Below are 57,671 nucleotides of genomic sequence, written 5' to 3'. Positions count from 1 at the left end.
AGTGCCTTCCTCTGTTCGCGAGAAGTGGCTAAATATATGCGGGAGAATGAATCTGGAGGATCAATTGTCAATATTGCCTCAACACGGGCCATTATGTCAGAGCCTAACTCGGAAGCTTACGCTGCTTCAAAAGGAGGAATTGTTGCGATTACCCATGCTTTGGCTGCATCTTTAAGTGAATATCGAATTACCGTCAATGCTATATCGCCTGGGTGGATACATAATGGTGATAAATCACAATTAACAAAACTCGACCATGAACAGCATTTCTCAAAACGTGTTGGTGAACCAAGTGATATTGCTCGAGCATGTTTGTATCTAACCCATGGTGAAAATAATTTTGTCACAGGGATAAATTTAGTGGTGGATGGGGGAATGACGAAAAAAATGATTTACGAGGAATAGAACAAACAAACTGGGCTCCAGACCGAACAGTCTCAGCCCAGTTTGTGCAAATTGCCGTCGACTAAATGCACGGCACTATCAATAAATAATTTTGATAATAGGGATTGTGTTTTATTAATGTTATAGACTAAATAAAAGTATCTTTCTTCGTCAAATCCACTTATTGCATACATCTTTAGCATGTTGTTGGAAGAATATACTCTTGCCGCGATTTCGGAAATTATCGAAATACCAATGTCTTGGATGACAAACTGAATCAAGCTTTGTCCGCTTTCCGTATAGGCAATGATATTTAATTGCTCCTTATGAATGTTATTCTTTTTAAGAACCCGTTCCAAAAGGGCATTTGTTCCTGAGCTTGAATTACGCATCACAAACGGATAGTTTAAAATATCGCGAATATTTACTGGACCAACCATTTCGTTTTGGTTCGATGTAATTAGGACTAATCTTTCTTTTAAAAGTGGGATAAAGCGAAGTTTTTCATTATCATATTTTTCACCTAATATACCGATATCCACAGAGCCGTTTAACACTTTTTCAGCAACAATTTTTGATGAGGATTGGTTGATATGGAATATTACTTCAGGATATTGTTCCCTAAATTGTTTAACCATGCCTGGAATCATAAATTGCCCTGGGACAGAGCTGGCGGCAATCCGAATCTTCCCCTTCAGATCTGTCATTCCCTCTTTTAAATCGAGCAATGCTTGGTCTTTAATTAATAAGAGTTTAAGGGCCCATTGATACAAACGTTCCCCCTTCGGCGTAAGAATACTCTCTCTTCCCACTCGATCAAAAAGCTTTATATTAAGCATTTTCTCTAATGCCTGAATATGAGAACTAACCGTTGATTGGCTTAAAAATATTTCATCTGCTGCTTTAGAAAAGCTTTTGTGTTCGACCACCTTTGTAAAAACATACAACTGATGTAAATCTATCTTAATCATCCCCTAATATATAAATCGATAATTCACATTGGTAAAATAGATAAAATATTGAAATCATTATATCATCTCCTGTGCATGAAGTAATTTTAGCAATCAAATAAAAAGAAGGAGTGCAGATTTCATCACTCCTTCTTTTACCTTATACAATTAGAGAATGCTTTTCCTCCGCCAGGCATAAATCTAATATCCATGGCCATTTTCCGTGTCCTGACTGTGTATTTATGTGACCTGCATTAGGGATGGTGATGGAAGGAAAGCTAAGATTTGAATAGCTTTTTACATCTGCCCAGCTGCAATACGGATCATTAGTTGAATGGATAAATAATGTATTTTCAGCTGCTTTCTTTAGGTTGTTTCTATCCAAAGGGACAGGGTAGAATGATTTTGCTTCAGTGAGAATGTGATTTGGAGAAGGCGGTGCGACTAAAATCACCCGGTTGGCAATTGGTTTATTTTGAGTAGAAGCATAATGAAGCCATAATAAGCAGCCTAGACTGTGTGTAATGACTGTTAAATTATTTTCCTCTGGGACCATCCGCAGAGCAGTAGTCAATTCCTCCAGCCAAACGCTCTTATTAGGCGAGTCGAAGTTTGTAAAAGTTGGATATTGTACATGATAATTCTTTCTAGTTAATTCATTTGCCAGCCAAGTTTGCCAATGATCAGTTCCACTACCGCCTAATCCATGAATGATTACAAAACTTTGTTGGTTCATTTAATCCCCACCTAATTTTTAATTTTTACTATTCCGATGAAATAAGTTGGTTTTATTGAGATTATAGTTGTTTTAAACGAAAAAGGCAATCAATCTCTCATAATTTATTAATTTTTTGGATAAACAACTGAAAAGTATATTTGCAATTGTATTGATAAACAATCAAAATAAATTGATTGGATAAATAGAAAGTAGGGGTATTTTTGTCAGATTTTTTATCATTAGGTATTTCAGAACCACTCGTGGAAACATTACGTGGTCACGGTATTGCTAAACCAACACCGATTCAACAACAAGCCATTCCATTTGTGATCAATGGTATCGATATCATAGCACAGGCGCAAACAGGAACGGGAAAAACGTTTGCATTCATCCTGCCAATATTAGAAAAAATTAAACGTGAAGCGGAGCATGTCCAGGCATTGATCGTAACGCCAACGAGAGAATTAGCCCTGCAAATAACAGAGGAAATTGAAAAACTAATTTCCAATCTAACAGGTATCGATGTTCTAGCCGTATATGGAGGTCAGGATGTTGATAAACAATTAAAAAAGTTAAAGAGGGGAATGCAGATAGTCGTAGGAACACCCGGGCGACTCTTGGATCATATTAGAAGGGAAACCATTCGTTTATCAGAAATAGATTACCTTGTTTTAGATGAAGCAGACCAAATGCTCCATATTGGGTTTCTCAATGAAGTGGAAGATATTATAAGAGAAACACCAGTAAGCAGGCAAACCATGCTTTTTTCAGCAACCATGCCGGCTGAAATTCGTAAATTAGCAAAAAAGCATATGAGAGATCCAGAATACATTCAAATAGAAAAAACCCAAGGACCTGCTGAAACGGTGAAACAAATAGCGATTCATACGACTGATCGTGGGAAACAAGGCACGCTTATTCAACTAGTAGAAACGTATCGTCCGTTTTTAGCGGTTATTTTCTGCCGGACAAAACGCCGTGTAAGTAAACTGTTTGATGTCCTGAAGGCAAATGGATTTTCTTGCGATGAATTACATGGGGATTTGTCACAGGCGAAGAGAGAACGGGTAATGAAACGGTTTAGGGATGCAGAGGTACAATTGCTCGTTGCGACAGATGTGGCGGCAAGAGGACTTGATGTTGAGGGGGTCACCCATGTGTTTAATTATGATATCCCTCAAGATACGGAAAGCTATGTCCATCGCATTGGCAGAACAGGAAGAGCTGGGATGACTGGTCTGGCAATTACCTTTTATACTTCGATAGATCGACCTATGCTTGAAACAATTGAAGCTGAGCTAAATATCACGATTCCAAAACAAAATATGGGAAATAACAAAGAGGGCAATGAGAGCAAAATAAACGATAATAATGAGCACAGTACTCAAAAAGTGAAACATGGAATTAGAAAAGCAAAACCAAGTACACCACGAAATCGAAACGAATCAGGAAGAAGAGAGAATAGATCAGATCGAAGTGGGGGATTTGAAAGAAGGTCCCATACTAGTAAGCCTGGAAGTAACCGTTCAAAAAGTGGTGCTGGAAGAAAAGGACAAAAATAAATTTCTTAGGAAAAATTCATAAGGATAATGAAAATGGGACTGACGCAATTCAGTCCCATTCTTTTTATATATGATAGGTTTTTCAAATAAGATTACTGTCTAGCTCCAGCGCACTAGCGTTTTTGTAATTTAACCACCAATGTTAATGCCAGTATTAGACTTAACCAAAACTTCTTCATATCTTTTCACATCTGCTTTTTGACTGGAGAAGATCGTTCCAAGGTAACCTGCAATAAATCCTAGTGGAATCGAAACAATTCCAGGAGTTGTATATGGGAACCATGGTTCGCCAACAAAAATGGCTTTTCCAACTTCAGGGCTGAACACATTCGGGCTGACAATCACCAAACCGATGGCTGAAATAAGGCCAACTACCATCGCCCAAATGGCACCAATTGTATTGAAGCGTTTCCAGTAAATAGTATAGAGAATTACCGGAAGATTGGCGCTGGCTGCGACTGCGAACGCGAGTGAAACTAGGAAGGCAACATTTAGGGTTTGTGCCCCTAGAGCTAGAATAATAGAAATAACTGAAACGCCAACCGCTGCCCAGCGGGCCATACCAACTTGCTGCTTCTCTGTTGCTTTTCCTTTTTTCAGGATGACGTTATAGAAATCATGAGCAAATGCAGAGGCGGCTGTCAATACTAGGCCAGCCACAACAGCTAATATTGTCGCAAAAGCAACTGCTGAAATGAAAGCAAATAGCATATTCCCGCCAAGTGCTTGTGCTAAAAGTGGGGCTGCCATATTTCCTGCGGGATTGGCAGATACAATTGCACTGTTACCAACAAAGGCTGCGGCGCCGAAGCCAAGGAAAATGGTCATAACGTAAAAAATCCCAATGATCCATGTGGCATAAACTACCGAAGAACGAGCAGTTTTGGCATCCTTTACCGTAAAGAAACGAACAAGAATATGTGGAAGACCAGCTGTTCCAAGAACCAATCCCATATTTAACGATATAGTATCAAGGCCAATTTTGTATTTTACACCTGGATTTAAGAAGGTTTCCTTTAATGGCGTGGCAGTTTTCATTTGCGCAAACATATCGGTAATACTCCAGTTAAATTTGGCAAAAACAATAATTGAAATAACTAAGGTACCACCCATTAATAGAACAGCTTTTATAATTTGTACCCAACTTGTTGCATGCATACCTCCAAAAATAACGTATACGGTCATAAGGACTCCAACGATTAATACGGATGTGGTATATTCTAAGCCTAATAATAATTTAATAAGTGCACCTGCACCAACAAGCTGTGCAATCATATAAAAAATAGAAATCGTAACCGTGTTCATGGCAGCGAAGCCACGGACCTTTTTAGCATCAAAACGAGCAGCAATCATATCAGCAAATGTATATTTTCCTAGGTTTCTTAGTGGTTCAGCAACTAAATAAAGTACAACCAGATAGGCTACGAGAAAACCAATACTATAAAAGAAACCATCAAAGCCTGTTAAGGCAACTGCACCTGCAATTCCAAGGAACGAAGCAGCAGACATATAATCCCCAGCAATGGCAAGTCCATTTTGCCAGCCAGTTAAACCACCGCCAGCGGTATAGAACTCACTAGCATTCTTTGTTCGTTTTGAAGCGTAGTATGTAATTACTAATGTTACAAAAACGATACAAAGAAACATTGTAAAAGCAGCAGTATTCATTAGTTAGCCCCCTTTTCCTGAATGACTTCATTCGCCAATTCGTCGAATCTTGCTGCTTTTTTCGAATAAATCATACATAAAGCCCAAGTCATGACAAATTGTAAGAAAGCAAAAACCCATGCCCAAGTAATACTGCCGATAAACTTGTGATTTAACACAGTAGAATAAGAAGTTAGTACAGGTAAAGCAAAGTAAAAACAAAAAAAGAATATGGTGACAGGGATGATGAACTTTTTCTTTTCGGAGAGTAATGTTTGAAATGATGAAGACTGGACAATTGAGGTATAATCGCTTTCAGAAAAAGTCTTAGTTTTTTTGGCCTCCATGGAAGGTCCTCCTCTCAAATAAAACCTATTGTTCAAATTGAGGTAAATAAAGACAATGCTGATTGTCGGTGTCTGAGGAAACGATAGATTGAAGCATGTTGAATAACTTAATTAGAGAATTCTCCCTCCTTAAATACAGATTTTTCTAAATTTTTAAATTACATTTATGATTTTATTATAGTGATAAGGTAATATGCAATAGGAAATTAAAAAAAAGGTAAAAATACCCACTAGTGGGCATTTTTACTGTGGTGATGGGGTTATATTAGATGGACCGTTGAAAAAAAAGAAAACCTCTGCAGCGCAAAGGTTTTCGAATAATGGAGAATAGGGGGCTCGAACCCCTGACCTCTTGCATGCCATGCAAGCGCTCTCCCAGCTGAGCTAATCCCCCAGATATTTGGTACAAGAAAAATTATATCTGTATTATTATAATCTTGCAAGAGAAAATTTAAGTAAGGATATAAATTTTTTAACTTATACTTTCAATTTCTACTTTTTGAATACCTTCTAAATTAGAAACAGAGGCATACACATCAGTTGTTTTTTCACGATAGTCAACGGCAACTAATATTTGAACGAGATGGTCGCCATTATCTAAATCCTTAATCTTGAGCCTGCGAACGATATAATTTTTTTCGATTAGGAAGGAAATAGCTTTTTCAATTTGACCTTGATCCCTAATAAATAGTTGCAGCATAATTTCTTTTTCCCTTAATTGTTTCGGCCCAATGATTTTCATTAAAAATGGAACAAATTCAACACTAAGTATAAGTAATGCTACCCCAGCAAATGCTTCTATGAAAAAACCAGCTCCGACTGCAATTCCAATTCCTGCTGCACCCCAGATCATTGCTGCCGTTGTTAAACCAGATATACTATCATTTCCACGTCTTAAGATTACACCTGCACCTAAGAAACCGATCCCTGAAACTATTTGTGCTGCTAAGCGAAGCGGATCCATAGTTATTTTGACATCATCTGAATCAGGAAACATGTACGCTGATTCAATGGATACAATCGTTAACAGACAACTTACAACAGAAATAACTAGGCTTGTTTTGAGGCCTACCGGTTTCCTTTTTAATTCACGTTCAAGACCAATAATAAGACCAAACACTGCAGAAACACCAAGTTTAATTAAAATTTGCATATCGACACTACTCATTTTAAATCACGTCCATTTATACAGTCGTTGACTGAAATTTTGATTCTTGAAAAAATACTGATTACAAAATAAATATAGAATACCTTTCCTTAATTCTACACATAAACAGGTATCTAATGGAAGAAGCATATAAATGTTGTTTGCCTTACTTAGTTAGAAATCAGTTTCGAAAAAAAATCAAAAATTATATTGCAAACATTTATTTATCATGTTATATTAAATCTCGTCCTCATCGAGCGGGTCAACAAGTGAAAAAAGAAATAAAAAAGTTGTTGACACCACGATGTAAGATGTGATAAATTAGTGAAGTCGCTTTCGAGCGATCGATTGAAATTTAAGTGATTTGTTCGCTTATTAGAAATTGTTCTTTGAAAACTAAACAAACAAAATCGTGCAAACAAACAATAAATTTTAGTTTCAGCAATGAAACTAAGCCAACGTAACAAATGAGCTAATCAACTTTCTTGGAGAGTTTGATCCTGGCTCAGGACGAACGCTGGCGGCGTGCCTAATACATGCAAGTCGAGCGAGACTCTTCGGAGTCTAGCGGCGGACGGGTGAGTAACACGTGGGCAACCTGCCTGTATGACTGGGATAACACCGGGAAACCGGTGCTAATACCGGATAATCCTTTTCCTCTCATGAGGAAAAGCTGAAAGTCGGTTTCGGCTGACACTTACAGATGGGCCCGCGGCGCATTAGCTAGTTGGTGAGGTAACGGCTCACCAAGGCAACGATGCGTAGCCGACCTGAGAGGGTGATCGGCCACACTGGGACTGAGACACGGCCCAGACTCCTACGGGAGGCAGCAGTAGGGAATCTTCCACAATGGACGAAAGTCTGATGGAGCAACGCCGCGTGAGCGATGAAGGCCTTCGGGTCGTAAAGCTCTGTTGTTAGGGAAGAACAAGTACCGGAGTAACTGCCGGTACCTTGACGGTACCTAACCAGAAAGCCACGGCTAACTACGTGCCAGCAGCCGCGGTAATACGTAGGTGGCAAGCGTTGTCCGGAATTATTGGGCGTAAAGCGCGCGCAGGCGGTCCTTTAAGTCTGATGTGAAAGCCCACGGCTCAACCGTGGAGGGTCATTGGAAACTGGGGGACTTGAGTGCAGAAGAGGAAAGCGGAATTCCACGTGTAGCGGTGAAATGCGTAGAGATGTGGAGGAACACCAGTGGCGAAGGCGGCTTTCTGGTCTGTAACTGACGCTGAGGCGCGAAAGCGTGGGGAGCAAACAGGATTAGATACCCTGGTAGTCCACGCCGTAAACGATGAGTGCTAAGTGTTAGAGGGTTTCCGCCCTTTAGTGCTGCAGCTAACGCATTAAGCACTCCGCCTGGGGAGTACGGCCGCAAGGCTGAAACTCAAAGGAATTGACGGGGGCCCGCACAAGCGGTGGAGCATGTGGTTTAATTCGAAGCAACGCGAAGAACCTTACCAGGTCTTGACATCCTCTGACACTCCTAGAGATAGGATTTTCCCCTTCGGGGGACAGAGTGACAGGTGGTGCATGGTTGTCGTCAGCTCGTGTCGTGAGATGTTGGGTTAAGTCCCGCAACGAGCGCAACCCTTGATCTTAGTTGCCAGCATTCAGTTGGGCACTCTAAGGTGACTGCCGGTGACAAACCGGAGGAAGGTGGGGATGACGTCAAATCATCATGCCCCTTATGACCTGGGCTACACACGTGCTACAATGGATGGTACAAAGGGCTGCAAGACCGCGAGGTTTAGCCAATCCCATAAAACCATTCTCAGTTCGGATTGCAGGCTGCAACTCGCCTGCATGAAGCCGGAATCGCTAGTAATCGCGGATCAGCATGCCGCGGTGAATACGTTCCCGGGCCTTGTACACACCGCCCGTCACACCACGAGAGTTTGTAACACCCGAAGTCGGTGGGGTAACCGTAAGGAGCCAGCCGCCTAAGGTGGGACAGATGATTGGGGTGAAGTCGTAACAAGGTAGCCGTATCGGAAGGTGCGGCTGGATCACCTCCTTTCTAAGGATAATAGGAAAAGCGGAGGCGACTGTTCAACTTCGACAGACGTTGGAGAGCCGGCACTGCAAATCCCGGTTTTGGATTTGCGGGGACGGATCGAAACGGCCGAGAAGTTAGGAGCCGAAGCTAGACAAGCTGGACCTGTGAGCCAGACAAAACAGTTTGTTCGCGATCTTTGTTTGTTTAGTTTTGAGAGTGCAATTCTCTCAAATTATTCGTTCTTTGAAAACTAGATAATCGTAATGAAGAAGCAAAGTAAACATCGAGTCATCGCCATTTTAGTTTTCTCTCTTATGAATTTAAGAGAATAACCTTTTAGGTTAAGTTAGAAAGGGCGCACGGTGAATGCCTTGGCACTAGGAGCCGATGAAGGACGGGACTAACACCGATATGCTTCGGGGAGCTGTAAGTAAGCTTTGATCCGGAGATTTCCGAATGGGGGAACCCACTGTTCGTAATGGAACAGTATCTTTACCTGAATACATAGGGTATGGAAGGCATACCCGGGGAACTGAAACATCTAAGTACCCGGAGGAAGAGAAAGCAAACGCGATTCCCTGAGTAGCGGCGAGCGAAACGGGACATAGCCCAAACCAAGAGGCTGGCCTCTTGGGGTTGTAGGACACTCAACATGGAGTTACAAAGGAACGGGGTAGATGAAGCGGCCTGGAAAGGTCCGTCAAAGAAGGTAAAAACCCTGTAGTCGAAACTTCGTTCCCTCCTGAGTGGATCCTGAGTACGGCCGGACACGTGAAATCCGGTCGGAAGCAGGGAGGACCATCTCCCAAGGCTAAATACTCCCTAGTGACCGATAGTGAACCAGTACCGTGAGGGAAAGGTGAAAAGCACCCCGGAAGGGGAGTGAAATAGTTCCTGAAACCGTGTGCCTACAAGTAGTCAGAGCCCGTTCATGGGTGATGGCGTGCCTTTTGTAGAATGAACCGGCGAGTTACGATCCCATGCAAGGTTAAGTTGAAGAGACGGAGCCGCAGCGAAAGCGAGTCTGAATAGGGCGAATTGAGTATGTGGTCGTAGACCCGAAACCAGGTGATCTACCCATGTCCAGGGTGAAGTCCAGGTAACACTGGATGGAGGCCCGAACCCACGCACGTTGAAAAGTGCGGGGATGAGGTGTGGGTAGCGGAGAAATTCCAATCGAACTTGGAGATAGCTGGTTCTCTCCGAAATAGCTTTAGGGCTAGCCTCACGTAGTAAGAGTCTTGGAGGTAGAGCACTGTTTGGACTAGGGGCCCTCATCGGGTTACCGAATTCAGACAAACTCCGAATGCCAAAGACTTATCCGTGGGAGTCAGACTGCGAGTGATAAGATCCGTAGTCAAAAGGGAAACAGCCCAGACCACCAGCTAAGGTCCCAAAGTATACGTTAAGTGGAAAAGGATGTGGAGTTGCTTAGACAACCAGGATGTTGGCTTAGAAGCAGCCACCATTTAAAGAGTGCGTAATAGCTCACTGGTCGAGTGACTCTGCGCCGAAAATGTACCGGGGCTAAACGTATCACCGAAGCTGTGGATTGACATCTACGATGTCAGTGGTAGGAGAGCGTTCTAAGGGCGTTGAAGCTAGACTGTAAGGACTGGTGGAGCGCTTAGAAGTGAGAATGCCGGTATGAGTAGCGAAAGATGAGTGAGAATCTCATCCACCGAATGCCTAAGGTTTCCTGAGGAAGGCTCGTCCGCTCAGGGTTAGTCGGGACCTAAGCCGAGGCCGAAAGGCGTAGGCGATGGATAACAGGTTGATATTCCTGTACCACCTCTTTATCGTTTGAGCAATGGGGGGACGCAGGAGGATAGGGTAAGCGCGCTGTTGGATATGCGCGTCTAAGCAGTTAGGCTGAGAGGTAGGCAAATCCGCCTCTCGCAAAGGCTGAGCTGTGACAGCGAGGGAAATTTAGTACCGAAGTTCCTGATTCCACACTGCCAAGAAAAGCCTCTAGCGAGATAAAAGGTGCCCGTACCGCAAACCGACACAGGTAGGCGAGGAGAGAATCCTAAGGTGAGCGAGAGAACTCTCGTTAAGGAACTCGGCAAAATGACCCCGTAACTTCGGGAGAAGGGGTGCTTTTTGAGGTGAATAGCCTCGAAGAGCCGCAGTGAATAGGCCCAGGCGACTGTTTAGCAAAAACACAGGTCTCTGCGAAGCCGCAAGGCGAAGTATAGGGGCTGACGCCTGCCCGGTGCTGGAAGGTTAAGAGGAGGGGTTAGCTGCTAAGCGAAGCTCTGAATCGAAGCCCCAGTAAACGGCGGCCGTAACTATAACGGTCCTAAGGTAGCGAAATTCCTTGTCGGGTAAGTTCCGACCCGCACGAAAGGCGTAACGATCTGGGCACTGTCTCAACGAGAGACTCGGTGAAATTATAGTACCTGTGAAGATGCAGGTTACCCGCGACAGGACGGAAAGACCCCGTGGAGCTTTACTGTAGCCTGATATTGAATTTTGGTACAGCTTGTACAGGATAGGTAGGAGCCTGAGAAGCCGGAGCGCTAGCTTCGGTGGAGGCGTCGGTGGGATACTACCCTGGCTGTATTGAAATTCTAACCCGCACCCCTGATCGGGGTGGGAGACAGTGTCAGGTGGGCAGTTTGACTGGGGCGGTCGCCTCCTAAAAAGTAACGGAGGCGCCCAAAGGTTCCCTCAGAATGGTTGGAAATCATTCGCAGAGTGTAAAGGCACAAGGGAGCTTGACTGCGAGACCTACAAGTCGAGCAGGGACGAAAGTCGGGCTTAGTGATCCGGTGGTTCCGCATGGAAGGGCCATCGCTCAACGGATAAAAGCTACCCCGGGGATAACAGGCTTATCTCCCCCAAGAGTCCACATCGACGGGGAGGTTTGGCACCTCGATGTCGGCTCATCGCATCCTGGGGCTGTAGTCGGTCCCAAGGGTTGGGCTGTTCGCCCATTAAAGCGGTACGCGAGCTGGGTTCAGAACGTCGTGAGACAGTTCGGTCCCTATCCGTCGTGGGCGCAGGAAATTTGAGAGGAGCTGTCCTTAGTACGAGAGGACCGGGATGGACGCACCGCTGGTGTACCAGTTGTTCTGCCAAGAGCATCGCTGGGTAGCTATGTGCGGACGGGATAAGTGCTGAAAGCATCTAAGCATGAAGCCCCCCTCAAGATGAGATTTCCCATAGCGCAAGCTAGTAAGAACCCTGAAAGATGATCAGGTTGATAGGTCAGAGGTGGAAGCGTGGTAACATGTGGAGCTGACTGATACTAATCGTTCGAGGACTTAACCAATTTTAAGGTGATCTCTGAGTTTACAATCTTCTTCTGCATTATCTAGTTTTGAGGGAATGAAAAAAATTAATTTTCCTCTTGAAAAATATGAAAAAGACATTATAATAAAATAGTGTCGAATATATGGTCTGGCAATTATGGCGAGAAGGTCACACCCGTTCCCATACCGAACACGGAAGTTAAGCTTCTCAGCGCCGATGGTAGTTGGGACACGCGTCCCTGTGAGAGTAGGACGTTGCCAGGCTGTAAAAATGGAGGATTAGCTCAGCTGGGAGAGCATCTGCCTTACAAGCAGAGGGTCGGCGGTTCGATCCCGTCATCCTCCACCATATTTTCTTTAATACTTTTCCATACTATTTGCCGGGGTAGCTCAATTGGTAGAGCAACTGACTTGTAATCAGTAGGTTGGGGGTTCAAGTCCTCTCGCCGGCACCATTTGTATGAGCCATTAGCTCAGTTGGTAGAGCATCTGACTTTTAATCAGAGGGTCGAAGGTTCGAGTCCTTCATGGCTCACCATTTAAATGAATATGCGGGTGTGGCGGAATTGGCAGACGCACCAGACTTAGGATCTGGCGCCGCAAGGCGTGGGGGTTCGACTCCCTTCACCCGCACCAAGTTTTTTTACGAAGTAAAATAAACAAAGTTGTTTGCAATAGCAAAATAACTTCCCTTGATATGCGGAAGTAGTTCAGTGGTAGAACACCACCTTGCCAAGGTGGGGGTCGCGGGTTCGAATCCCGTCTTCCGCTCTCTACTAATGCCGGGGTGGCGGAACTGGCAGACGCACAGGACTTAAAATCCTGCGGTAGGTGACTACCGTACCGGTTCGATTCCGGTCCTCGGCACCATTTAAGTTAATTAAATTCATATGCGCCCTTAGCTCAGCTGGATAGAGTGTTTGACTACGAATCAAAAGGTCGGGAGTTCGAATCTCTCAGGGCGCACTTTTACGGGAAGTAGCTCAGCTTGGTAGAGCACTTGGTTTGGGACCAAGGGGTCGCAGGTTCGAATCCTGTCTTCCCGACCATGCTTCTTATAATCAATGGGGTCTTAGCTCAGCTGGGAGAGCGCCTGCTTTGCACGCAGGAGGTCAGGGGTTCGATCCCCCTAGACTCCACCAATAATTTTACATGATAGTATGGCGGTGTAGCTCAGCTGGCTAGAGCGTACGGTTCATACCCGTAAGGTCGGGGGTTCGATCCCCTCCGCCGCTACCAAATATTATCTAAACTTGGACCTTTAGCTCAGCTGGTTAGAGCAGACGGCTCATAACCGTCCGGTCGTAGGTTCGAGTCCTACAAGGTCCACCATTAGTTTTATATTTAATTTGGAGGAATACCCAAGTTTGGCTGAAGGGATCGGTCTTGAAAACCGACAGGCGGGTCATACCGCGCGGGGGTTCGAATCCCTCTTCCTCCTCCATAAATATTATAACTTATTTCTATTGTCGCGGGGTGGAGCACGTTCGAATATGCTTCTTCGAATCATCCTCAGCGCAACGATTGAGCTGCTTCTCGAATAAGCTTTCTGAAATCGAGGCGGTTAGAAACAAGATATGGAGCATGCTCCAAAATTAATAATTTCTATTGTCGCGGGGTGGAGCAGTCTGGTAGCTCGTCGGGCTCATAACCCGAAGGTCGCAGGTTCAAATCCTGTCCCCGCAATTGGTCTGGTAGTTCAGTTGGTTAGAATGCCTGCCTGTCACGCAGGAGGTCGCGGGTTCGAGTCCCGTCCAGACCGCCATATGTTGGCTCAGTAGCTCAGTCGGTAGAGCAAAGGACTGAAAATCCTTGTGTCGGCGGTTCGATTCCGTCCTGAGCCACCATTTTTGTTTTAAAACAATATTATTATGGCGATTGTGGCGAAGTGGTTAACGCATCGGATTGTGGTTCCGACATTCGTGGGTTCGATTCCCATCAGTCGCCCCATAATAAATTATTATATGCGGGTGTAGTTTAGTGGTAAAACCTCAGCCTTCCAAGCTGATGTTGTGAGTTCGATTCTCATCACCCGCTCCAATATGGGCCTATAGCTCAGCTGGTTAGAGCGCACGCCTGATAAGCGTGAGGTCGATGGTTCGAGTCCATTTAGGCCCACCATATATTGTTCCGCAGTAGCTCAGTGGTAGAGCTATCGGCTGTTAACCGATCGGTCGTAGGTTCGAGTCCTACCTGCGGAGCCAAACGGGGAAGTACTCAAGTGGCTGAAGAGGCGCCCCTGCTAAGGGTGTAGGTCGGGTAACCGGCGCGAGGGTTCAAATCCCTCCTTCTCCGCCATATCTTATGGCCCCTTGGTCAAGCGGTTAAGACACCTCCCTTTCACGGAGGTAACACGGGTTCGAGTCCCGTAGGGGTCATACGAAAAGACTGATAACAATTAAGTTATCAGTCTTTTTTTGTGTGTAAAATTCTTTTAAAAGATAGCTAAACTAATTTAATCTCTAGGCTGCAAGCTTAAAGTGATTGACGACTGTAAGGGTGGACCAAGGCCGCTTTAGGTAGCCAATCAAGTCGATTGACGCCCAAATGGAGAAAAGGCCATTTTATGCAGTCTATAATTGTTATTGTCAACTCTAATAGGAAAAAAGCAGTAAAATGTTTACCACAATTCAATCATCCTTAAAGAGAACCCGTGAAATAATCTCTCCATATTATATTTTCCCTTTTGAAAATTCTCATCTAATTCTTGTATCTTCTAACCAAATTTACCCAAATACGAGTCCCATATACTAACATATCTTACTACTCTAAAATTATATCAAAATAATAATTTCGATTCTAATTTCCAAAAAATACGTTGATAACGCTTACATCTATGCGATTTAGACATATTTTGAATTAAAATTAAAATAACTTTTTGTGAAAAAAATTAAAAAAATTTTTATAATATTTTGGCGATTAATGATAGATATATTGTGGAATGATGTCGAAATGTGAGGAATGTTGTGTTTTGATAGGAAAATATATCGATTATTGTCAGAAAAGATAAAAAAGTATTATGAGAAATATTGATTAAATACACTTATAATTGGACTTTGAAATACATATTTTCATTGAGGATGAGGAGAGCCATGACAGTGAATACGTTTTTTCCGACTGACTATCAGTTGCATTTATTTCATGAAGGAAATTATTTTCAAAGTCATCAGCTTTTTGGCGCTCATATCTTTAAGAATTCCGATAAAATTTATACACGATTTTGCGTATGGGCCCCTAATGCTTCTGCAGTTAGGCTAACGGGGGATTTTAATAACTGGAATGGTAAAGGGTATGAATTGCAAAGGGTTAACGATGAAGGAGTATGGATTCTAATTGTAAACAGGGATCTAACCGGAAAGATTTATAAGTATGAAATATTCTCACAAACAGGTGAGAAGTTGCTTAAATCAGATCCATTTGCTTTTTATTCTGAATTAAGACCCAATACAGCTTCGATTGTTTATTCATTAGAAAATTATAAATGGCATGACAATCAATGGATGACTCGAAGAGGAAAAAAGCCCCTTCTTTCAGAGCCGGCCGTGATTTATGAAGTGCATCTAGGGTCTTGGAAAAAGAAAGAAAATGGGGAGTATCTAACCTATTTAGAACTGGCAGCAGAACTAATTCCATATGTATTGGAACATGGTTTTACCCATATTGAGATATTACCGCTTGTTGAGCACCCGTTGGACGCCTCGTGGGGCTATCAAGGAATTGGTTATTTCTCGGTAACGTCCAGATATGGGACACCGGATGAATTTAGAGAATTTGTTGATCAAATGCATCAACATGGGATTGGAGTCATTCTTGATTGGGTTCCTGGTCATTATTGCAAGGATGCGCATGGACTTTACCGTTTTGATGGGAGGCACATTTATTCCTATTCAACCGAAAGTGATCGAGAAAATGCTGTATGGGGAACAGCAAACTTTGACCTTGGAAAAGGTGAGGTACAAAGTTTCCTGATCTCCAATGCACTATTTTGGATTGATTATTTCCATATTGATGGTTTTCGAATGGATGCAGTAGCAAATATCATATACTGGCCAAACGCCGCGAATGAAAGACGAGAGAATCCATTTGGCATTAACTTTTTGAAAAAATTAAATACTCAAGTCCATGAACATGATCCCAATTTTGTAATGATAGGGGAGGACTCAACCGAATATCCAAATGTGACAGCCCCAGTTAGTTACGGTGGACTTGGCTTTGATTATAAATGGAATATGGGCTGGATGAATGACATGTTGGAGTACATGGAAACACCACCGTTTCTTCGGTCACATGTTCACTCTAAGGTAACGTTTTCATTTTTATATGCCTTTTTAGAAAACTTTATGCTTCCGTTTTCACACGATGAAGTGGTTCATGGAAAAAAGTCATTATTAGATAAGATGCCAGGAGATTATTGGGAAAAATTTGCACAGTTAAGGCTTTTGTTAGGTTACATGTTTGCTCATCCAGGAAAAAAACTTCTGTTTATGGGCTTTGAATTAGGACAGTTTGCTGAATGGAAAGATAAAGAGCAGCTTGATTGGAACTTATTGGACTATGAAATGCATCAAAAATTAAATGCCTATGTTAAGTTCCTAACAAAAGTTTATAAACGATCTAAGGCCCTCTATGAACTTGATTGTTTGCAAGAAGGATTCCAATGGATCGATGCAAATAACAATGAACAATCTATCTTTTCATTTATAAGAAAAGGGAAAAAGGAAGATGAAACTTTAGTTGTTATTTGTAATTTCACAGGCGTTAGTTATCCTGTCTATACAATCGGTGTTCCTAAAAGTGGTGAATACCGCGAAATTTTCAATAGTAATCATGAAGAATACGGCGGGGCTGGATTAGTTAATAAAAAGACAATCATAGCTGCAGATGAGCCATACCATGGCCAGCCGCATTCAATTAATATAGCAATTCCTGCGTTTGGATTTCAAATCATCAGACCGGTTAAAAAGCGAAAGGAGAGAAAAGGTAATGGCAAAGAAAAAGTGCGTAGCCATGTTATTAGCAGGAGGAAAAGGGAGCAGACTTAACTCATTAACAAAGGATCTCGCAAAACCTGCAGTTCCGTTTGGAGGAAAGTATCGGATTATTGATTTTCCATTAAGTAATTGTGCCAATTCTAATATTGATACAGTTGGGGTGTTAACACAATATCAACCATTATTATTAAATTCCTATATTGGAATTGGAAGTGCTTGGGATCTTGATCGAAAGGATGGCGGGGTAACTGTTTTACCACCATATGCTGAATCATCAGAAGTAAAATGGTATACGGGTACGGCCAGTGCCATTTATCAAAACCTTAATTACCTCAAACAATACCAGCCTGAATATGTTCTCATTCTATCAGGTGACCATATTTACAAAATGAACTATGAGAGTATGCTGGAGTACCATATTGAAAAAAGAGCAGATGTAACAATTTCCTTAATAGAAGTTCCATGGAACGAAGCCAGCCGTTTTGGGATCATGGATACGGATGAGGATTTAAGAATTGTCGATTTTGAAGAAAAGCCGGACAATCCGAAGAATAATCTTGCTTCAATGGGCATTTATATTTTTAGCTGGAATATACTTAAAGAATATTTAGAAATGGACGAACGAAATCCTGATTCCAGTCATGATTTTGGTAAAGATGTAATCCCGATGCTTTTAGAGGAAAATAAGAAATTATTTGCTTATCCGTTTAAAGGATATTGGAAAGATGTCGGTACAGTTAAAAGCCTTTGGGAAGCTAACATGGACTTGCTAAGTGAAGATTGTGATTTAGATTTATTTGATCACGATTGGAGAATTTATTCAGTCAATCCAAACCAGCCGCCGCAATATATTTCTTCCGATGCAATTGTAAAAGAATCACTTATTAATGAAGGGTGTACGATTGAGGGGGAAGTTGATAACTCTGTTCTCTTTCAGGGGGTGACGGTCGGAAAAGGAACGATTATTAAAGAGTCTGTTATCATGCCTGATGCAATCATTGGCAGTAATTGTTTGATTGAGAAAGCGATTGTTCAAGAAGATGTAAAGGTTCCAGATGGAACCGTTATTCGCTCTTTTGATGATGAGATTATTTTGGTTACTAATGAAATGTTAAGCGGGCTATACCCTGCTTTTTAATAAAATTCAGGAGGGACTTTGATTGAAAAGAAAGCTTTTAGGTGTAATTGACGCCACAACATATCATGACGATTTAGAGGATTTATTAACGCATCGCTCACTCGCTGCCCTGCCATTTGCGGGACGTTACCGGATTATTGATTTTGTACTGTCGAATATGGTGAATTCAGGTATTCGTAGTGTAGCTATATTTCCAAAAATGCAGTACCGTTCGCTAATGGATCATTTGGGCTCAGGTAAGAACTGGGATTTAAACAGAAAACGGGATGGTCTTTTCTTTTTCCCTTCACCAATTGTTGATTTTGACGGAAACAAAATCGGCTCGTTTGAAAATTTTGCAGCGAATTTAGACTATTTTTATCGCAGTACACAAGAGTACGCCATCATTTCTAATTGTTATACCGTGTTCAACATGAACTTTAGACCAATTCTAGATTGGCATAGTCGTTCTGGCTGTGACATCACGGAAATCCATCATAAAGATGGAGGTTCAATGGAAATGTACTTAATTAAAACATCCCTGCTAATTAAGTTAATTGAAACACGAAATGAAACAGGGTATACATGTATGAAGGACGTGGTTAATGACCTTCAGAATCTTTACTCTGTTTGTCACTATGAATATGACGGTTATGCCGTGATGATAGATTCAATTGAAAACTATTTTTCTACTAGTATGAATTTATTGCAGTCTGAGGTATGGCAACAGTTATTTCCAAAAGATCAGCCAATCTTTACTAAAGTTAAGGATGAACCACCAACGAAGCATGTTAAGGGGTCTGAAGTAAAAAATTCAATGATTGCCAATGGCTGTGTAATCAATGGTTTGGTAGAAAATAGTATTATTTCTCGAGGAGTAAAGATTGGCAAAGGTGCAGTTATTAAGAACTGCATCATCATGCAGAAGTGCCAAATTGAAGAGAACTGTTATCTTGATTCCGTAATTTTAGACAAAGACGTTAAAGTAGAGGCCGGAACTCATTTGTCCGGCACAATGCAATCACCATTTGTAATTCGTAAAGGGACCAAACAAGGAGCGTTGATGAACTCGTGAAAGTATTATTTGCAGTTTCGGAATGTGGACCATTTGCAAAATCGGGAGGATTGGCCGATGTTGCAGGTTCCCTTCCAAAAGAATTAAAGAGCTTGGGAACTGATGTTAGAGTCATTCTGCCAAAGTATGGAACCATTGCAGATGAATTTAAGAGTGAAATGAAACAGGTGAAAGAGTTCACCGTTTCTGTAGGTTGGAGAAATCAATATTGTGGTATAGAGGAGCTTACCTATCAAGGAGTTACCTTCTATTTCGTTGATAATGAGTATTATTTCAAACGGGAAGGTTTATATGGATATTTCGATGATGGGGAAAGATTTGCTTATTTTAATCGAGCAATTTTAGAAGCAATAGAGGAACTTAATTTTTATCCCGATGTTCTGCATTGCCATGATTGGCATACTGCAATGATTCCATACCTTTTACGGACAGAATATAATAAACGAAAAGGATACGGTCACATTCGAACGGTGTTTACCATTCATAACCTGCAATTCCAAGGGATATTTCCGAGGGAGGTATTAGGAGATTTGTTAGGAATGGATTATAATTCCTTCCATTCCGGTCACTTAGAGTTTTTCGGAAATATTAATTATATGAAGGGTGCACTTGTTGCAGCGGACAAAATTACGACCGTTAGCCCAACCTATAAAGAGGAAATTCAAACTCCCGCCTATGGTGAAAAATTAGATGGATTATTAAGAGCAAGAAAAGAGGACTTGATCGGGATTCTAAACGGAATTGATGAAGATTTTTATAATCCTGCAAACGATCCATTAATTTATCAAACCTATACGGTTAATCTTCATCAGAAAAAGGCAGTAAATAAAAGTGAGATTCAAAATCACTTTGGTTTGCCACAGTCGTCACGTACACCTTTGTTAGTGATGATTACAAGACTCACAAAGCAAAAAGGCCTTGATTTAGTTAAGTGTGTTCTTCGTGAAATTTTGCAGGAGGACCTTCAGGTAATTGTATTGGGTACAGGGGATTATGAATATGAAGAACATCTAAGACAAGCGGCTCGGATTTATCCCGAAAAGTTAAGAGTTCATACTGGATTTAATGAAGGGCTGGCCCATAAACTTTATGCAGCAGCGGATTTGTTTTTAATGCCGTCGCAATTCGAACCTTGCGGGCTTGGACAATTGATTGCAATGAAATATGGTGCTATCCCGATTGTTAGGGAAACAGGCGGTTTAAATGATACAATAAACTCTTGGAACGAATTTACAGGAAAAGGAAACGGATTTTCCTTCTCGAATTTTAATGCCCACGATATGCTCTATACGATTAAACGCGCTCTAAATGTTTACCATGATTCAAAATCGTGGAGCTCCATTGTAAAACAAGCAATGGAAATGGATTATAGCTGGGCACAGTCAGCATATAGCTATAATCAATTATATTCTGAGATCGTTGCAAGGAGTGAAACACATGTTTTCTAGTACGGTCGAATTTAAAGAAACCTTTCTAAAAAGGATTGAGATGGTATGTGGAAAGAGTTTCTCAGATAGCTCAGCCAGAGACCATTATCAAACCCTTGGGACCATGATAAGTGAATTTGTTAGTGGTGATTGGATAACTACAAACGAAAAACATCTGGCTTCCAAGGGAAAGCAGGTTTATTATCTCTCCATTGAATATTTATTGGGGAAATTACTTAGACAAAATCTGATCAATCTCGGTGTGGAAGAAACCGTGCAGGTTGGATTGAAGGAATTAGGTATAGATTTAGGTGAGTTAGAGGAATTTGAGGCAGATGCAGGCTTAGGAAATGGCGGCTTAGGAAGATTAGCCGCCTGTTTTCTAGACTCATTAGCTTCACTAAGTCTACCTGGCCATGGTCATGGAATTCGTTATAAACATGGTTTATTTGAACAAAAGATTGTTGATGGGTATCAAGTTGAATTACCGGAACAATGGCTAAAGAATGGGAATGTATGGGAAATACGCAAAACCGATAGTTCTATTAAAATTCCCTTTTGGGGGAAGGTAGAGGCGAAGATGGAAAACGGCCGGCTTGTTTTTCATCATCTAAATGCAGAAACGGTTACGGCCGTGCCTCACGATATGCCTGTTATTGGGTATCAGTCAAAAACAATTAATACATTAAGACTCTGGAATGCCGAACCATCCCAATTTTCCTTACATAAGGATATCTTAAAATATAAGCGGGAAACGGAAATGATCTCTGAGTTCCTATATCCTGATGATACCCATGATGAAGGAAAGATTTTACGTTTGAAACAACAATACTTTTTAGTATCCGCCAGTATCCAATCTATTTTAAAGAGTTATCGGAAGCAACACAGCAGTTTGAACCTACTTCATGAACACATCTGTATTCATATCAACGATACCCACCCTGTTTTAGCTATTCCAGAACTAATGAGAATTCTGCTTGATGAAGAAGGATATGATTGGGAACAGGCATGGGATATTACCAAACAAACAATTTCCTACACGAATCATACGACATTGTCTGAGGCTTTAGAGAAGTGGCCGATACATATTTTCCAACCGCTGCTGCCAAGGATTTATATGATTGTAGAAGAAATCAATGAAAGGTTTTGCCATGAGTTATGGGAACAATCTCCAGGGGACTGGGACCGGATTAAGGGACTCGCCATTATTGCAGACAATTATGTGAAAATGGCTCATTTAGCCATTGTCGGAAGTTTTAGTGTTAATGGTGTGGCACAGCTGCATACCGAAATTTTAAAGAAACGTGAGATGAATCAATTTTATCAATTGTTTCCTGAGAAATTTAACAATAAAACAAATGGAATTGCTTATCGGCGCTGGCTGTTAAAAGCAAATCCAAAATTATCTTCATTCATTACAGAATCCATCGGTTCCGACTGGACCTATCAAGCAACAGAACTTTCCCAACTGCTTAAATATGAAAATGATTCCTCGTTCTTGGATCAACTCTTAAAAATAAAAAATGAAAACAAACAAACACTTGCGAAAGTTATTCTTGAAAAGACGGGAACTACGGTGGATACTGGTGCTATTTTTGATGTACAAGTAAAGCGTCTGCATGCTTATAAACGGCAGCTTTTAAATGTTTTACATATCATGCATCTGTATAACCGACTCAAGGAAGATTCAAGCTACCCTGTTGTCCCTAGAGTATTTATTTTTGGTGCCAAAGCATCGCCAGGCTATTATTATGCCAAGAAGATCATCAAATTAATAAATTCTGTAGCGGAAAAGGTAAACAATGACCCTGTAATTGGCGATAAAATGAAAGTGATCTTTTTGGAAAACTATCGAGTGTCACTTGCGGAAAAAATCTTTCCTGCAGCAGATGTCAGTGAACAAATCTCTACGGCTAGTAAAGAAGCTTCTGGAACAGGAAATATGAAATTTATGATTAATGGTGCATTAACGGTAGGTACTTTAGATGGTGCCAATATCGAAATTCGTGAATTGGTGGGTAATGACAATATCTTCACGTTTGGATTAACGGCTGATGAGGTTCTACACTACTACCAGTTCGGCGGTTATCAATCCGATGAATATTACCACCATGATAGTCGGATTCGCCAAGCAGTAGATCAACTAGTTAATGGATTTTTCCCTGGGGCCTATAATGAATTTGAACCGATATTTGATTCGCTCCTTCAGGAAAATGATCAATATTTTGTCTTAAAGGATTTTGCATCCTATGCGGACATACAACGTTCAATTGGTGAAACATTTACTAATCGATTACGTTGGCAGCAAATGAGCTTAAGAAATATCGCCCAAGCTGGTTACTTCTCAAGCGATCGTACCATTAAGGAATACGCAGATGATATATGGGGGATTAAGCCTCTGCATTAAAAAAAGCTTCTGCCATCGCAGAAGCTTTTTTCTTATAGATAGTGTCCAATGAATATTCCAATCGCTAATAAAAACCCAAATATGGTATTTGTTTGTGCGGTTGCTTTCATGGCTGGTGCCATTTTAATTGGAATCGTGTTTTCAATAAAGCCTTTAGTTGCTTTAATTGCCTTTGGAGCGCTAAGGATCACAAGTGCTGTCCAAACTGGCAAAACACCGAAAATAATCAGACCTAAGACCCAAAGAAAGGAAAAAGTGAACATCCCTGTTAATAAGTAAATGGCACGTTTCTTTCCTAATAGAATGGCCACTGTTTTACGTCCGTTTTCTTTGTCTCCATCCAGGTCACGAATGTTATTTGATAACATAATCATCCCAACTAATATCATACTTGGAACTGAGACGAGAATGCTCGTGGTGCTGACTGTTCCCGTTTGAATAAAGAAGGAGATTAAAATAATTAACATCCCCATAAAGAAACCTGAAAGAATTTCACCAAATGGTGTATAAGCAATTGGGAACGGACCTCCAGTATAAAAATACCCCACAGCCATACAAATCAGCCCCACAGCCGCTAACCACCAGCTGCTGTTGGCGCAAATATAGATCCCTAATAATAGGGCAATTCCATAAAAGACAAAAGCAAGGTTTAGGACTGTTCTTGGCTTGATTCCATCACGAACAATTGTCCCGCCAATCCCTACGGATTGAGCTGTATCCAGCCCGCGTTTGAAATCGAAATATTCATTAAACATATTGGTTGCAGCTTGAATCAATAAACTCGCAATAAGCATGGCAAAAAATAGCCCAAAATGAATGTTCCCATGTTTAAGGGATAGGGCTGTACCAAGCAGAACTGGTACAAATGCAGCAGTTAATGTATGGGGACGGGTCATTTGCCACCATACTTGAAAGCCGCGGTTTGATTCAACTGCAGGTTCAGAACTCTTGTGTATTGTTGGTTGCATATTCTTCTCTCCCTTTTTAAGTTTCTTTCTCTATATAAAAGGTTAGGTTCAATGTTAAATGGGCCATGCCCAAAACTAAGTGTATGTAATTCAAGGATTAGTGTCAATTAATTTTTCCTATCAAATTTAGAAGATTATACCTGTTTGATTATTATTGAATGGTTGGTGGGAAAATGATAAAAATGAAAAATTCAATGAGAGAGCGGATTTTATCAATAAGGTGAAATCTTAAGATATAATAGGGAATGAAGCAGGATTGTTAGTGACAAGTAATACTGACTTCTTTACAATGTAGGTAGTATGCTAAAAATTGCATTAATATGAATGGATAACAGTCATTTCGGCTGTTTTGGAGGGATTTGTTTGATTACCATTCAAGAGTTGGAAATAATGGAACGAGGTCTTTTGGCTGTCAAACGCGCAAAAGAACTAGGCCGGCCCATTTTAATTAGTGAAGTTCATAAAATGGACACGATAAACCCACTATCATTTTTTGATATAGGAAAAGAACAATTTCGCGGTGAACGCTTCTTTTGGAAGGACCCAGAAGATGAAACCGTACTTATTGGACTCGGGATTTCTAAACAGATTCAGTCGGATCAGGATTCTGACCGCTTTTTTCATGTTGAAGAGGAATGGGAGAAATTTTTAAGGGACTGCCTTATTTTCAATCCATATACTGAAATGGGGATAGGTCCAGTCATGTTCGGCGGCTTTTCGTTTGACCCCTGCAAAGAAAAAACCGTCCTTTGGTCGAAGTACGCCAATTCTTTGTTCCATCTGCCGAAATATTTATTGAGTATCATTGATGGTCAAACGTTCTTAACAACTAATACGGTTTGTACTCCTCATGAGGATCCTTACTTATTTAAAAAAGTAAGCGAAGAGAGAAATGAAATTTTAAATGCTCTCCATCAAAGTGAACCCAAAAAGTCGGTTGCTGCACTTCTTGAAATGAAAGAGATTGGACCTGAAAGGTGGAAGAAAACTGTTGATGGAGTTGTGAAGGAATTAACAGATGGTCCCCTAAAAAAGGTTGTGCTTGCTCGCGAATTGAGGCTTGTGTTTGACGATCAAGTTATGGCAGAGAATGTCCTAAATAATTTGTATATGCAGCAGCATAAAAGCTTTTTATTTGCGTTTGAATCAAATGGAGATTGTTTTATTGGTGCATCGCCAGAAAGACTCGTGAAAAAGCAAGGAAATGAAGTGTATTCCACCTGTCTTGCTGGCTCCATCTCACGTGGCAAAACAGAAGAGGAAGACCTAAAATTGGGTCAGATGTTATTAAATGACCAAAAAAACCTAAAAGAGCATGGTTTTGTTGTGGAAATGATAAAAGAGGCTCTGGAGGAATCATGCGAAGAAATTATTCTGCCTGAAAAACCACAGTTAATGAAGATAAGAGATATTCAGCACCTCTATACCCCAGTGGTCGGAAAATGTCATAAGGATGCTTCATTAATGTTATTGGTGGAAAGACTGCATCCCACACCTGCGCTGGGCGGACTTCCGAAGGAGGAAGCAGTTGTTAAGATAAGAGAAGTAGAAGAGCTGGATCGTGGCTTCTACGCCGCTCCATTAGGCTGGATGGATTACAGGAAAAATGGTGAATTTGCTGTTTCCATTCGCTCTGGACTTATTCAGGGGGAAGAAGTTTCGTTATTCGCAGGATGCGGAGTAGTAGCAGATTCTGAATCAGAAAGTGAATATTTGGAGACGAGTTTGAAATTTAAACCTATGCTCCGAGCCCTTGGAGGAAATTGATATGCAGCATCAAGAATCATTAACAGCCTATATAGCAGCTATTGTTTCAGAACTTATTTTCACGGGAGTAACTGATGTGGTTGTCAGCCCAGGTTCACGGTCTACTCCAATGGCGATGATTATGGCAGAGCATCCAGAACTTAATGTTCATATACATGTAGATGAACGCTCAGCTGCTTTTTTTGCCTTAGGAATAGCCAAGTCTTTAAATAAGCCAGTTGCAATTCTCTGTACGTCAGGTACGGCTGCCGCGAATTATTTCCCTGCGATTGTGGAAGCGCGTTATGCACGAGTGCCTTTGATTGTGTTAACGGCAGATCGGCCGCATGAACTCAGAGAAGTAGGTGCTCCACAAGCAATCGATCAAATCCATTTATATGGGAAACATGTAAAATGGTTCTCCGAAATGGCTTTACCTGAAAAAAGTGATGAAATCATTCGTTATGCGCGTACGATTTGTGCGCGAGCGGTAGCGATTGCGAAAAGTGCGCCTTCTGGTCCTGTTCATTTGAATTTTCCTTTTAGGGAGCCATTAGTACCCAAGCTGGATGATGCCCTCTTCCAGCTTCGTGAACGTCCAAACGGTTATGTGAAAGTTCATACAGGTGATTTGACAATCGCGGAGGAACAATTTAAAGAAATTGCCGAAAAACTGTCAAAAACAACAAGAGGAATTATTGTTTGTGGAAATATTGTCGATGATATTTTTCCTGAGGCTGTAACACGGCTAGCTGAAAAACTAAACTTCCCAATAATTGCTGACCCCTTGTCACAGTTAAGAAGCGGGAAACATAGCTTTGAAAATATCATTGAAGCCTATGATACCTTTTTAAGAAACGATGATGCTAAAGTCTACTTAAAGCCGGATGTTATTCTTAGATTTGGAGCAATGCCCATTTCAAAAGCATTAACAATTTTTATAAAAGAAAATGGAAACACAGAACAATATGTGATTGATGGCGGCAGTGGCTGGCGTGATCCAGCATCGTTATCAACAAATATGATTTTCTGTAATGAATCGTTATTCTGCGAGAAAATAGAAAAATATACAGTAGAGAAATCCTCTTCCGATTTTCTAACAGCTTGGAAAAGGGTTAACCAACTATCAAAAGATACGATGATATCGCTTAGCGATATAACGGATTTAAGTGAAGGCAGGCTGTTCTATCAATTAGCTGAAATGCTTCCTGAAGGAGCTGCACTATTTGTAGGTAATAGTATGCCAATCCGCGACTTAGATAGCTTTTTTCTTAACAATCATAAACAAATTAAAGTAATGGCAAATAGGGGGGCGAATGGAATTGACGGTACCGTTTCTACTGCCTTGGGTGCCGCATTAAACTCCTCATCCTTGTACCTTGTCCTAGGTGATTTAACCTTTTTCCATGACTTAAATGGGCTGATTGCAGCAAAACTTTACAATATAAATATTAATATTATTCTTATCAACAATAATGGCGGAGGAATCTTCTCCTTTCTCCCGCAATCAGAGCATCCGAAAAACTTCGAACTGTTGTTTGGTACTCCGCTCGGAATTAATTTTGAGCATGCTGTTAAAATGTTTAATGGTAATTACATAAAGATTGAGGATTGGGACCATTTTGGAGTAGAAATAAGGAAATCCATCCATTCGACAGGGATAAATGTATATGAAATAGTTACCAACAGAGAGAGGAATCGTGACGAACACCGCGAATTTTGGGGCAATGTTTCCCAGGAAATATCAAACTTTGTCAAAGGTGAACAATAAATGTTTATCGTTATCGATGGGAATCGTCACTATGTCGAAGTTTGCGGTAACGGCGGCCTTGGCCAGGTTCCACTTGTTTTGCTGCACGGCTTTACGGGAGACTCTACCACATGGGCTCCATTTCATGAATGCTGGGGAAAGTCGACAATGCTCATTATCCCTGATATTATTGGGCACGGAAAAACAGAGTCTCCCCAGGAGCTTAGCCGATATCAAATGGATGCCGCTGCTTCTGATTTAAACACGATCCTTGATCATATGGGGATTGAGCAAGTAGATCTACTTGGTTATTCCATGGGTGGAAGACTTGCATTAACATTCGCCCTTTTGTACCCAGGGCGTGTTCGAAAATTAATACTTGAGAGTGCATCACCGGGCTTAGCGACGGAGGACGAAAAACAACATCGCCGTATGAAAGATGCCGAACTTGCTAACTTTATTAAGGAACAGGGAATCATTGCATTTGTGGATTATTGGGAAGAGATTCCCCTTTTTGTCACCATGAAGGGCCTCCCGCGGGAAACTCAAGAAAAGATTAGGAAACAGCGTTTGAAAAATTCGCCCAATGGCCTAGCCAACAGTTTAGTTGGGATGGGAACAGGGTCCCAATCATCCTGGTGGGGCAAGTTAAATGAACTTACTTGTGAAGTGTTGCTTTTAACAGGTGCGGAGGATCATAAGTTCTGTTCAATTGCCAGTCATATGATGGAGGAGCTAAAAAATAGTTCTTGGGTAGTGATTGAAGATAGCGGGCATGCAATTCATGTGGAAGAACCTGAAAAGTTTGGTACAATAGTAAGTGACTTTTTGTCGAATGAAAATAAATAAAGGAGGAGATTATTTTGACAGTAGAATGGATTGCAGGACGCAAATATGAAGAAATTTTATATGAAACATTCAATGGCATTGCCAAAATTACCATTAACCGTCCACATGTACATAATGCATTTACACCGAGAACAGTTTCTGAATTAATTGACGCATTTGCCTATGCGCGTGATGATGCAAGTATTGGGGTTATTGTCTTAACAGGTGCTGGAGATAAAGCATTTTGTTCAGGTGGAGACCAAAGTGTACGCGGCCATGGAGGATATGTGGGGGAAGATCAGATTCCTCGTCTAAATGTTCTTGACCTTCAGCGTCTAATCCGTGTGATTCCAAAACCTGTAATCGCAATGGTAAAAGGATATGCGATTGGCGGAGGACATGTTCTTCACGTTGTTTGTGACCTAACGATTGCTGCTGATAATGCTGTGTTTGGACAAACTGGACCAAAGGTTGGAAGTTTTGATGCTGGCTATGGCTCTGGTTACCTTGCTAGAATCATTGGTCATAAAAAAGCACGCGAAATTTGGTATTTATGCCGTCAATATAATGCCCAAGAAGCACTTGATATGGGCTTAGTTAATACCGTTGTCCCACTTGAGAAAGTAGAAGAGGAAACAATTCAATGGTGTAATGAAATTCTTGAGAAAAGTCCAACAGCCCTGCGCTTCTTAAAAGCAGCTATGAATGCAGATACAGACGGCTTGGCTGGTCTACAACAATTTGCTGGGGATGCAACCTTGCTTTACTACACAACTGATGAAGCAAAAGAAGGGCGCGATTCCTTTAAAGAAAAACGTAAGCCTGACTTTGGGAAATTCCCGCGTTTCCCTTGATCGTTAGTTTACAACAGCTTGATGGATGATTTCCATCAGGCTGTTTTTCGTAGGAAAGTAAGTAATGAACTAGTTAGTCAGATGAAGAAAGGTGAACCGTTATGCAGAACGAAATGATGCCTAATTTTTTGAAGAAAAGAGCGTTTCTAACCCCTGCACGAACTGCTATCTATTTCCAGGAAGAAGTGGTAACTTTTAAAGAACTTTATCAACGTTCTTATCAGGCCGCTGGGAAACTACAAGGATTAGGTGTTCAAAAAGACCACTATGTTGGTCTATTATTAAAAAACAATATTGATACAGTTGTCATATTATTTGCCCTTCAGTTATTAGGAGTTAGATCCGTGATACTGAATAACCGCCTCTCTCCATCGGAACTTTCCTGGCAGCTTAACGATTCAAAGGCGGTATCATTAATCCTTGATAATTCTTTTTTTGAAACAAAAACTTTCATAAATAACCAAATCCCTGCGCTGAAAACCATAACAATAGACGAGATATTTTCAAGCGCCACACACGAGCCGACTATTCTTGAAGAGATATCGCTTGCCGATATATGTACCATTATGTATACATCAGGGACCACAGGTAATCCCAAAGGGGTCATCCAAACCTATGGTAATCACTGGTGGAGTTCGGTGGGTTCAGCCTTAAATTTAGGCTTTATCGATGGCGATTGCTGGCTCTGTAATGTTCCACTATTTCATATTAGCGGATTTTCCATTTTAATGCGCAGTGTCATTTATGGCATGCCAATAGTTCTTCATGACCATTTTGATGTGGAAAGGACAATTGCTGATATCAATGACAAGAGTGTGACGATTATGTCTGTTGTTGGAACCACGTTGACAAGAATCGTTGAAGCTCTTCAAGAACGCCGCCTCCCAAAACAATTCCGCTGTATGCTTCTTGGAGGGGGACCCGCACCATTCCCATTACTTCAAGCATGTGTTGAAAAAGAGATCCCTGTATTCCAAACTTATGGCATGACTGAATCTTCTTCACAAATTGTTACCCTTGCACCAGAATACAGTTTGACTAGGTTGGGTTCGGCGGGGAAGCCATTGTTTCCATCACAAATTCAAATTATAACTGAGGATGGAAATGCGGCTCTACCGGGTATTCCTGGTGAAATTGTCATTAAAGGTCCCAATGTTACTCCAGGCTATTTATTTCGTCCGGATGTTACAAAAGAGAAGCTTAGGAATGGTTGGTTTCATTCCGGTGATATTGGTTACCTAGACGATGAGGGATTCCTATTTGTTCTCGACCGGCGTTCAGACTTAATCATTTCAGGGGGAGAAAATATTTATCCCGCAGAAATAGAAGCTGCATTACTGTCACACCCTAATGTGAGCGAGGCAGGTGTGACACATACAGAGGATGCGAAGTGGGGACAGATACCGGTAGCATTTATTGTGACAAGAAGTGGAGCAAACCTTTCAGGTGAAGAACTTAAGCAATTTTGCCAACAGAAATTGGCCAAATATAAAGTGCCAAAAGCATTTTATTTTACGAAGGAACTGCCGAGAAATGCCTCCAAGAAACTACTTCGCAGGGAGCTCCGTGAATGGGTGAAGGAGGGCTTACCCGTTGATTAAGATAACCTCCATCGAAATAAATGTCATTGAAATGCCGTTAAAAGATCCGTTTCTGACCCATTTAGGCGCAGTAAAGGTTCGTGAAGGGATAATTATTAAAATAACCAATTCAGATGGTGTTTCAGGCTTTGGTGAAGGTGTTGCTTTTTCGACTCCTTGGTATACGGAAGAAACAGTTAAAACAACTTTACATATGTTAACTGATTTTCTAGTTCCACTTCTTCAAAAGAATCCAATCGACCATCCTGCACAATCATCTCAGCTTTTTAGTTCATTACGAAGGAACAATATGGCAAAAGCTGCGTTAGAAACGGCTTTATGGGATTTATATGCTAAGAGTACTTCGCAGCCATTGTCAAAAACCCTTGGAGGTACCCGTTCGGTTGTGGCTTCAGGTGTCGTGGTGGCGACAGATTCTACTACAATGGCGCTCCGACAGATTGAGAAATATCTTCAGGAAGGGTATCAGCGCATTAAAGTAAAAATTAATCCAAAACAAGACTATTCTTTCCTATCTGACATTCGACGTGAGTATCCTGACTTGGCAATCATGGCTGATGCGAATTCTGCCTACACATTAGCTGATATGGATCGAATTAAAGCTCTCGATGACTTCAATTTAATGATGATTGAGCAGCCCCTAAGCAATGATGATATCTTGGAACACGCGTTGCTTCAAAAGGAAATCAAAACACCGATTTGCTTAGATGAAAGTATTTGCAGTTTTGATGATGCCCGAAAAGCAATTGAGTTCGGAAGTTGCAAAGTGATAAATATTAAAGTGGGCAGGGTGGGTGGTTTGAATGAAGCGAAACGTATTCATGACTATTGTTTTGAAAAGGGGATACCCGTCTGGTGCGGGGGAATGATTGAATTCGGTATATCACGGGCCCATAATATTTCACTTGCCTCCTTGCCAGGCTTTTCAATCCCAGGGGATATTTCTGCATCTAATCGCTTTTGGGAAGAGGACATCATAACTCCTGAAGTTAACGTTCAAAACGGTTCTGTAGCCGTACCATCGAGTCCTGGGATCGGTTTTGAGATTAACGAGAAACGACTTCAGCAAGTCTTGCAATGGAAGGATATCATTACTTTTTAGTGATGAAGGATGTTAATAAAAAATGAACCAGTTAAAGACCTGGTTCATTTTCTTATCGATTTAATTGTTTAAAGCTGTTTTTAATGATTCAAGATTTTGATTCATTAACGAAAAATAGGTTTCTTTGTTTTTAATATTGTCTTTTGATAAAATAGCAAGGTTATGAATAGGTAATGCTTTGGCACCAATTTCTTTTTGAACGATGTTTCCAAGTTTCGATTGGACATTTTGTTCAAATAGCATATAGTGTAATCCTTCGCCCTCCGCAAGGGTAATGATTTTTTCTAACTCCTTTTGCGTTGGTTCATTGGCAGTCGAAAGTCCTGATATACTAATTTGTTCAATTCCATATCGTTTTTCCCAATATCCAAACGCTGCATGTGTAACGATGATCTTTTTATGCTTTGCCTTTGTAATTGTCTGTTCAAAATTCGTATTAAGTTCATCTAACTTGAGGGAAAGTTGTTGGAAATTTTTATTAAATAGATCTTTGTGCTCCGGCATCTGTTTAATTAATGCATCCCGGATGACAGCAGCCATATCCTTAGAGTAAATGGGGTCAAGCCATACATGTGGATTGACATCTGCATCATGATGCTCTTCCCCCTCATCATGTGTATCGGTTGATTTTGGGAGATTAATGCCCTCTGCAGTAGGTACTAGTTTAACATGCTCATTTTTCAATGTTTCTTTTGAATTTTCTACAAACCCTTCAAGCCCCAGCCCGATGTAGAAAAATAAGTCTGAATCAGCTAACCTCATCATATCCTTTTGGGAAGGTTCGAATGTATGTTCATCGGCCCCAGGTGGATAGATCGTGTTAACATTTACATATTTTCCACCTATTTGCGAAGTAAAGTATTGAAGTGGAAATACAGTGGTATAAATGGTTAACTGGTCCTTATTTTTTTGTACTTGTTCTTTACCATTTGAACACGCAGACATCAGTAGGCTTAATGGTAATAGAATAGATAGGAAAAGGATGATTTTTTTCATAGGAACTCCTTCATATGTTTATAAATCGGATTTATTACGATTTATTATCGAAAATTTTTTGAATTCTGAAAAATAATAACTACATAATACGGAACGATTCCGATTTCCATAAGTATCTTACAAAATATTTTCCTTAAAAGCAAGTATAAAATTTTGTCTAACTATCAAAAATTAGGTATGCTTAGAAAGAAACAAAGGAAGGGTGGTTATCTTGAATAACTCAAAATTGCTGAGTGAGATTCTAGACTATAATGAAAAATTTGTGGAAAACCATGAGTATGAAAGGTATGAAACAACCAAATATCCGAATAAAAAAATGGTCATCCTAACATGTATGGATACTAGGCTGCTTGAACTATTACCCAAAGCATTAAACTTGGGAAATGGTGATGCGAAATTAATTAAAGACGCTGGGGGACTGCTCTCACACCCATTTGGCAGTGTAATGAGAAGTATATTAATTGCCCTGTATCAATTAAAGGCTCAAGAGGTTTTGGTGATTGCTCATTATGATTGCGGGATGAGCGGGTTAAAGGCAGAACCAGTGCTTGAAAGTATGAAAGCACGTGGAATATCCCAAGAAACAATTGATACGCTTACGTACTCCGGAATTGATATAAAAAATTGGCTGCATGGGTTTGATAGTGTAACCGAAAGTGTAGAACACAGCGTAGAAATTATTAAAAATCATCCGTTAATGCCGAAGGATGTTCCTGTGCATGGTTTAGTTATTGACCCTAAAACAGGAAAACTGGATCTTATTGTGGATGGTTATCAAAATTAATGTGAATCCTTTTCGGGAACTGGATCCAACCCTCCCGGATGAAACGGATGACATTTCGATATCCTTTTGAGCGTAAGCCAGCCGCCTTTTAAGGCACCAAACCGTTGAATGGCTTCTACCCCATAATGAGAGCATGTCGGATAAAAGCGGCAGGTGGGTGGTTTTAACGGTGAGATAGCAACTTGATAAAAACGAATAATCGCAAGGAAAAATTTTTTTACCATTTGGAACACTCCTTTATTACAATTATCTACAACATACCATAATTTAATAGGAACGTCTAAATTGTTAAATAAATGTAAGTAGATGAAAAAACTCGGAATTTATTGTATGATACTAGTAGATAAAAAAAGGAGTGATATCGATGCCTTCAGTTGAAAGCTTTGATTTAGACCATAACGCGGTTAAAGCCCCTTATGTGAGACATTGTGGTGTTCACAAAGTTGGTAGTGACGGTGTTGTTAATAAATATGATATTCGTTTTTGCCAGCCCAATAAACAGGCGATGAAACCAGATGTGATTCATACATTAGAGCACTTGCTTGCTTTTAATCTTCGTAAGCATTCTGAGAAGTATGACCACTTTGATATTATTGATATTTCACCAATGGGCTGCCAAACAGGTTACTACCTGGTCGTTAGCGGTGAACCTACTGTGGAGGAAATCATTGATCTTATGGAAGATACAATGAAAGATGCCCTTGAAATTATTGAAATTCCAGCTGCGAATGAAAGACAATGTGGTCAAGCAAAACTCCATGACCTAGAAGGTGCCAAGCGTTTAATGCGTTTCTGGCTCGAGCAAAGCAAAGAAGACCTCAAGCAAGTTTTTGCATGATGATTTAAAAAAATTCCTATTCGATGTGAATAGGAATTTTTTTAAGCTTTGTTTTCATCCTGATTTTTTTCCTGTTCAAGATGCGGGTTATTTTCTAATGGATCGACCGTATGTTTATAAGTATAGGCTTTAGAAGTGGTGCCCACCGCTAGAAATAGAACTACGAACACAATAATAATACAAATTACGGCTACTACATACATGTGTATAGACTGCCTCCTTTTTTCCTCTATTGTATCATGATTTGATGTTTTATTGAGAAAAGAAAAAGGGAAGCCCTCTGTTTTGGCTTCCGTTTCTACACTATTATGTATAATCAATGAATATTTCGAGGATGATAAGTATTCGTGCGATGCTGGCCGTACTCTTCTTGGGCAAATTTACCTTTTAAACTTTCAATTAAATAAATGCCCATTAAATTATATAATTCCTGTTTATCCATGTCTTGGATTAACGCTAGTAAATCCTCATGTGACATTTCTTCTAAAAAGGCAAATGCCAGCATATCGATATCCTCTTCGTCACCGGTTAACTTATTACGGTACATTTCATACAATTCATCGACTAATTTCATTCAGTACACCTCCTTGTTATATTCTTTTCCCTTTTAAGTATAAAATAATTCTAACTTCCGTTTTTGTAAATTGACAGAAAAATCTGTTTCTTCTGTTGTATGTTTATTATATCGTATTCATTTCTAAAAAATGAATCGAAATTTGGCAGAGAATAAATTTTTTCTATTTGCAAATTACTAAAGAGTAAAAGGGGATGACATAATGGATGAGCAAAAGAAAACCTATTATATTGATGTAGGGAGCGGTGAAATTTCGCAAAGTGCTACAAGTTCAACATGGAGTTATAAAATTCAGGCAAGTGATGAAGAAATTACGCAACTCCGTGAATTATTTAATCAAAATTATTCGACCGAATGGAAGAACTTCTTTCGAGCCCACGTACCATATGTCGAGTATCATTACGATCGTGAAAACGATGCTTACGATAGTACACTCCAACAAGTGTATGGAATGCTGCATAAGCTGGGTGATGAAGAAGCAAAAAGCCACATTGAAAGCATGAATATTTTACCAAAGTAAAATAAATATTTTACCAAGGTAAAAAAATTTATTTTTAAAAAGTATTTTATAAGAAAAATCCTTCCTTTAGGATTTTTCTTTTTTTGATTATAATAAGAGCAACAAATATTGAGGCGGAATTTAGAATGATACATTTTTTAGATGCAAATGGGAATAAAGTTGAACTGTCTTTTAGTCCAAATTCATTTCAAGAGAAGGCCAAACATGTGTTGGTTATCTGCCAACATGGAGATGAATGGTTGTTGACGAACCATAAACAAAGAGGCCTTGAATTTCCAGGAGGTAAGATGGAATCAGGTGAAACCCTTGAAGAGGCAGCGCAACGAGAAGTTTTTGAGGAGACTGGCGCAATATTAACTGAGCTTATATTTTTGGCTGAGTATAAAATTTTCGATCCAGAGAAGTCCTTTGTGAAAACGGTCTTTTGGGGGAACGTAAAAAGGATAGAAAAAACGTCTGGTTATTACGAAACCGATGGTCCAGTACTTGTTCAAGGGGATATATTAACTCAACGATTTGGGGATACATACAGTTTTATTATGAAAGACCAGGTTATTGAGCAATGTGTGAAACACATCCAAAGGATAAAAGAACAAAAAGAATAGCAGAAAGTACTTATAACCAATCCGCTATTCCTTGATAAGTTTTCTCTCTAATAATTCAACGAGCTGATACATAATAGTGGCAAATACGGCAATAATCATGAGTGATAAGAAAACGAGGGTAAAATTAAAAACTTGGAAGCCATAGATAATCATGTAGCCAAGCCCTCTCGAGGATACAAGGAATTCCCCAACAATAACACCGACCCATGATAAGCCGACATTGACCTTTAAGGTAGATATTATCGTCGGAAAACTAGCAGGGAGGATTGCTTCCTTGAAGCATTGTAAACGGTTGGCTCCGAAAGTTTGAAGCACTTTTAGATAATTTGGATCTACCTCTTTGAATGAGGTATAAACAACGATCGTGGTAATGATGATGGAGATAATCGCACCCATGGCAATAATCGATGGATATCCTGGACCAAGCGCCACAATCAATATCGGCCCTAAAGCTACTTTGGGCATAGCATTTAATATGACAAGATATGGATCAAGCACTTTTGAAATCATTGGTGACCACCAAAGGATTGCCGCTAAAATGGTACCAAGCAGTGTGCCCAGAATAAATCCTAGTACAGTTTCGGTGAGGGTGACCCCAATATGGCTAACTAAAGTTCCATCGTTAATCTTTTCCAAAAATAAGTTCCAAATTTTTGATGGAGAACTGAAAAGAAGCGGGTCAATCCACTGTTTTTGACTAGAAAATTCCCAGCTTGCGAAAAAGATGATAAAAATAATCGCTTGATAAAATCTAACCCAACGTTTTTCCACTATCAACGATTGAATATAGTTTCTATGGAGGAGTTCCAGCTTATTCTTTTTCTCGCTCAAGTGACTCCAACTCCTTCCATATGGTTTGAAAGATGCTTGAAAATGCTTCATGATTCCTGGCTTCAAACGGGGAGATCTTTCTTAGTTCATCGGGCATCGTAAATGTTTTATAAATCCTGCCTGGACTTGGAGAAAGTAAATAGACCCGATCACTCATGGCAATCGCTTCACCAATATCATGTGTCACAAGAATGGCGGTTTTGCCAAATTCATCTAATGTGCGCGAGACTAGGTCCTCCAGTTTCAATTTAGTTTGATAATCGAGAGCAGAAAAGGGCTCATCAAGCATAAGCAGCTTTGGTTCTGTGGCAAGGGTACGGACGAGCGCTACCCGCTGCCTCATCCCCCCTGATAACTGCCTAGGCATTTGTTTTTCCACACCGGTTAATCCGATTTGCTCTAACAGGCTCATGGCCTTCGCTCTTGTTTGGTCATTCAACTGCTTCGATAATTTCAATCCTAACAGAATATTCTCTTCAATCGTTTTCCATGGAAACAAATAATCCTGCTGGAGCATGTAACCGATTTGGTTTTTGGTGGTTGTTACAGGCTTATTCTCTAATAAGACCGTACCTTGTGTAGGTTTAAGCAAACTAGAGATAATGGAGAGCAGAGTCGTCTTACCACAGCCGCTAGGGCCGAGAAGGGAGACAAACTCCCCCTCCTCAACGGTTAATGAAATATCGGAGAGGGCCGTGGCAGCCGAGGCTTTGGTAAAATAGGTATGATGAATATTTTGGACGGACAAAAAATTCATGGAGACGGCCTCCCTTTCCTTTATTCGTTAATAATTTTTTCTGCTATCTTTGTGTTTACAAGTGTTTGGTGATCTACTTCTTTTGGAAGTTCTCCCGCTTCATTCATGATGTTTTGAAGATTATCCCATTCGGCTTGGTCGAGAACTGGATCTGTGGCAAAGGAACCTTGACTTTTATAGCGATCCACAACGGTGGTCATAATAGCTAAGTCTGTGTCCGGGAAAAATGATTCGACTGCTTTGGCAATTTCTTCGGCACTGTGGGATGCTACCCACTGTTGTGCTTTGTAAATTGCCCTAGTAAACTTTTCAATTGTTTCTTTATTTTTGTTCATATAGCTCTCCTTGGACATAAACGTGGTATAGGGAACATGGCCTGATTCTTTCCCAAAGGAAGCGACTATATGACCTTTGCCTTCTTTTTCAAAAATACTTGCTGTTGGTTCAAATAATTGCACAAATTCGCCCGTTCCTGAGGCAAAAGCATTGGCAATATTAGCAAAATCAATGTTTTGGATTAAGTTCAAATCTTTATGTGGATCAATGCCATGCTTCTTTAAAACAAACTCGCCAACCATTTGCGGCATGCCGCCTTTACGTTGACCTAAGAAGGTTTTTCCTTTTAAGAGATCCCATGAGAAATTATCTATTTTTTCTCTAGAAACGAGGAATGTACCATCTGTCTGTGTTAATTGGGCAAAATTAATGACCGGGTCATTTGCGCCTTGCGCGTATACATAAATCGAGGTTTCCGATCCAACCAGAGCAACGTCAGCTCCTCCGGAAATTAATGTAGTCATGGTTTTGTCGCCGCCTGGCGTTGTTGTTAGCGTCACATCTAAACCTTCAGCCTTAAAAAATCCCTTTGCTATGGCAACATACTGCGGGGCATAGAAGATGGACCTAGTAACTTCAGCGATTCGAACCTTTTCAAGTTTCTTGGTTTCATTTTTTGTGGTGCTATTACAAGCCACTAGTGAGAACATAAGTATAGTGATGAGCAGAAAGGAGAAACTGAATTTTAATGATTTTTTCATGAAGCAAGCCTCCTTATATTTCATAAAAAATCTGGGCTAATTGCCTAAGATATCGTATGAACGGGAGAAAAATGTGTGAATGCCAAAGTGTTATAATTTGATAAAAAGAGGGAAGTTGTGAGATGAACCAAAGCATTGAAGGGAAAATCGTTGAGGTCATGCGGTTTCCTTCTCCAAATCCATCTGTTGAATTAAAGGTCATCACCTACCTTTCCAATGGATTAAGAGTCAAAGGAATGTTGGCGGAACCAATAGGGGAAGGTGAGTATGATGGATTCCTTTATTTACGGGGAGGCATCAAAAATGTGGGCAAAGTTCGACCCGCAAGGATTGCCCAATTTGCTGCTGAAGGTTTCATTGTTTTTGCGCCTTATTATCGTGGCAATCAGGGCGGTGAGGGCAATGAGGATTTCGCCGGAAACGATCGGGAAGATGCATTTGCGGCCTTTTGGCTGTTAAAATCTTTGCCGAGGGTTCTTAATGTACATATTTTTGGGTTCTCGCGTGGTGGAGTGATGGCACTCTTGACTGGGATCGAATTCCCTGAAACCGCGTCTGTAGTTACATGGGGAGGTGTCAGTGATATGTCCCTTACCTATATGGAACGGAAGGATTTAAGAAGAATGATGAAACGTGTGATTGGAGGGACCCCACAGAAATATCCGGAACGTTATCAAGACAGAACCCCAATCTATTCCTTAGAAAAACTGACTGCTCCAGTCCTAATTATCCATGGTGTAAATGACGGTAATGTCTCTGTGGAGCATGCCTATCGCCTGGAAAGAAGGTTGAGAGAATTAGAAAAGCCAGTCGATTGCTGGTATTTTGATGAGTTTACACATTACTTCCCTCCTGAAGTAAATAGAAAAGTCGTCTCAGATCTATCAAAGTGGATGAAAAGTCAACGTAAAAGATGTTAATATAAAGGTAAAACAAGCAGAGGAGCGGATCAAAGATATGGGTATGCCTCTTGAGTTAAATACGATGATTGTGACAAAAGGAAGAGAGATACGAGTAGAGGAAAATGTCTTCACATTAGAAAAAGAAGGGTATAGACTTTATCCCATTGAGATTCCGATTGATGTAAGAAAAACAATGGATAGTGATTTAAGTGGTACAGCAATCATTAAAAAAGTTGAGCTGCAGAATAACAGCACGACCATCACCTACCAATTAATCTCATTAAATTCAACGAACTAAGCAGGGTTTTGCCACCTGCTTTTTCTTTTTGAAAAAAATATTATTAATGTGTAATAAACTTTCGATACATTCGTCTTATTAATAGATTTATTAGGATTAAGGTTTTTGGGAAGGGGGATTGGATTGGAGCGCGGCCATCAAATAGAGAAATGGTTTATTCAATATGAGCAGGATGTTACCAATTATCTAGTTTATTATACAGGCTCGGTGGATGTTGAGGATTTGGTTCAAGAAACCTTTTTACGGGCATTACGAGCTTTAAGTCACTTTAAAAATGATTCAAGCCCGAAAACATGGCTGATATCAATTGCAAGAAATACAGCAATAGACTTTTACCGGAAGAAATCTGTTTGGAACAGACTTAAACAGATTTTAGATTATGAATCCCCTAAGCTTCATGAACAAGATACAGGGGAAAAAATTGTTAGGAAAATGGAATATGCCTATTTGTATGAAGCAATTAATGGGCTAAAGCCAAATTATCGTGATGTGGTTTTATTAAGAGGTATTGCAGAACTTTCATCCCAAGAAGCAGGTCAAGTCCTTGGCTGGACCGAGAATAAAGTGAATGTTACTTTTTTTCGGGCAGTGAGAAAGCTAAATGAACGCTTAAAGGAGGGGGAGTATTTTGAGTCAATTGAAGGATAAAGAATTACTGGAAATGATGGCTGATTTTCCAAAGCATGAGTTAACTGCAAAGCAGAGAAACGCTTTTCTTAAAACAATTCGTGAGGAAAGCACTCGGAAACAAAGCAGGCGATTTAATTTTCAAAGACTAGCGGCATTAGCAGCTCTATTTATGTTGGCGATAATTGCTCCAATCCTTTATTTTACAAGCCATGGTGAAGGTTTAAGCAATTCGGGATCTGTAAAGACAGAAGTTGTAAAAAAGGGCGAGTTTTTTGCTTTAATGGATAAGAGTGGCACACCATATTATCCTGATAGCAATTTTGGAATACCAAACAAGGTTAGCCTGCTTGCTCCACTGGAGTGGATAGCGAAGGATCAAAGGAGTGTTTCAAAAATATCAGTCTATTTATGGGGTGACTATGGAAAGGATTTTGCCAATAAACCCTTAAACGTAACGGCAACCCATGTAAAAACAGGAGTCAAAGAACATCTTGCAACAGCCGTAATATCAGGGGGGATGTATGGGGCAGATGGTCATGCAATGACAAGTTTTAAACCATTTACTTTTTCTGGAAAATATAATCTTGAATTTATGGCCGGCAATAAAAAGGTCGGTGAATTTTCAATTTATGTTATGGAGCCTTATATCAAGATAGGTGATTCCACTCTAATGATTTCCCAAGAGGTTTTATATGCAGGTTTCTATGAAGATGCTGCAATTGAGGTAGAGGGAGAAAACCTTCCACCTGAAATTGAATTAGAAATATTTGACCTTGAAAATGCAGAAGTATCTACTTTTACCTTTAAAGATAAGACCGATTACACGACCACTGATGGAAAAGACATATCCATGTATATAGGAGATTTCCAACTGAAAAAAAGCGGCAAATATCGGTTTACTTTATTAAATAAATCAGAAACGGTAGAAGTAAGAAAGCCCATATCGAATTGATATGGGCTTTTAGAATAGATAGGTCACTTTTCACTTACGCGATAGGTCCGCCTTTTTGTTCAATTTCCGCTGAGACATTTGTGAATTTCTTGAAGTTTTCCCGGAATTGTGCTGCTAATTCTTCTGCCTTCTTCTCATAAGCAAACGGATCAGACCATGTTTTACTAGGTTGAAGGACTTCATCTGGTACTCCAGCAATATGAAGAGGGATATTCAAACCGAAAATTTTATCTTTGGTTGTTTCTACATGATTTAGTTCCCCTTCAAGTGCCGCTTGGATCATAGCACGGGTGTAGGAAAGCTTCATCCGGTTACCGACCCCATATTCACCGCCGGTCCAGCCTGTATTCACAAGGAATACATTGGCATTGTGCTCAAGAATCTTCTCACCTAACATTTCGGCATATCGAGTTGCTGGCAGTGGCAAGAATGGTGCACCAAAGCAGGTAGAGAAGGTTGCTTGTGGAGACGTTATTCCACGCTCTGTTCCGGCTAATTTTGAAGTATAACCACTTAAAAAATGATACATCGCTTGTTCCTTAGTAAGTTTCGAAATAGGAGGCAAAACACCAAAAGCGTCAGCCGTCAAGAAGATGATGGTGTTTGGATGTCCAGCAATACTTGGTTGAACAATATTATCAATCGCATGAATTGGATAAGCGGCACGTGTATTTTCTGTTAATGTGCCATCATCATAATCAGGGATTCTGGATTCTTGATTCAAGGTAACATTTTCTAATACCGTTCCAAAGCGAATCGCATCAAAAATTTGCGGCTCTTTTTCACGAGAAAGATTAATACATTTGGCATAGCAGCCTCCCTCGATATTAAAGACACCGTTGGATGACCAGCCGTGCTCATCATCACCAATTAATCGACGATTTGGATCCGCGGATAAAGTGGTTTTTCCAGTACCAGATAAGCCGAAAAATAATGCAACATCGCCTTCAAGGCCAACATTGGCAGAACAATGCATGGAAAAAATATTATTTTCAGGTAGTAGATAGTTCATGACTGAGAAAATAGACTTCTTCATTTCGCCTGCATATTCTGTTCCACCGATTAGAACAACTCTTTTCTCAAATGATACAATAATAAAGGCCTCAGAATTAGTGCCATCAATTGCCGGATCAGCCTTGAAATTAGGGACAGAAATAACGGTGAAACCAGTATTATGATCAAGCAGTTCTTCTTCTGTTGGTCGAATAAATAGCTGGTGTACAAATAAATTTTGCCATGCTAATTCATTTACAACTTGGATAGGTAAACGTGATTTTGTATCGGCACCAGCAAAACCTTTAAAAACAAAGATTTCTTCTTTCTGTTGTAAATAATTAATGACTTTTTGATAAAGCTTTGTGAAAACCTGCTCAGAAATTGGTTGATTGGTCGTGCCCCATTCAATTTTATTTTTCGTTGAATCTTCTACAACAATGAATTTATCTTGTGGAGATCGGCCAGTATATTTACCAGTAGCGACACTAATTGCTCCCGTTGAAGTTAGTGCCCCTTCATGACGGGTTAAGACTTTTTCAACTAACTGTGGAACAGATAATTGTACATGAACATGACTTTCATTCAACAATTGATTTAATTCATTAGGAGTATCAACAGAATTCATTTAATGAGACCTTCCTTTGTCTAAGTTTTATGTGGTTAATAATACAAAAAGTATAACACATTAGTCGAATTAATGTATCCTATTTATCTGGATTTATATATTTTAAAACTTTAAATGAAGATATAAATAAATTTTATAAAAGACTAATGACTTACACCGTATTTTTCCCATTTTATGAGGAAGATATTTCTAAAAAATACATTGACATTGTTACCCAGTATGATATTATTCTAAGATGAACGGATACTCTCTTATCCTGAGCTGGTGGAGGGACAGGCCCAATGAAACCCAGCAACCTGCAGTATGAAAAGATGAACCACTTTAAAAGGTCCTTTTCAAATGCGAAGGTGCTAATCTGACGCAAGGCTAATGCCTTGAACGATAAGAGCGAAAGGCCCGAAAACAACCTTTCCTCTATGGTAAGGTTTTTTGTTTTGTATAAGTCCTTTTATGAAATGAGTCTCTAATAAAAATCCTTTGTTTATTACATACTAAGGGAATGAGTACCGTATCAAATTCTCGAGGTTTAAGAAGTATACCTGTAACCTTCGAAAAAAATCCTCGTGATCTCATAATAAAGGAGGAATTCAGATGTCAAGAAACGCGCGTTTGTTCACTTCTGAATCAGTTACTGAGGGTCATCCAGATAAAATCTGTGACCAGATTTCTGATTCCATTTTAGATGCTATTTTAGCAAAAGATGCTAATGCTCGTGTTGCGGCTGAGACTTCAGTAACAACTGGATTAGTGTTAGTTGCAGGGGAAATCACAACATCTACATATGTGGATATTCCAAAAATCGTTCGTGAAACGATTAAAGGGATAGGATATGATCGTGCGAAATATGGATTTGACTCCGAGACATGTGCAGTTTTAACATCTATTGATGAACAGTCTCCAGACATTGCAATGGGTGTTGACCAAGCTTTGGAGGCTCGTGAAGGTCAAATGTCTGATGAGCAAATTGAAGCAATTGGAGCAGGGGATCAAGGGCTAATGTTTGGTTTTGCATGTAATGAAACGAAAGAGCTAATGCCGCTTCCCATCTCACTTGCACATAAGCTTGCTCGTAAATTAACAGAAGTGCGAAAAGACAATGTTCTTGAATACCTTCGACCAGACGGAAAAACCCAGGTAACGGTGGAATATGATGAGAATGATAAACCGGTACGGATTGATACCATTGTTATTTCTACTCAACATAACCCAGAAGTAACGTTAGAGCAGATACAACGTAACTTAAAAGAATATGTCATCAACCCTGTTGTACCGAAGGAACTTATCGATGAGAAGACAAAGTATTTTATTAATCCAACCGGACGTTTCGTTATTGGCGGCCCTCAAGGGGATGCAGGCTTAACCGGCCGTAAAATTATTGTTGATACGTATGGTGGATATGCTCGTCATGGCGGCGGTGCTTTCTCTGGTAAGGATCCAACGAAAGTAGACCGTTCTGCAGCTTACGCAGCTCGTTATGTAGCTAAAAATATCGTGGCTGCTGGTCTTGCTGAAAAATGTGAAGTTCAACTGGCCTATGCGATTGGTGTAGCACGACCAGTTTCCATCGCTGTGGATACTTTTGGTACTGGTAAAGTAAACGAAGATATTCTAGTGAACCTGGTGAGTGAAAACTTTGACCTACGTCCTGCTGGAATCATCAACATGCTGGACCTTCGTCGTCCAATCTACAAACAAACAGCAGCCTACGGCCACTTTGGCCGTACAGATATTGACCTGCCTTGGGAGCGTACGGATAAAGTAGAGGCATTACGAGCGCAAGCAAATATATAAATAGAAAAGAGGGGGTTACATATGACATGTAACTCCCGTTTTTATTTGTACGTCTAATTACCTGCACATTTAATCGGTATTTGACTAAAATGAAATGTTTATACAGGTCAAAAGAAGTAAAAAATGGGGATAGTAAATTTACCTATTGTTCACAGTGCATTTTTTCAAAAAAAAGTGGTAGTATTAGAGAGTATGTTTTTTGGATTAAATCCTTTATTTAGGGATATTTAGAAGAGGTGAGGTACATAATGTGTGGCTTTATAGGTTGTGTACACGATACAACACAAAACTATAGTGAAGTACAAAAACAACAATTTAAAAATATGAACGATATTATCACTCATCGTGGTCCAGATGATGATGGTTTTTATTATGATGATCATATTCAATTTGGATTCCGACGTTTAAGTATCATTGATATTGAGAGCGGTCATCAACCGTTAACCTATGAAAATGAACGCTATTGGATTATCTTTAACGGTGAAGTTTATAACTATGTTGAGCTGCGTGAAGAACTATTAGCTGAGGGTTTAACGTTTGCAACAAGTTCTGATACGGAGGTTATTATTGCTCTTTACAGCCATTTAAAGGAAAAGGCCGTTGAAAAACTGCGTGGAATGTTCTCTTTCGTTATCTGGGATAAACAAGAGCAAAGTCTTTATGGGGCACGCGATCCTTTTGGAATTAAACCATTCTTTTATTTTGAAGATGGTGACAGAACGTTTTTTGCGTCTGAGAAAAAGAGTATTTTGTTGGGTCTTGAAAATGATGTGCTCAATTATGATTCTTTGCAGCATTATTTAACCTATCAATTTGTTCCTGAACCAAACACTTTATCTGATGGAATTAAGAAATTAGAACCAGGTCATTATTTTTCAAAAAAAATTGGCTCACCAATGGAAATTAAAAGATATTGGAAGGCACATTTTAAACCGGTTCAAAAAGCGGAGTCTGATTTTATAAAAGAAATTAAAGATGTCCTCTTTGATTCAGTCAAAATGCATATGCGCAGTGATGTTCCAGTAGGTTCATTCTTATCAGGCGGGATTGATTCTTCCATCATTGCGTCAATTGCTAAAGAATTTCACCCTGCCATTAAAACCTTCTCTGTTGGCTTTGAGCATAATGGTTTCAGTGAAATTGATGTCGCGAAAGAGACAGCTGAGAAACTTGGTGTTGAAAATATCAGTTATGTGATCTCCCCTCAGGAATACATGAATGAAATTCCAAAAATCATGTGGCATATGGATGACCCGCTTGCCGACCCTGCTTGCGTTCCGTTATATTTTGTTGCTCGTGAGGCAAGAAAGCACGTAACCGTTGTTCTGTCTGGTGAAGGGGCGGATGAATTATTTGGCGGCTACAATATTTATCGTGAACCGCAATCATTAGAGGTATTTAATAAAATCCCAAGAGCAGGAAAAGTGCTTTTAAAAGGGATTGCAGGCATGATGCCTGAAGGAATGAGAGGAAAAAGCTTTATTGAACGTGGTGTAACGCCGATGGAGGATCGTTATATCGGTAATGCAAAAATGTTTTTAGAAGAAGAGAAACGAGAACTATTAAATGTCTACCGTGAAGGATTAGATTATAAGGATATTACGAAGCCTCTTTACTCCGAATCGCGGGGCTACGATCCGGTTGATCGGATGCAGTATATTGATATTCATACTTGGATGCGCGGTGATATTTTATTGAAGGCAGATAGAGTAACCATGGCTCATTCTTTAGAATTACGTGTGCCATTCCTCGATAAAGCGGTCTTCGAAGTCGCGTCAAAAATCCCAACTAGCCTGAAAACAGCTCATGGAACGACTAAATATATCTTGCGTAAAGCCGCTGAAGGCATCGTGCCTGCCCATGTGCTAGACCGTAAGAAACTAGGTTTCCCTGTTCCAATCCGTCACTGGTTGAAGGATGAAATGAACGAATGGGCCAAAAAAATCATCCGTGAAAGCAACACCGATCATTTGATCAATAAAACCTATGTGCTTCAATTGCTTGAAGATCATAGCCAAGGCAAAGCAGATAACAGCAGGAAAATCTGGACTGTGCTGATGTTTATGGTTTGGCATCAAGTGTATGTGGAGGATGTCTATTCATTTCAACGGGATTATTCTTTAGAAAAAGCATTGCAATCATCGAAAAATTAATAAATAAAAGCACCCAAGTTTTCTTGGGTGCTTTATTTAGTATAAGATAGTATAAGTTTTTGAACTTAGATTACTGTCTAGCTCCAGCGCCCTAGCGGCTACTGTCCTTCGCTCTCCTCCCTACGATAAGTCAACATCGAATCGCTATCGCTCTTCGTGTTTCCTTTATCTCAGTTGGAGCGCTCCAGGCCATACGCCGCTGACCAGGGCGCTTGCGCTTTATTATTAAGGTTGAATGGACTTATAATATTGTCCCTTTTCTGCATATTCTCTAGAGATTCTTACCATATCTTTAATGTCTTCAGGTGTTAATTCTCTAATAACTTTTGCGGGTCTGCCAAATGCTAAGGTATTAGGCGGGATCTTTTTCCCTTGGGGAACCAGACTGCCGGCACCAATAAATGCACCTTCACCAATTTCAGCATTATCAAGGATAATCGATCCCATTCCGATGAGTGCTTTTTTTCTAATGATACAACTGTGTAAAATTACCTGGTGTCCAATAGTCACTTCATCCTCTAAAATTAGCGGGTTATTGGGACTTTGGTGTAAGATAGAATTATCTTGGATATTTACTTTCTTACCGATGATGGTTGGGGCGACGTCCCCTCTAATGACAGTATTAAACCAGACACTTGATTCATCGCCAATTACAACATCACCAGTAATTGTCACATAGTCGGCAATAAAAGCAGTATCCGCTATGTGAGGATACTTATCTTTATAAGGATAGATCATTCTTCTCGCTCCTTTTCCATGATTATATTATTTTAGCGGAAGTAGGAAGCAATTAAAAATAATTCGTCTTTTTTGAATTAGTGAAGTTTCGTGCATTGGAATTCATTCACTAATTGGTTATAACTACTCTAGGGGGGAACTTTATGTGGAAGTGGGAAGCAGAAGGGGAAGCGAAGGCAGTAATTGTGATGGTCCATGGTGCGATGGAACATCATCGCCGTTATGGCTGGCTAATCGAAATGTGGCGTTCTGCAGGATTCCATGTGATTATGGCAGACCTTCCGGGCCAGGGGATGACAACAAGAGCAAACCGCGGTCATATTCATTCCTTCGATGATTATATCTTTGAAGTAAAGGATTGGATTCAGGCAGCCTACCGCTATAATTTACCAGTATTCTTACTTGGTCACAGTATGGGGGGATTAATTTCAATCCGGCTCTTACAGGAAGAGAAGCTGAATGTCGCTGGAGTGATTCTTTCATCGCCGTGTTTAGGGTTAGTTCATACCCCATCTAAAATTCTAGATATTCTATCGCATGGTCTGAATGTGGTTTTTCCTTCACTTCGGATCAATTCTGGATTATCGGTCCAAATGGCAACAAGAAACGAAGAGGTCCGTGAAGCGGATTCGAATGATACCCTTTATGTAACCAAGGTATCGGTTCGATGGTATCGGGAATTAGTGAGTGCCATGAAAGAGGCCTTTCAGGCGCTTGAAAAAACACAAGATATCCCCATGCTAGTCATGCAAGCTGGCGATGATAAAATAGTCAATAAAAGTACCGTAAAAGAGTGGTTCAATCACGTACCACTTTCGGAAAAAAGATTTAAGGAATGGCCGAAATGCTACCATGAGATTTTTAATGAACCGGAGCGCGAAGTGGTATTTGAATATGCAAAGGATTTTGTTTATAGTCAATTAAAAGCAATCGGTTATATTGTTTAGAAAGGTTGTCGGTTTTAATGATGCCAATCACCCTTATGTCGAGGGTATACAGCAAAATACTTCCAGCAGTACACAAAGAATTGGCTTATTGGAAAAGCCGTGCAGAAAAAATCCCGAACGAGGAACTGAGGACTCAGGCCCTTGCAAGTATCAATCATAAAACGTTCCATTGCGAGGGTGGTGCTATCCTTGCACTAACCGCAAAAGGGGATTATCAAAAAGCGATAAAATTTATCGTTGCTTATCAAACGATTAGTGATTATTTGGATAATCTTTGTGACCGTTCCACCTCACTAGACCCTGAGGATTTTGCAGCGCTCCATGAATCCATGGCAGATGCGCTCGTCCTTAAGGCAGAGAAGAAAAATTATTACCGGCTCCGTGAAGACCAGGACGATGATAATTATTTAAATGATTTATCGGAAACCTGCCGCTCTGTCCTGAGAGAAATTAAGAATTATGAAGGAATTAAAGACTATTTGCTTGAGCTATGCCAATACTATTGTGAACTGCAAATTCATAAACATGTCATCCATGAGGAGCGGGTCCCACGTCTTGAAAAATGGTTTCAAAAGAACCAACCTCACTTACCTGATATGGAATGGTATGAATTTTCAGCTTGTTCGGGTTCTACCTTAGGGATTTTTTGCCTTGTGTCCTATGCACATCGTAATGATTTTCAGTTGAGTGATGCGGATAATATTCGAAATGGATACTTTCCATATATTCAGGGCTTACATATTCTTTTAGATTATTTTATTGATCAAGAAGAAGACCTTATTGGGGGAGATTTAAACTTTTGTACTTATTATCGTAATGAGGAAATGCTTTTTCAACGCTTGAATCATTTTATGATTGAAGCAGACCGGCACACGGAATTTCTCCCTCACAAAAATTTTCATCGCTTGATTAATCGTGGTCTGCTGGGTATTTATTTATCCGATGCCAAGGTTCGCAAACAGAAAAACGTGCGAAAATTAGCCAAAGGTATGATTAAAACGGGCGGTTGGATTAGCTATTTCTTCTATTTCAATGGTCTTGCCTACCGTTCAGTGCAAAAATCAGTCCCAGCTTTTGTTACAAGGTTAATTTCAAAATAAAACCAGGCGCTTAGGCCTGGTTTTTATATTTTCTCGATTGCAATGATAAAAGCTGGACTATTTTGTTGATTGATAAATTGGTATTGGAGCACATGGGCTGTTTTTTGGTCAATTTTTTGGCAATAATCAAGCAGGGAATCACGTTCTTCAGCCCCTCCTTTGTGGCCATGATAAATAACGAGAACGATGATTCCTTCAGGAGCAATCATTTCCATTAGTTGTTGCAGAGCATCAATCGTTGTTTCAGGTTGAGTAACTATCGTTTTATCACTGCCAGGCAAATATCCTAAGTTGAAAATTGCACCAGTTACTTTACCTTGATAGTTGTTAGGAATCAATTGGGATAGCTGTTCGTGCCCCGATTGAAACAGTGTAACTCGCTCAGACAGGCTTTGATTAATTAAACGTTCCTTGCTTGCGGCAATCGCTTTCTCTTGAATATCAAACCCAAATACGTGACCGGAGGCACCAACAAGTTCTGCTAAGAAAACTGTATCATAGCCATTTCCAACTGTCGCATCAATCACAACATCGCCAGGTTGAACCGCTTTTTTAAGTAGATTTTTCGCAAACGGAAGAACCTTGTCTATTTTCATAAATACTTCACCAATTGACCTTGATAAAATTTCCCCTGCCAGCTGTCTCGTTTTTTCAGTTCCGCATCAATGGCATTTAAGACTTCCCACTTGTTCACACTCCACATCGGCCCAACCATTAAATCAATGGGACCATCTCCTGTTATCCGATGAACAATCATCTCGGGTGGTAAAATCTCTAATTGGTCACATACTAACTTTACATAGTCATCTTGGGACATAAACTCGAGCATTCCTTTTTCATATTGCTTGACCATCGGCGTTCCTTTTAACAAATGGAGCAAATGGATTTTTATTCCTTGAACATCTAATTTGGCTACTTCATGAGCAGTTTCCATCATCATGTCGTAGTTCTCAAGCGGTAATCCATTAATTATATGGGAGCAGATGCGAATCCCATGCTTTCTTAGCTTGTTTACCCCATCTTTATAACATTGATAATCATGGGCACGATTGATGAGTGAGGCTGTCCGTTCGTGGACTGTCTGAAGACCAAGTTCAACCCATAAATAGGTTCGTTCATTCAGTTCCGCTAAATACTCGACCACATCATCTGGCAGACAATCAGGACGCGTGGCAATCGATAAACCCACGACGCCTTCCTGATCCAGAACGGATTCATATTTTTCACGAAGTACATTTACTGGTGCATGGGTATTTGTAAATGCCTGAAAATAGGCCATGTATTTGCCATCTTTCCATTTTGTGTGCATTTTTTCTTTAATGTTATTGAATTGAGTTTCTAGGGATTCTACTCGATTACCGGCGAAATCTCCAGAACCTGACGCACTACAAAACGTACAGCCTCCGTGTGCGACAGTGCCATCCCGGTTCGGACAATCAAAGCCTCCATCAAGCGCGACTTTAAACACCTTATGACCAAATTCTTGGCGCAAGTGGTAATTCCAAGTATGGTATCGTTTATCATCAGAAGCATATATAAAAGGTCTCATCTGAACCAATCAGAAAACCTCCTTTAAGAAAATAGGCTGTGTTAAAACTTATTGTTAATTTTTGCACCCTGTTGATTGGAGCGGAAGTCACGAAGACTCCTGCGGGAGGACGGGGCAGGGGAGACCCCGCAGGAGCGCAGCGACGAGGAGGCTCCCCGGACCGCCCGCGGAAAGCGAAGTGACTGAAGCGGAATTCAACAGGCCGCTTTAACAGAGAAAAAAATTAAAAAGCGCATAACATCAATTTTATCATGTTGTGGCTAGCTTATCCAAATGTAATTATTTACGGAACTGGCTGGTAATAATTATTCAACTGTTTATGTTATAGGAAAGAAAATGGAGAACAAAATAAGAAATGAAGCATTATGCTTCTCACACGGGGCTTCCAGTTATTATAGAAAGGGGTTCTTAAATGGCTACTCGCGACTCTATGGACGAATTAATGCAACAGGTTGAGGACACAGTTCGCTTTGCCCAAGAACAATACAAACAAAGTAGTCTCCAAGAGCATTATAATGACGATGATTACACAAAGGCGCTGCAGCAGCTTGAAGATACTTATCAAGACATTGCTAAAATGGCACATAGTGCAAACTCGCAGCAACGGGAACAGCTCCATAGAATGAGACTCCAGCTGCAGCAGCTTCAGAATACCATGGTTCTAGAGGGGGAAAACCTTTGAAAAAGCGTTCTAAGCAACAAAATCCTGAACAGAAAACCCGGAATGGAATTAATAATCAAGATTTAGAGCTGGGGCAAGATTTCGATCTTGTTAAGCAAGCCAAGAAGAATTATGAAAAATCCGGTGGGCAGCCTGTAAAATCCAAATTCCACCAAGAAAAAGACCAATCTTCATAAAACAAGGAAGAATCCCTCAATTTTTTTCATTGAGGGGTTCTTTTTTTATAAATAATTTTTCCGAAAATTATAGAAAAAAGTGTAAAAAATCACTTGGAATAACAATATTACATTAAAAACACCTTGAAAATAGAAGGAAACGCTCGTTCACAGGTCGGTAACAAGTAGTGATATATATGTGATGTACGTCACAGTTTTGCCCTTTTATATCATGGTTTAAATAAGGTTGTAGACCACTCAGGATTACGATGCAGAAAAACTAAAAGAGAAAAGAATGGGAGGTGAGGAAATGTTAAAAAAATTCCTTAAAATGGACAAAAAGTTTTTAATTGTGCTGGCGCTACTGATTGGTGTGTTTTTATCTTTTTCCACTGTAAAAACAATGGCCTACTTGGATTCTCCTGGTTTTTGTCAAAACTGTCATACGATGAAATCCGTACATAAGTCTTTTATGGATTCAACTCACTCGGATTTACAGTGTAATGACTGCCATCTGCCTCATAAAAGTGAAGTGGGGAAATTATTTTTTAAAGGCCGCGCAGGGATGACACATATTTTTTTCAATACACTCGGAACAAAGAAGATTCCGGATGTGATTGAGGCGACCGAACGAACTGAAAAAATTATGAATGACAACTGTATTTCTTGTCATAAAAGTACACTTAGCAATGTATCGCATGATGCAAAGGAAAAGTGTATTTCCTGTCACAAAACAGTACCACACGGGAAAGGCTTTAAAGATGATCGTTATAATAAGCCGCCTGTTTCAGGAGAGTTATTAGAAAATAAGGGAGGATTTTAGAAATGGGAAGCTTTCGATATGGGGCATATCTTCTCCTGCTAGCGATGGTTTTGATCATTACTGGGTGCAGCGATGGATCTACTGAGAAAACGGCGTCTGCCGCAGGAAAGAAGACTACAGGACTCGCAGCCGATGAAATTCGTAATGAAGCATTTAAGGACTTATTTCCACTTCATTATAATAGTTACAAAAAGAATGAAAAGATGGAAGATACTACTTATGGCGGTTCTGAAAAACGCAGCAAATTTGAAAAGGATAAAGAGCCTCTGTTACCTATTCTCTTTAATGGATATGGATTTGCAAATGAATATAACGAAGAACGTGGACATACATACGCCTTAGAAGATATACGCAGTATTCAACGGATTACCGATAAATCGGTTGGCTCGTGTTACACTTGTAAATCGACAGCTGTTCCAAAGATGATTGAGGAAATGGGCGACCACTACTGGGGTGCTAATTTTAATAAAGATATTTGGCCAAAAGGGGAGGAGATGGGGCACTCGCCAATAGGCTGTTCGGATTGTCATGATCCAAAAACAATGGATTTGCGTGTCACTCGTCCAAGCTTCTATAAGGCATTACAAGCGAAAGGCGTAGATACATCCAATCCAACCAAGAACGATATGCGCAGTTATGTTTGCGGCCAGTGTCACGTGGAGTATTATTTTGCAGCCGATAATAGTGAAGTAACATTCCCGTGGACAAAAGGCTTTAAACCTGAAGAAATGTATGAGTATTACAGCACCATTGCGAAAGAAAAAGGTTTTGAGAAGGATTGGATTAGTAATATTTCTGGGACGCCAATGTTAAAGTCACAGCACCCCGAATATGAAACACATTCATCAGGTACACACGGCAAAGCGAATGTATCTTGTGCTGACTGCCATATGCCATATGAGCGTGTCGATGGAAAAAGAAAAATCAGCTCACACTGGTGGACTTCACCGCTTAAAACCATGCAAACTTCATGCGGTCAGTGTCATGGCGATCGCGATTTAGATAAACTGAAGGACCGTGTCCTTGAAATTCAAGAAGCAAATGTCAGTGCATTACACGAAGCACAGGATATTTCCACGACATCACACTATTATGTAAATAAAATGATTACTTCAGGTGTAAATCAGGAGAAAATCAAGCAAGCGCAGGAATTTGTTCGGAAGGGCCAATGGTTCTGGGATATTATCGCAGCTGAAAACTCGGCCGGATTTCATAATCCACAGGGATCGATGGATTCCTTAAGAGAATCTGTTGTTCAATCCAACAAAGCGGTCCGGCTTGCAACTGAAGAGCTTGTTAAAAAAGGCGTTGACATGGAAGAGGTAGACAAGGAAATTGAAAAAGTGAAAAAGGCTGTTTTCGACGAAACAGAAAATGATAAGAAAAAAGATGCCGCAGTGAATAGTTATTTCCCTGCGCAAGCACCGGTAGTACCAGGAGTACCAAAGAAATAACCTTAAATATTTTGGTCAGGAAAACACTGTTTCATTTACAGTGTTTTTTTCTTATGGTTTTTTTGAGGAGAAATTGAGTTTGGCGATATCTTCTTTAGATTTGGCTAAATAATTGGGAAACTTGGCGAAATCCTGGGCCAATTCGGCGAAATCCAATCCAGTTTGGCGAAATCCTGGACCAATTCAGCGAAATCCAATCCAGTTTGACGGAATCCTGGATCGATTCAGAGGGAATACCAAATCTCCACACCTCTCCCCATTGCAATGGAAAACAAAAAGCATTGCGCGCCCCAAGAAAAAATAATAGAATATATCCTTGGTAATTGAAATTGTAATATGTAAAGGGGCGTTTTATATATGCCACGTGCCTTATGGCTCTTAATAATAGGGATGGTCGTTAATGTCACAGGCTCATCATTTCTGTGGCCTTTAAATACAATTTATATACATGATCACCTGGGCAAGTCCTTATCGATTGCTGGAATAGTCCTAATGCTAAATTCAGGGGCAAGTGTGATTGGTAACCTATATGGCGGCAGCCTATTTGATAGAATAGGCGGCTACAAATCTATCTTAATAGGAATCTCGATTACTCTTGCAGCACTCATTGGTTTAACTTTTTGGCATGGCTGGCCTGCCTATATTGTCTTCCAAATCATTATTGGATTCGGTACCGGTATTATTTTTCCGTCGATGTATGCAATGGCAGGGTCTGTTTGGGTTGAAGGTGGAAGGAAAGCCTTTAACGCGATTTATGTTGCCCAAAACCTTGGGGTAGCCTTGGGTGCTTCCCTTGGCGGGATTGTTGCCGCTTATTCCTTTCAACTCATCTTCCTAGCCAATACTATTATGTACGTCCTCTTTTTGCTTATAGCGCTATTTGGCTATAAAGGAATTTCGGGGGAGTCAGGAAAACCGGCAACTAACGATATAAATGTTCCTATTGTAAAAAATAGAAAAAAACTGTATGCCTTATTAATACTGTGTACAGGGTATTTGCTTTGCTGGGTTGCCTATGTACAGTGGCAAACAACGATTGCCACCTATACACAGGAAATTAATATTTCATTAACGCAGTATAGTCTATTATGGTCGATCAACGGTGCCCTAATTGTCATTGGCCAACCATTCTTAAATGGTGTACTGAAGCATCTGAAAGCATCACTTAAACTGCAAATGATTATTGGAATTGGTATTTTCGTTGTTTCATTTTTAGTTGCAGGGCAGGCAACGCTGTTCTCTGGGTTTCTAGTTGGGATGATTATCTTAACAATTGGTGAGATGTTTATCTGGCCGGCAGTTCCAACAGTTGCCTTTAACCTGGCACCGAAGGGACGTGAAGGCTTCTACCAAGGAATCGTCAACAGTACTGCAACAGGCGGCAGAATGATTGGTCCCCTAATGGGAGGAATAATCGTAGACATGTACAACATATCAGCACTATTCATTGTACTAATAGTGTTATTCCTCGTCGCAATCATCACAACACTCCTTTACGATCGAGGTCTAAAAACAAAAATGGTGTCAGGCACCGTCCATGGACAAATCTAGTTATTTGTCCATTCCACGCGGACGAAGAAGTAACCCTTCTTTGTCTTTTTATTTTTTGGTTTATTATCCCGATATTTTGTCTATCCTGAATTTAGGCGTTTGTTTGCCTTGCATACTTGTTGAAAATTTATTACAATAACCGTAATACTTAATAATGAAATGACTGTGATTAGGAGTAGTAGTGGTACACACCCGAAATAGAGAGTTGACGGCTGGTGGAAGTCAACCGGGTACATCATGAACTCGCCTTTGAGTTGCAAGTGTGAAAGTATAGTAAGGCTTGCCGTATTCCGCGTTAAGGATGAATGAAGCGAGTGTTTTTAACACTAATGTGGGTGGTACCGCGGGAAGATACATACAATCCTCTCGTCCCTTTTTGGGATGAGGGGTTTTTTTATTTTAAGGAGGCAACAGATATGAGTTTCGATCATAATCACATCGAAAAAAAGTGGCAAAAGAAATGGGAAGAAGAAAAAACATTTAAAACAAGCGAGGAATATGACAAAAGAAAATTCTACGCTTTAGATATGTTTCCATATCCATCAGGAGCAGGACTACACGTAGGGCACCCTGAAGGCTATACAGCAACCGACATTCTTTCACGATTAAAGCGGATGCAGGGATACAATGTGCTTCATCCAATGGGCTGGGACGCGTTCGGCTTACCGGCAGAACAGTACGCACTAGATACGGGGAACGACCCTGCAGAATTTACAGAGCAGAATATCAACACGTTTCGCCGCCAAATTAAATCATTAGGATTCTCTTATGATTGGGATCGTGAAGTTAATACTACCGACCCAGAATACTACAAATGGACCCAATGGATTTTCTTAAAGTTATTCGAAAAAGGTTTAGCATATATTGATGAGGTTGCGGTAAACTGGTGTCCGGCGCTTGGAACAGTTCTCGCAAACGAAGAAGTCATTGATGGCAAAAGTGAGCGTGGCGGACACCCAGTTGAACGCCGTCCGATGAAGCAATGGATGTTAAAAATCACAGCTTATGGTGATCGTTTACTTGAAGACTTAGAAGAACTTGATTGGCCGGAAAGTTTAAAGGAAATGCAGCGTAACTGGATCGGCCGCTCGGAAGGTGCAGAAGTAACATTCTCGATCGAAGGTCATGAAGAGACTTTTACGGTATTCACAACACGTCCCGATACATTATTTGGTGCTACCTATGCTGTGCTAGCTCCGGAACATGCGTTTGTAGATAAAATTACAACAGCTGAACAACGTGCTGCGGTTGATGCTTATTTGGATAAAGTGAAAACAAAGAGCGATTTAGAACGTACCGATCTTGCAAAAGAGAAAACAGGCGTATTCACTGGGGCATATGCCATCAATCCTGCAAATGGTGAAAAAATGCCAATCTGGATTGCTGATTATGTATTAGTAAGTTACGGTACAGGAGCAATTATGGCAGTTCCAGCTCATGATGAGCGTGACTATGAATTCGCTAAAGAATTTAACCTGCCGATTAAAGCCGTTGTCGCTGGTGGAG

General features: G+C 40.4%; 48 protein-coding genes, 22 tRNA genes, 3 rRNA genes, 1 riboswitch and 1 other annotated feature (2 of these 75 only partly in view). Of the genes, 55 read left to right on the top strand and 18 right to left on the bottom strand.

Annotated features, from left to right (window positions below; genetic code table 11):
• Positions 1-405 carry the 3' portion of a glucose 1-dehydrogenase gene (locus AC4QJR_RS22705; RefSeq protein ID WP_496524248.1) on the top strand. 345 nt of this gene lie to the left of the window's left edge, so only the last 405 of its 750 coding nucleotides appear in the window; its start codon lies beyond the left edge, outside the window; the stop codon is at positions 403-405.
• A gap of 32 nt (positions 406-437) precedes the next feature.
• Here the strand turns inward: AC4QJR_RS22705 and AC4QJR_RS22700 are convergent, their stop codons facing one another.
• Positions 438-1,355, bottom strand: a complete 918-nt coding sequence (locus AC4QJR_RS22700) for a selenium metabolism-associated LysR family transcriptional regulator (protein WP_496524247.1) — start codon at positions 1,353-1,355, stop codon at positions 438-440.
• Between the two features lie 139 nt (positions 1,356-1,494).
• Positions 1,495-2,070: an RBBP9/YdeN family alpha/beta hydrolase gene (locus tag AC4QJR_RS22695; RefSeq protein WP_496524246.1), complete on the bottom strand. Its 576-nt coding sequence runs from the start codon at positions 2,068-2,070 to the stop codon at positions 1,495-1,497.
• A gap of 203 nt (positions 2,071-2,273) precedes the next feature.
• On the opposite strand from AC4QJR_RS22695, the gene AC4QJR_RS22690 reads away from it, so the two are divergent.
• On the top strand, positions 2,274-3,614 hold the full coding sequence (locus AC4QJR_RS22690; RefSeq protein WP_496524245.1) for a DEAD/DEAH box helicase: 1,341 nt from the start codon (positions 2,274-2,276) through the stop codon (positions 3,612-3,614).
• 129 nt (positions 3,615-3,743) lie between these two features.
• Here AC4QJR_RS22690 and AC4QJR_RS22685 read toward each other — a convergent pair whose 3' ends face one another.
• The 4 genes from AC4QJR_RS22685 to AC4QJR_RS22670 form a co-directional block, all read right to left on the bottom strand.
• Positions 3,744-5,282, bottom strand: a complete 1,539-nt coding sequence (locus AC4QJR_RS22685; protein WP_496524244.1) for a solute symporter family protein — start codon at positions 5,280-5,282, stop codon at positions 3,744-3,746.
• Positions 5,282-5,608 carry a DUF485 domain-containing protein gene (locus AC4QJR_RS22680; RefSeq protein ID WP_375376607.1) on the bottom strand — a complete coding sequence of 109 codons (327 nt, stop codon included), beginning with the start codon at positions 5,606-5,608 and terminating at the stop codon, positions 5,282-5,284. The genes AC4QJR_RS22685 and AC4QJR_RS22680 overlap by 1 nt, the downstream gene beginning before the upstream one ends.
• A gap of 321 nt (positions 5,609-5,929) precedes the next feature.
• Positions 5,930-6,002 (bottom strand) — tRNA-Ala (locus tag AC4QJR_RS22675).
• A 78-nt stretch (positions 6,003-6,080) separates the two neighbouring features.
• Positions 6,081-6,776, bottom strand: a complete 696-nt coding sequence (locus tag AC4QJR_RS22670) for an MgtC/SapB family protein (RefSeq protein WP_375376608.1) — start codon at positions 6,774-6,776, stop codon at positions 6,081-6,083.
• A 461-nt stretch (positions 6,777-7,237) separates the two neighbouring features.
• On the opposite strand from AC4QJR_RS22670, the gene AC4QJR_RS22665 reads away from it, so the two are divergent.
• The 29 genes from AC4QJR_RS22665 (at position 7,238) to AC4QJR_RS22525 (ending at position 23,028) form a co-directional block, all read left to right on the top strand.
• A 16S ribosomal RNA gene (locus AC4QJR_RS22665) occupies positions 7,238-8,775 on the top strand.
• A gap of 318 nt (positions 8,776-9,093) precedes the next feature.
• Positions 9,094-12,031 (top strand): 23S ribosomal RNA (locus AC4QJR_RS22660).
• Positions 12,032-12,158: 127 nt separating this feature from the next.
• A 5S ribosomal RNA gene (gene rrf / locus AC4QJR_RS22655) occupies positions 12,159-12,275 on the top strand.
• Together the 16S, 23S and 5S rRNA genes with 21 tRNA genes alongside form the textbook arrangement of a ribosomal RNA operon.
• A gap of 9 nt (positions 12,276-12,284) precedes the next feature.
• Positions 12,285-12,360: transfer RNA gene (locus AC4QJR_RS22650), tRNA-Val, on the top strand.
• Positions 12,361-12,390: 30 nt separating this feature from the next.
• Positions 12,391-12,466: transfer RNA gene (locus AC4QJR_RS22645), tRNA-Thr, on the top strand.
• A 7-nt stretch (positions 12,467-12,473) separates the two neighbouring features.
• Positions 12,474-12,549: transfer RNA gene (locus AC4QJR_RS22640), tRNA-Lys, on the top strand.
• Positions 12,550-12,562: 13 nt separating this feature from the next.
• A tRNA-Leu gene (locus AC4QJR_RS22635) sits at positions 12,563-12,647 on the top strand.
• A gap of 63 nt (positions 12,648-12,710) precedes the next feature.
• Positions 12,711-12,782, top strand: a tRNA-Gly gene (locus AC4QJR_RS22630).
• A 10-nt stretch (positions 12,783-12,792) separates the two neighbouring features.
• Positions 12,793-12,881: transfer RNA gene (locus AC4QJR_RS22625), tRNA-Leu, on the top strand.
• A 22-nt stretch (positions 12,882-12,903) separates the two neighbouring features.
• Positions 12,904-12,977, top strand: a tRNA-Arg gene (locus AC4QJR_RS22620).
• A gap of 6 nt (positions 12,978-12,983) precedes the next feature.
• Positions 12,984-13,060, top strand: a tRNA-Pro gene (locus AC4QJR_RS22615).
• A 17-nt stretch (positions 13,061-13,077) separates the two neighbouring features.
• A tRNA-Ala gene (locus tag AC4QJR_RS22610) sits at positions 13,078-13,153 on the top strand.
• A 20-nt stretch (positions 13,154-13,173) separates the two neighbouring features.
• Positions 13,174-13,250 (top strand) — tRNA-Met (locus AC4QJR_RS22605).
• A 16-nt stretch (positions 13,251-13,266) separates the two neighbouring features.
• Positions 13,267-13,343: transfer RNA gene (locus AC4QJR_RS22600), tRNA-Ile, on the top strand.
• Positions 13,344-13,362: 19 nt separating this feature from the next.
• Positions 13,363-13,455: transfer RNA gene (locus tag AC4QJR_RS22595), tRNA-Ser, on the top strand.
• Positions 13,456-13,623: 168 nt separating this feature from the next.
• Positions 13,624-13,697, top strand: a tRNA-Met gene (locus tag AC4QJR_RS22590).
• A 2-nt stretch (positions 13,698-13,699) separates the two neighbouring features.
• Positions 13,700-13,776 (top strand) — tRNA-Asp (locus tag AC4QJR_RS22585).
• A 6-nt stretch (positions 13,777-13,782) separates the two neighbouring features.
• A tRNA-Phe gene (locus AC4QJR_RS22580) sits at positions 13,783-13,858 on the top strand.
• Positions 13,859-13,885: 27 nt separating this feature from the next.
• Positions 13,886-13,961 (top strand) — tRNA-His (locus AC4QJR_RS22575).
• A gap of 16 nt (positions 13,962-13,977) precedes the next feature.
• Positions 13,978-14,051 (top strand) — tRNA-Gly (locus tag AC4QJR_RS22570).
• 4 nt (positions 14,052-14,055) lie between these two features.
• Positions 14,056-14,132 (top strand) — tRNA-Ile (locus tag AC4QJR_RS22565).
• Positions 14,133-14,140: 8 nt separating this feature from the next.
• Positions 14,141-14,215 (top strand) — tRNA-Asn (locus AC4QJR_RS22560).
• A gap of 3 nt (positions 14,216-14,218) precedes the next feature.
• Positions 14,219-14,309, top strand: a tRNA-Ser gene (locus AC4QJR_RS22555).
• A gap of 8 nt (positions 14,310-14,317) precedes the next feature.
• Positions 14,318-14,389 (top strand) — tRNA-Glu (locus tag AC4QJR_RS22550).
• A gap of 714 nt (positions 14,390-15,103) precedes the next feature.
• Positions 15,104-17,053: a 1,4-alpha-glucan branching protein GlgB gene (gene glgB, locus AC4QJR_RS22545; protein ID WP_496524243.1), complete on the top strand. Its 1,950-nt coding sequence runs from the start codon at positions 15,104-15,106 to the stop codon at positions 17,051-17,053.
• Positions 16,995-18,140 carry a glucose-1-phosphate adenylyltransferase gene (locus AC4QJR_RS22540; RefSeq protein ID WP_251460091.1) on the top strand — a complete coding sequence of 382 codons (1,146 nt, stop codon included), beginning with the start codon at positions 16,995-16,997 and terminating at the stop codon, positions 18,138-18,140. The genes glgB and AC4QJR_RS22540 overlap by 59 nt, the downstream gene beginning before the upstream one ends.
• A 22-nt stretch (positions 18,141-18,162) precedes the next feature.
• Positions 18,163-19,194, top strand: coding sequence for a GlgC family sugar phosphate nucleotidyltransferase (locus AC4QJR_RS22535; RefSeq protein WP_496524242.1), 1,032 nt, complete (start codon positions 18,163-18,165; stop codon positions 19,192-19,194).
• The gene (glgA, locus tag AC4QJR_RS22530) at positions 19,191-20,642 is read left to right on the top strand and encodes a glycogen synthase GlgA (protein WP_496524241.1); all 1,452 of its coding nucleotides are present in this window, start codon (positions 19,191-19,193) and stop codon (positions 20,640-20,642) included. The genes AC4QJR_RS22535 and glgA overlap by 4 nt, the downstream gene beginning before the upstream one ends.
• A complete protein-coding gene (locus AC4QJR_RS22525) occupies positions 20,632-23,028 on the top strand; it encodes a glycogen/starch/alpha-glucan phosphorylase (RefSeq protein ID WP_496524240.1) in 2,397 nt (798 codons plus the stop codon). Before glgA ends, AC4QJR_RS22525 begins: the two co-directional genes overlap by 11 nt.
• Positions 23,029-23,060: 32 nt before the next feature.
• Here the strand turns inward: AC4QJR_RS22525 and AC4QJR_RS22520 are convergent, their stop codons facing one another.
• Positions 23,061-23,996, bottom strand: a complete 936-nt coding sequence (locus tag AC4QJR_RS22520; RefSeq protein ID WP_496524239.1) for a 1,4-dihydroxy-2-naphthoate polyprenyltransferase — start codon at positions 23,994-23,996, stop codon at positions 23,061-23,063.
• Positions 23,997-24,359: 363 nt separating this feature from the next.
• On the opposite strand from AC4QJR_RS22520, the gene AC4QJR_RS22515 reads away from it, so the two are divergent.
• From AC4QJR_RS22515 to menC, 6 genes are all read left to right on the top strand, one after another.
• Positions 24,360-25,763, top strand: a complete 1,404-nt coding sequence (locus AC4QJR_RS22515; protein ID WP_496524238.1) for an isochorismate synthase — start codon at positions 24,360-24,362, stop codon at positions 25,761-25,763.
• A 1-nt stretch (position 25,764) separates the two neighbouring features.
• Complete coding sequence (gene menD, locus AC4QJR_RS22510; RefSeq protein WP_496524237.1) at positions 25,765-27,513, top strand: 2-succinyl-5-enolpyruvyl-6-hydroxy-3-cyclohexene-1-carboxylic-acid synthase; 1,749 nt, start codon at positions 25,765-25,767, stop codon at positions 27,511-27,513.
• Complete coding sequence (menH, locus tag AC4QJR_RS22505) at positions 27,514-28,341, top strand: 2-succinyl-6-hydroxy-2,4-cyclohexadiene-1-carboxylate synthase (protein ID WP_496524236.1); 828 nt, start codon at positions 27,514-27,516, stop codon at positions 28,339-28,341.
• A gap of 14 nt (positions 28,342-28,355) precedes the next feature.
• Positions 28,356-29,174 carry a 1,4-dihydroxy-2-naphthoyl-CoA synthase gene (gene menB / locus AC4QJR_RS22500; RefSeq protein ID WP_098576401.1) on the top strand — a complete coding sequence of 273 codons (819 nt, stop codon included), beginning with the start codon at positions 28,356-28,358 and terminating at the stop codon, positions 29,172-29,174.
• Positions 29,175-29,275: 101 nt separating this feature from the next.
• A complete protein-coding gene (locus AC4QJR_RS22495; RefSeq protein ID WP_496524235.1) occupies positions 29,276-30,775 on the top strand; it encodes an o-succinylbenzoate--CoA ligase in 1,500 nt (499 codons plus the stop codon).
• Complete coding sequence (menC, locus tag AC4QJR_RS22490) at positions 30,771-31,877, top strand: o-succinylbenzoate synthase (protein WP_496526724.1); 1,107 nt, start codon at positions 30,771-30,773, stop codon at positions 31,875-31,877. Before AC4QJR_RS22495 ends, menC begins: the two co-directional genes overlap by 5 nt.
• A 60-nt stretch (positions 31,878-31,937) precedes the next feature.
• On the opposite strand, the gene AC4QJR_RS22485 is transcribed toward menC, so the two are convergent.
• Positions 31,938-32,873 carry a metal ABC transporter solute-binding protein, Zn/Mn family gene (locus tag AC4QJR_RS22485; RefSeq protein ID WP_098574598.1) on the bottom strand — a complete coding sequence of 312 codons (936 nt, stop codon included), beginning with the start codon at positions 32,871-32,873 and terminating at the stop codon, positions 31,938-31,940.
• Positions 32,874-33,084: 211 nt separating this feature from the next.
• Here AC4QJR_RS22485 and AC4QJR_RS22480 point away from each other — a divergent pair, with 211 nt between their 5' ends.
• A complete protein-coding gene (locus AC4QJR_RS22480) occupies positions 33,085-33,657 on the top strand; it encodes a beta-class carbonic anhydrase (protein WP_098574597.1) in 573 nt (190 codons plus the stop codon).
• Here AC4QJR_RS22480 and yidD read toward each other — a convergent pair.
• Positions 33,654-33,881: a membrane protein insertion efficiency factor YidD gene (gene yidD / locus AC4QJR_RS22475; protein WP_098574596.1), complete on the bottom strand. Its 228-nt coding sequence runs from the start codon at positions 33,879-33,881 to the stop codon at positions 33,654-33,656. The two genes, AC4QJR_RS22480 and yidD, sit on opposite strands and share 4 nt — an antisense overlap.
• Before the next feature lie 140 nt (positions 33,882-34,021).
• On the opposite strand from yidD, the gene AC4QJR_RS22470 reads away from it, so the two are divergent.
• Positions 34,022-34,495 (top strand): S-ribosylhomocysteine lyase, encoded by a 474-nt coding sequence (locus AC4QJR_RS22470; RefSeq protein WP_026563228.1) that lies wholly within the window; start codon positions 34,022-34,024, stop codon positions 34,493-34,495.
• Positions 34,496-34,536: 41 nt separating this feature from the next.
• Here the strand turns inward: AC4QJR_RS22470 and ytzI are convergent, their stop codons facing one another.
• Both ytzI and AC4QJR_RS22460 read right to left on the bottom strand, forming a co-directional pair.
• Positions 34,537-34,698 (bottom strand): YtzI protein, encoded by a 162-nt coding sequence (ytzI, locus tag AC4QJR_RS22465; protein ID WP_098574595.1) that lies wholly within the window; start codon positions 34,696-34,698, stop codon positions 34,537-34,539.
• 113 nt (positions 34,699-34,811) lie between these two features.
• Positions 34,812-35,069: a DUF6154 family protein gene (locus AC4QJR_RS22460; protein ID WP_026563229.1), complete on the bottom strand. Its 258-nt coding sequence runs from the start codon at positions 35,067-35,069 to the stop codon at positions 34,812-34,814.
• 202 nt (positions 35,070-35,271) lie between these two features.
• Between AC4QJR_RS22460 and AC4QJR_RS22455 the strand changes: the two genes are divergently transcribed.
• Complete coding sequence (locus AC4QJR_RS22455; protein WP_375376917.1) at positions 35,272-35,589, top strand: hydrolase; 318 nt, start codon at positions 35,272-35,274, stop codon at positions 35,587-35,589.
• Positions 35,590-35,714: 125 nt separating this feature from the next.
• The gene (ytkD, locus tag AC4QJR_RS22450) at positions 35,715-36,194 is read left to right on the top strand and encodes an RNA deprotection pyrophosphohydrolase (protein ID WP_496524234.1); all 480 of its coding nucleotides are present in this window, start codon (positions 35,715-35,717) and stop codon (positions 36,192-36,194) included.
• 24 nt (positions 36,195-36,218) lie between these two features.
• Here ytkD and AC4QJR_RS22445 read toward each other — a convergent pair whose 3' ends face one another.
• Genes AC4QJR_RS22445 through AC4QJR_RS22435 form a run of 3 tightly spaced genes read right to left on the bottom strand, consistent with a single transcriptional unit; the run spans position 36,219 to position 38,768 of the window.
• On the bottom strand, positions 36,219-37,025 hold the full coding sequence (locus AC4QJR_RS22445; RefSeq protein ID WP_098574592.1) for an ABC transporter permease: 807 nt from the start codon (positions 37,023-37,025) through the stop codon (positions 36,219-36,221).
• On the bottom strand, positions 37,006-37,782 hold the full coding sequence (locus tag AC4QJR_RS22440) for an ABC transporter ATP-binding protein (RefSeq protein WP_098574591.1): 777 nt from the start codon (positions 37,780-37,782) through the stop codon (positions 37,006-37,008). The genes AC4QJR_RS22445 and AC4QJR_RS22440 overlap by 20 nt, the downstream gene beginning before the upstream one ends.
• Before the next feature lie 20 nt (positions 37,783-37,802).
• Complete coding sequence (locus AC4QJR_RS22435; protein WP_496526723.1) at positions 37,803-38,768, bottom strand: ABC transporter substrate-binding protein; 966 nt, start codon at positions 38,766-38,768, stop codon at positions 37,803-37,805.
• 173 nt (positions 38,769-38,941) lie between these two features.
• Here AC4QJR_RS22435 and AC4QJR_RS22430 point away from each other — a divergent pair, with 173 nt between their 5' ends.
• The 4 genes from AC4QJR_RS22430 to AC4QJR_RS22415 all read left to right on the top strand — a co-directional run bounded on the left by AC4QJR_RS22430 (position 38,942) and on the right by AC4QJR_RS22415 (position 41,601).
• Positions 38,942-39,739 (top strand): alpha/beta hydrolase family protein, encoded by a 798-nt coding sequence (locus AC4QJR_RS22430; RefSeq protein ID WP_496524233.1) that lies wholly within the window; start codon positions 38,942-38,944, stop codon positions 39,737-39,739.
• Positions 39,740-39,776: 37 nt separating this feature from the next.
• Positions 39,777-40,019, top strand: coding sequence for a DUF2584 domain-containing protein (locus AC4QJR_RS22425; RefSeq protein ID WP_496524232.1), 243 nt, complete (start codon positions 39,777-39,779; stop codon positions 40,017-40,019).
• Between the two features lie 123 nt (positions 40,020-40,142).
• Entirely contained in the window at positions 40,143-40,667 is a 525-nt protein-coding gene (locus AC4QJR_RS22420; RefSeq protein WP_496524231.1) for an RNA polymerase sigma factor, read from the top strand.
• Complete coding sequence (locus AC4QJR_RS22415; protein ID WP_496524230.1) at positions 40,648-41,601, top strand: hypothetical protein; 954 nt, start codon at positions 40,648-40,650, stop codon at positions 41,599-41,601. The genes AC4QJR_RS22420 and AC4QJR_RS22415 overlap by 20 nt, the downstream gene beginning before the upstream one ends.
• 34 nt (positions 41,602-41,635) lie before the next feature.
• Here AC4QJR_RS22415 and pckA read toward each other — a convergent pair whose 3' ends face one another.
• On the bottom strand, positions 41,636-43,222 hold the full coding sequence (gene pckA / locus AC4QJR_RS22410; RefSeq protein WP_496524229.1) for a phosphoenolpyruvate carboxykinase (ATP): 1,587 nt from the start codon (positions 43,220-43,222) through the stop codon (positions 41,636-41,638).
• 248 nt (positions 43,223-43,470) lie between these two features.
• A riboswitch (SAM riboswitch) is annotated at positions 43,471-43,610 on the top strand.
• Positions 43,611-43,813: 203 nt separating this feature from the next.
• On the opposite strand from pckA, the gene metK reads away from it, so the two are divergent.
• Both metK and asnB read left to right on the top strand, forming a co-directional pair.
• Positions 43,814-45,013, top strand: coding sequence for a methionine adenosyltransferase (gene metK, locus AC4QJR_RS22405; protein ID WP_098574585.1), 1,200 nt, complete (start codon positions 43,814-43,816; stop codon positions 45,011-45,013).
• Between the two features lie 248 nt (positions 45,014-45,261).
• Complete coding sequence (asnB, locus tag AC4QJR_RS22400; RefSeq protein ID WP_496524228.1) at positions 45,262-47,166, top strand: asparagine synthase (glutamine-hydrolyzing); 1,905 nt, start codon at positions 45,262-45,264, stop codon at positions 47,164-47,166.
• Between the two features lie 225 nt (positions 47,167-47,391).
• Here asnB and AC4QJR_RS22395 read toward each other — a convergent pair whose 3' ends face one another.
• Positions 47,392-47,904 (bottom strand): gamma carbonic anhydrase, encoded by a 513-nt coding sequence (locus AC4QJR_RS22395; RefSeq protein WP_098574583.1) that lies wholly within the window; start codon positions 47,902-47,904, stop codon positions 47,392-47,394.
• Positions 47,905-48,047: 143 nt separating this feature from the next.
• Here AC4QJR_RS22395 and AC4QJR_RS22390 point away from each other — a divergent pair, with 143 nt between their 5' ends.
• Complete coding sequence (locus AC4QJR_RS22390) at positions 48,048-48,851, top strand: alpha/beta hydrolase (protein WP_251460126.1); 804 nt, start codon at positions 48,048-48,050, stop codon at positions 48,849-48,851.
• Positions 48,852-48,868: 17 nt separating this feature from the next.
• Entirely contained in the window at positions 48,869-49,951 is a 1,083-nt protein-coding gene (gene tbcS / locus AC4QJR_RS22385; RefSeq protein WP_496524227.1) for a tetraprenyl-beta-curcumene synthase, read from the top strand.
• A 23-nt stretch (positions 49,952-49,974) separates the two neighbouring features.
• Here tbcS and mnmM read toward each other — a convergent pair whose 3' ends face one another.
• Both mnmM and mnmL read right to left on the bottom strand, forming a co-directional pair.
• The gene (gene mnmM, locus AC4QJR_RS22380) at positions 49,975-50,547 is read right to left on the bottom strand and encodes a tRNA 5-(aminomethyl)-2-thiouridylate-methyltransferase MnmM (RefSeq protein ID WP_496524226.1); all 573 of its coding nucleotides are present in this window, start codon (positions 50,545-50,547) and stop codon (positions 49,975-49,977) included.
• Positions 50,544-51,509, bottom strand: coding sequence for a tRNA modification radical SAM protein MnmL/YtqA (gene mnmL, locus AC4QJR_RS22375; RefSeq protein ID WP_496524225.1), 966 nt, complete (start codon positions 51,507-51,509; stop codon positions 50,544-50,546). The genes mnmM and mnmL overlap by 4 nt, the downstream gene beginning before the upstream one ends.
• 403 nt (positions 51,510-51,912) lie before the next feature.
• Between mnmL and AC4QJR_RS22370 the strand changes: the two genes are divergently transcribed.
• The 6 genes from AC4QJR_RS22370 to leuS all read left to right on the top strand — a co-directional run.
• Entirely contained in the window at positions 51,913-52,182 is a 270-nt protein-coding gene (locus AC4QJR_RS22370) for a YtzC family protein (protein ID WP_098574578.1), read from the top strand.
• The gene (locus AC4QJR_RS22365) at positions 52,179-52,358 is read left to right on the top strand and encodes a glycogen biosynthesis protein GlgD (RefSeq protein ID WP_251460135.1); all 180 of its coding nucleotides are present in this window, start codon (positions 52,179-52,181) and stop codon (positions 52,356-52,358) included. Before AC4QJR_RS22370 ends, AC4QJR_RS22365 begins: the two co-directional genes overlap by 4 nt.
• Positions 52,359-52,647: 289 nt before the next feature.
• Positions 52,648-53,160, top strand: coding sequence for a NapC/NirT family cytochrome c (locus tag AC4QJR_RS22360; protein WP_496524224.1), 513 nt, complete (start codon positions 52,648-52,650; stop codon positions 53,158-53,160).
• 2 nt (positions 53,161-53,162) lie between these two features.
• Positions 53,163-54,614 (top strand): ammonia-forming cytochrome c nitrite reductase subunit c552, encoded by a 1,452-nt coding sequence (locus tag AC4QJR_RS22355; RefSeq protein ID WP_496524223.1) that lies wholly within the window; start codon positions 53,163-53,165, stop codon positions 54,612-54,614.
• Between the two features lie 357 nt (positions 54,615-54,971).
• The gene (locus AC4QJR_RS22350) at positions 54,972-56,165 is read left to right on the top strand and encodes an MDR family MFS transporter (protein WP_496524222.1); all 1,194 of its coding nucleotides are present in this window, start codon (positions 54,972-54,974) and stop codon (positions 56,163-56,165) included.
• 156 nt (positions 56,166-56,321) lie between these two features.
• Positions 56,322-56,542 (top strand) — a binding site (T-box leader).
• Between the two features lie 39 nt (positions 56,543-56,581).
• A protein-coding gene (gene leuS, locus AC4QJR_RS22345; RefSeq protein WP_496524221.1) for a leucine--tRNA ligase crosses the window boundary here: on the top strand, positions 56,582-57,671 show its 5' portion. Its footprint extends 1,328 nt past the window's final position; only the first 1,090 of its 2,418 coding nucleotides appear in the window; the start codon lies at positions 56,582-56,584; its stop codon lies beyond the right edge, outside the window.

The sequence above is a fragment of the Neobacillus sp. BP17 genome (genome assembly GCF_059579525.1).
The sequence above is the reverse complement of the archived record's forward strand: the minus strand, read 5'-3'. Positions and strand labels throughout refer to the sequence as shown.

What these genes read in the sequence shown, in the direction of transcription:
- AC4QJR_RS22700 (WP_496524247.1), bottom strand. Translation starts at nt 1,355, where the DNA reads ATGATTAAGATAGATTTACATCAGTTGTATGTTTTTACAAAGGTGGTC.
- AC4QJR_RS22695 (WP_496524246.1), bottom strand. Translation starts at nt 2,070, where the DNA reads ATGAACCAACAAAGTTTTGTAATCATTCATGGATTAGGCGGTAGTGGA.
- AC4QJR_RS22685 (WP_496524244.1), bottom strand. Translation starts at nt 5,282, where the DNA reads ATGAATACTGCTGCTTTTACAATGTTTCTTTGTATCGTTTTTGTAACA.
- AC4QJR_RS22680 (WP_375376607.1), bottom strand. Translation starts at nt 5,608, where the DNA reads ATGGAGGCCAAAAAAACTAAGACTTTTTCTGAAAGCGATTATACCTCA.
- AC4QJR_RS22670 (WP_375376608.1), bottom strand. Translation starts at nt 6,776, where the DNA reads ATGAGTAGTGTCGATATGCAAATTTTAATTAAACTTGGTGTTTCTGCA.
- glgB (WP_496524243.1), top strand. Translation starts at nt 15,104, where the DNA reads ATGACAGTGAATACGTTTTTTCCGACTGACTATCAGTTGCATTTATTT.
- AC4QJR_RS22540 (WP_251460091.1), top strand. Translation starts at nt 16,995, where the DNA reads ATGGCAAAGAAAAAGTGCGTAGCCATGTTATTAGCAGGAGGAAAAGGG.
- AC4QJR_RS22525 (WP_496524240.1), top strand. Translation starts at nt 20,632, where the DNA reads ATGTTTTCTAGTACGGTCGAATTTAAAGAAACCTTTCTAAAAAGGATT.
- AC4QJR_RS22520 (WP_496524239.1), bottom strand. Translation starts at nt 23,996, where the DNA reads ATGCAACCAACAATACACAAGAGTTCTGAACCTGCAGTTGAATCAAAC.
- menD (WP_496524237.1), top strand. Translation starts at nt 25,765, where the DNA reads ATGCAGCATCAAGAATCATTAACAGCCTATATAGCAGCTATTGTTTCA.
- menH (WP_496524236.1), top strand. Translation starts at nt 27,514, where the DNA reads ATGTTTATCGTTATCGATGGGAATCGTCACTATGTCGAAGTTTGCGGT.
- AC4QJR_RS22495 (WP_496524235.1), top strand. Translation starts at nt 29,276, where the DNA reads ATGCAGAACGAAATGATGCCTAATTTTTTGAAGAAAAGAGCGTTTCTA.
- AC4QJR_RS22485 (WP_098574598.1), bottom strand. Translation starts at nt 32,873, where the DNA reads ATGAAAAAAATCATCCTTTTCCTATCTATTCTATTACCATTAAGCCTA.
- yidD (WP_098574596.1), bottom strand. Translation starts at nt 33,881, where the DNA reads ATGGTAAAAAAATTTTTCCTTGCGATTATTCGTTTTTATCAAGTTGCT.
- AC4QJR_RS22470 (WP_026563228.1), top strand. Translation starts at nt 34,022, where the DNA reads ATGCCTTCAGTTGAAAGCTTTGATTTAGACCATAACGCGGTTAAAGCC.
- ytzI (WP_098574595.1), bottom strand. Translation starts at nt 34,698, where the DNA reads ATGTATGTAGTAGCCGTAATTTGTATTATTATTGTGTTCGTAGTTCTA.
- AC4QJR_RS22460 (WP_026563229.1), bottom strand. Translation starts at nt 35,069, where the DNA reads ATGAAATTAGTCGATGAATTGTATGAAATGTACCGTAATAAGTTAACC.
- AC4QJR_RS22455 (WP_375376917.1), top strand. Translation starts at nt 35,272, where the DNA reads ATGGATGAGCAAAAGAAAACCTATTATATTGATGTAGGGAGCGGTGAA.
- ytkD (WP_496524234.1), top strand. Translation starts at nt 35,715, where the DNA reads ATGATACATTTTTTAGATGCAAATGGGAATAAAGTTGAACTGTCTTTT.
- AC4QJR_RS22440 (WP_098574591.1), bottom strand. Translation starts at nt 37,782, where the DNA reads ATGAATTTTTTGTCCGTCCAAAATATTCATCATACCTATTTTACCAAA.
- AC4QJR_RS22435 (WP_496526723.1), bottom strand. Translation starts at nt 38,768, where the DNA reads ATGTTCTCACTAGTGGCTTGTAATAGCACCACAAAAAATGAAACCAAG.
- AC4QJR_RS22430 (WP_496524233.1), top strand. Translation starts at nt 38,942, where the DNA reads ATGAACCAAAGCATTGAAGGGAAAATCGTTGAGGTCATGCGGTTTCCT.
- AC4QJR_RS22425 (WP_496524232.1), top strand. Translation starts at nt 39,777, where the DNA reads ATGGGTATGCCTCTTGAGTTAAATACGATGATTGTGACAAAAGGAAGA.
- pckA (WP_496524229.1), bottom strand. Translation starts at nt 43,222, where the DNA reads ATGAATTCTGTTGATACTCCTAATGAATTAAATCAATTGTTGAATGAA.
- metK (WP_098574585.1), top strand. Translation starts at nt 43,814, where the DNA reads ATGTCAAGAAACGCGCGTTTGTTCACTTCTGAATCAGTTACTGAGGGT.
- asnB (WP_496524228.1), top strand. Translation starts at nt 45,262, where the DNA reads ATGTGTGGCTTTATAGGTTGTGTACACGATACAACACAAAACTATAGT.
- AC4QJR_RS22395 (WP_098574583.1), bottom strand. Translation starts at nt 47,904, where the DNA reads ATGATCTATCCTTATAAAGATAAGTATCCTCACATAGCGGATACTGCT.
- AC4QJR_RS22390 (WP_251460126.1), top strand. Translation starts at nt 48,048, where the DNA reads ATGTGGAAGTGGGAAGCAGAAGGGGAAGCGAAGGCAGTAATTGTGATG.
- tbcS (WP_496524227.1), top strand. Translation starts at nt 48,869, where the DNA reads ATGATGCCAATCACCCTTATGTCGAGGGTATACAGCAAAATACTTCCA.
- mnmM (WP_496524226.1), bottom strand. Translation starts at nt 50,547, where the DNA reads ATGAAAATAGACAAGGTTCTTCCGTTTGCGAAAAATCTACTTAAAAAA.
- AC4QJR_RS22370 (WP_098574578.1), top strand. Translation starts at nt 51,913, where the DNA reads ATGGCTACTCGCGACTCTATGGACGAATTAATGCAACAGGTTGAGGAC.
- AC4QJR_RS22360 (WP_496524224.1), top strand. Translation starts at nt 52,648, where the DNA reads ATGTTAAAAAAATTCCTTAAAATGGACAAAAAGTTTTTAATTGTGCTG.
- AC4QJR_RS22355 (WP_496524223.1), top strand. Translation starts at nt 53,163, where the DNA reads ATGGGAAGCTTTCGATATGGGGCATATCTTCTCCTGCTAGCGATGGTT.
- AC4QJR_RS22350 (WP_496524222.1), top strand. Translation starts at nt 54,972, where the DNA reads ATGCCACGTGCCTTATGGCTCTTAATAATAGGGATGGTCGTTAATGTC.